This window comes from Salipiger sp. PrR002 (assembly GCF_010500775.1).
GTDB lineage: Bacteria > Pseudomonadota > Alphaproteobacteria > Rhodobacterales > Rhodobacteraceae > Salipiger.
In genome coordinates this window covers 1-57192 of the sequence record NZ_JAAGOU010000024.1, presented here as the reverse complement: position 1 = coordinate 57192, position 57192 = coordinate 1, and the positions used below count along the sequence as shown (strand labels likewise).

General features: G+C 64.6%; 53 protein-coding genes and 3 pseudogenes (1 of these 56 only partly in view). 32 read left to right on the top strand and 24 right to left on the bottom strand.

The features are described from left to right. The 11 genes from G0A00_RS19480 to G0A00_RS19430 form a co-directional block, all read left to right on the top strand. Positions 1-316 carry the end of a TRAP transporter substrate-binding protein gene (locus G0A00_RS19480; RefSeq protein WP_164183783.1) on the top strand. It extends 662 nt beyond the left edge of the window, so 316 of the gene's 978 nt are visible here — the last part of the coding sequence; its start codon lies off the left edge, out of view; it ends in the stop codon at positions 314-316. A 105-nt stretch (positions 317-421) separates the two neighbouring features. Next, positions 422-943: a TRAP transporter small permease gene (locus G0A00_RS19475; protein ID WP_164183785.1), complete on the top strand. Its 522-nt coding sequence runs from the start codon at positions 422-424 to the stop codon at positions 941-943. Further along, the gene (locus G0A00_RS19470) at positions 940-2235 is read left to right on the top strand and encodes a TRAP transporter large permease (protein ID WP_164183787.1); all 1296 of its coding nucleotides are present in this window, start codon (positions 940-942) and stop codon (positions 2233-2235) included. The genes G0A00_RS19475 and G0A00_RS19470 overlap by 4 nt, the downstream gene beginning before the upstream one ends. 25 nt (positions 2236-2260) lie before the next feature. Further along, positions 2261-3211: an NAD(P)-dependent oxidoreductase gene (locus G0A00_RS19465; RefSeq protein ID WP_164183789.1), complete on the top strand. Its 951-nt coding sequence runs from the start codon at positions 2261-2263 to the stop codon at positions 3209-3211. 140 nt (positions 3212-3351) lie between these two features. Then, entirely contained in the window at positions 3352-4596 is a 1245-nt protein-coding gene (locus G0A00_RS19460) for a ribulose-bisphosphate carboxylase large subunit family protein (RefSeq protein WP_164183791.1), read from the top strand. After that, complete coding sequence (locus G0A00_RS19455; protein ID WP_368667718.1) at positions 4593-5930, top strand: four-carbon acid sugar kinase family protein; 1338 nt, start codon at positions 4593-4595, stop codon at positions 5928-5930. Before G0A00_RS19460 ends, G0A00_RS19455 begins: the two co-directional genes overlap by 4 nt. 501 nt (positions 5931-6431) lie before the next feature. Further along, the gene (locus G0A00_RS19450; RefSeq protein ID WP_164183793.1) at positions 6432-7940 is read left to right on the top strand and encodes a fumarate hydratase; all 1509 of its coding nucleotides are present in this window, start codon (positions 6432-6434) and stop codon (positions 7938-7940) included. A 149-nt stretch (positions 7941-8089) separates the two neighbouring features. Continuing rightward, positions 8090-9253: an acyl-CoA dehydrogenase family protein gene (locus tag G0A00_RS19445; RefSeq protein WP_164183795.1), complete on the top strand. Its 1164-nt coding sequence runs from the start codon at positions 8090-8092 to the stop codon at positions 9251-9253. After that, entirely contained in the window at positions 9253-10362 is a 1110-nt protein-coding gene (locus tag G0A00_RS19440; protein WP_164183797.1) for a CaiB/BaiF CoA-transferase family protein, read from the top strand. Before G0A00_RS19445 ends, G0A00_RS19440 begins: the two co-directional genes overlap by 1 nt. 2 nt (positions 10363-10364) lie before the next feature. After that, the gene (locus G0A00_RS19435; protein ID WP_235953205.1) at positions 10365-11219 is read left to right on the top strand and encodes a MaoC family dehydratase N-terminal domain-containing protein; all 855 of its coding nucleotides are present in this window, start codon (positions 10365-10367) and stop codon (positions 11217-11219) included. Next, on the top strand, positions 11213-12001 hold the full coding sequence (locus G0A00_RS19430; RefSeq protein WP_164183799.1) for a CoA ester lyase: 789 nt from the start codon (positions 11213-11215) through the stop codon (positions 11999-12001). The genes G0A00_RS19435 and G0A00_RS19430 overlap by 7 nt, the downstream gene beginning before the upstream one ends. 2 nt (positions 12002-12003) lie before the next feature. Here the strand turns inward: G0A00_RS19430 and G0A00_RS19425 are convergent, their stop codons facing one another. The 9 genes from G0A00_RS19425 to G0A00_RS19385 all read right to left on the bottom strand — a co-directional run bounded on the left by G0A00_RS19425 (position 12004) and on the right by G0A00_RS19385 (position 20967). Continuing rightward, positions 12004-12753: a bifunctional 2-polyprenyl-6-hydroxyphenol methylase/3-demethylubiquinol 3-O-methyltransferase UbiG gene (locus tag G0A00_RS19425; RefSeq protein ID WP_164183801.1), complete on the bottom strand. Its 750-nt coding sequence runs from the start codon at positions 12751-12753 to the stop codon at positions 12004-12006. A 44-nt stretch (positions 12754-12797) separates the two neighbouring features. Continuing rightward, the gene (locus G0A00_RS19420; protein ID WP_368667721.1) at positions 12798-13547 is read right to left on the bottom strand and encodes an SDR family oxidoreductase; all 750 of its coding nucleotides are present in this window, start codon (positions 13545-13547) and stop codon (positions 12798-12800) included. A gap of 80 nt (positions 13548-13627) precedes the next feature. Beyond that, positions 13628-15097: an aldehyde dehydrogenase family protein gene (locus G0A00_RS19415; protein WP_164183804.1), complete on the bottom strand. Its 1470-nt coding sequence runs from the start codon at positions 15095-15097 to the stop codon at positions 13628-13630. Next, positions 15094-15774 (bottom strand): ABC transporter ATP-binding protein, encoded by a 681-nt coding sequence (locus G0A00_RS19410; protein ID WP_164183806.1) that lies wholly within the window; start codon positions 15772-15774, stop codon positions 15094-15096. The genes G0A00_RS19415 and G0A00_RS19410 overlap by 4 nt, the downstream gene beginning before the upstream one ends. Continuing rightward, a complete protein-coding gene (locus tag G0A00_RS19405) occupies positions 15774-16553 on the bottom strand; it encodes an ABC transporter ATP-binding protein (RefSeq protein WP_235953206.1) in 780 nt (259 codons plus the stop codon). Before G0A00_RS19405 ends, G0A00_RS19410 begins: the two co-directional genes overlap by 1 nt. Then, the gene (locus G0A00_RS19400) at positions 16550-17575 is read right to left on the bottom strand and encodes a branched-chain amino acid ABC transporter permease (RefSeq protein WP_164183808.1); all 1026 of its coding nucleotides are present in this window, start codon (positions 17573-17575) and stop codon (positions 16550-16552) included. Before G0A00_RS19400 ends, G0A00_RS19405 begins: the two co-directional genes overlap by 4 nt. Positions 17576-17584: 9 nt before the next feature. Then, positions 17585-18490, bottom strand: a complete 906-nt coding sequence (locus G0A00_RS19395; protein ID WP_164183810.1) for a branched-chain amino acid ABC transporter permease — start codon at positions 18488-18490, stop codon at positions 17585-17587. A gap of 166 nt (positions 18491-18656) precedes the next feature. Then, positions 18657-19946: an ABC transporter substrate-binding protein gene (locus G0A00_RS19390; RefSeq protein ID WP_164183812.1), complete on the bottom strand. Its 1290-nt coding sequence runs from the start codon at positions 19944-19946 to the stop codon at positions 18657-18659. Between the two features lie 28 nt (positions 19947-19974). After that, positions 19975-20967, bottom strand: coding sequence for a cyclase family protein (locus tag G0A00_RS19385; RefSeq protein WP_203595440.1), 993 nt, complete (start codon positions 20965-20967; stop codon positions 19975-19977). A 184-nt stretch (positions 20968-21151) separates the two neighbouring features. Between G0A00_RS19385 and G0A00_RS19380 the strand changes: the two genes are divergently transcribed. Continuing rightward, positions 21152-22279 carry a zinc-dependent alcohol dehydrogenase family protein gene (locus tag G0A00_RS19380; protein ID WP_164183816.1) on the top strand — a complete coding sequence of 376 codons (1128 nt, stop codon included), beginning with the start codon at positions 21152-21154 and terminating at the stop codon, positions 22277-22279. Then, entirely contained in the window at positions 22276-23205 is a 930-nt protein-coding gene (locus G0A00_RS19375) for a LysR family transcriptional regulator (protein WP_164183818.1), read from the top strand. The genes G0A00_RS19380 and G0A00_RS19375 overlap by 4 nt, the downstream gene beginning before the upstream one ends. Before the next feature lie 10 nt (positions 23206-23215). Here G0A00_RS19375 and G0A00_RS19370 read toward each other — a convergent pair whose 3' ends face one another. The 3 genes from G0A00_RS19370 to G0A00_RS19360 form a co-directional block, all read right to left on the bottom strand. Then, entirely contained in the window at positions 23216-24565 is a 1350-nt protein-coding gene (locus G0A00_RS19370) for an MmgE/PrpD family protein (RefSeq protein WP_164183820.1), read from the bottom strand. Positions 24566-24853: 288 nt separating this feature from the next. After that, complete coding sequence (locus G0A00_RS19365) at positions 24854-25501, bottom strand: flavin reductase family protein (protein ID WP_368667717.1); 648 nt, start codon at positions 25499-25501, stop codon at positions 24854-24856. Next, positions 25498-26184 carry a GntR family transcriptional regulator gene (locus tag G0A00_RS19360; RefSeq protein WP_164183822.1) on the bottom strand — a complete coding sequence of 229 codons (687 nt, stop codon included), beginning with the start codon at positions 26182-26184 and terminating at the stop codon, positions 25498-25500. Before G0A00_RS19360 ends, G0A00_RS19365 begins: the two co-directional genes overlap by 4 nt. Before the next feature lie 163 nt (positions 26185-26347). Between G0A00_RS19360 and G0A00_RS19355 the strand changes: the two genes are divergently transcribed. The 8 genes from G0A00_RS19355 (at position 26348) to G0A00_RS19320 (ending at position 35020) form a co-directional block, all read left to right on the top strand. Continuing rightward, complete coding sequence (locus tag G0A00_RS19355; RefSeq protein ID WP_164183824.1) at positions 26348-27925, top strand: ABC transporter substrate-binding protein; 1578 nt, start codon at positions 26348-26350, stop codon at positions 27923-27925. Positions 27926-28020: 95 nt separating this feature from the next. Next, a complete protein-coding gene (locus G0A00_RS19350; protein WP_164183826.1) occupies positions 28021-29013 on the top strand; it encodes an ABC transporter permease in 993 nt (330 codons plus the stop codon). Next, positions 29006-29980, top strand: coding sequence for an ABC transporter permease (locus G0A00_RS19345; protein WP_164183828.1), 975 nt, complete (start codon positions 29006-29008; stop codon positions 29978-29980). The genes G0A00_RS19350 and G0A00_RS19345 overlap by 8 nt, the downstream gene beginning before the upstream one ends. Positions 29981-29982: 2 nt before the next feature. Further along, positions 29983-31164 (top strand): amidohydrolase family protein, encoded by a 1182-nt coding sequence (locus G0A00_RS19340; RefSeq protein ID WP_164183830.1) that lies wholly within the window; start codon positions 29983-29985, stop codon positions 31162-31164. Further along, on the top strand, positions 31161-32591 hold the full coding sequence (locus G0A00_RS19335; protein ID WP_164183832.1) for a chlorohydrolase family protein: 1431 nt from the start codon (positions 31161-31163) through the stop codon (positions 32589-32591). Before G0A00_RS19340 ends, G0A00_RS19335 begins: the two co-directional genes overlap by 4 nt. Next, the gene (locus tag G0A00_RS19330) at positions 32588-33556 is read left to right on the top strand and encodes an ABC transporter ATP-binding protein (RefSeq protein ID WP_164183834.1); all 969 of its coding nucleotides are present in this window, start codon (positions 32588-32590) and stop codon (positions 33554-33556) included. The genes G0A00_RS19335 and G0A00_RS19330 overlap by 4 nt, the downstream gene beginning before the upstream one ends. Continuing rightward, a complete protein-coding gene (locus G0A00_RS19325) occupies positions 33553-34512 on the top strand; it encodes an ABC transporter ATP-binding protein (protein WP_164183836.1) in 960 nt (319 codons plus the stop codon). The genes G0A00_RS19330 and G0A00_RS19325 overlap by 4 nt, the downstream gene beginning before the upstream one ends. Then, positions 34505-35020, top strand: coding sequence for a nucleoside deaminase (locus tag G0A00_RS19320; protein WP_164183838.1), 516 nt, complete (start codon positions 34505-34507; stop codon positions 35018-35020). The genes G0A00_RS19325 and G0A00_RS19320 overlap by 8 nt, the downstream gene beginning before the upstream one ends. A 142-nt stretch (positions 35021-35162) precedes the next feature. Here the strand turns inward: G0A00_RS19320 and G0A00_RS19315 are convergent, their stop codons facing one another. Beyond that, positions 35163-35924: a FadR/GntR family transcriptional regulator gene (locus G0A00_RS19315; protein ID WP_164183840.1), complete on the bottom strand. Its 762-nt coding sequence runs from the start codon at positions 35922-35924 to the stop codon at positions 35163-35165. Between the two features lie 211 nt (positions 35925-36135). Here G0A00_RS19315 and G0A00_RS19310 point away from each other — a divergent pair, with 211 nt between their 5' ends. Both G0A00_RS19310 and G0A00_RS19305 read left to right on the top strand, forming a co-directional pair. Continuing rightward, positions 36136-37284: a mandelate racemase family protein gene (locus tag G0A00_RS19310; RefSeq protein WP_164183842.1), complete on the top strand. Its 1149-nt coding sequence runs from the start codon at positions 36136-36138 to the stop codon at positions 37282-37284. Positions 37285-37321: 37 nt separating this feature from the next. After that, positions 37322-38911: an ABC transporter substrate-binding protein gene (locus tag G0A00_RS19305; protein WP_164183844.1), complete on the top strand. Its 1590-nt coding sequence runs from the start codon at positions 37322-37324 to the stop codon at positions 38909-38911. 242 nt (positions 38912-39153) lie between these two features. Here G0A00_RS19305 and G0A00_RS19300 read toward each other — a convergent pair whose 3' ends face one another. From G0A00_RS19300 to G0A00_RS19285, 4 genes are read right to left on the bottom strand one after another with little or no spacing between them, the layout of a single operon-like run. Continuing rightward, a complete protein-coding gene (locus G0A00_RS19300; protein ID WP_164183846.1) occupies positions 39154-39900 on the bottom strand; it encodes an ABC transporter ATP-binding protein in 747 nt (248 codons plus the stop codon). Beyond that, a complete protein-coding gene (locus G0A00_RS19295) occupies positions 39897-40739 on the bottom strand; it encodes an ABC transporter ATP-binding protein (protein ID WP_164183848.1) in 843 nt (280 codons plus the stop codon). Before G0A00_RS19295 ends, G0A00_RS19300 begins: the two co-directional genes overlap by 4 nt. A 5-nt stretch (positions 40740-40744) precedes the next feature. Further along, on the bottom strand, positions 40745-41647 hold the full coding sequence (locus tag G0A00_RS19290) for an ABC transporter permease (protein WP_164183850.1): 903 nt from the start codon (positions 41645-41647) through the stop codon (positions 40745-40747). Further along, positions 41644-42669, bottom strand: coding sequence for an ABC transporter permease (locus tag G0A00_RS19285; protein WP_164183852.1), 1026 nt, complete (start codon positions 42667-42669; stop codon positions 41644-41646). Before G0A00_RS19285 ends, G0A00_RS19290 begins: the two co-directional genes overlap by 4 nt. A 216-nt stretch (positions 42670-42885) precedes the next feature. Between G0A00_RS19285 and G0A00_RS19280 the strand changes: the two genes are divergently transcribed. The 3 genes from G0A00_RS19280 (at position 42886) to G0A00_RS19270 (ending at position 47680) form a co-directional block, all read left to right on the top strand. Further along, a complete protein-coding gene (locus G0A00_RS19280; RefSeq protein ID WP_164183854.1) occupies positions 42886-44616 on the top strand; it encodes a sigma-54-dependent Fis family transcriptional regulator in 1731 nt (576 codons plus the stop codon). Between the two features lie 139 nt (positions 44617-44755). Next, positions 44756-46555: an NAD(P)/FAD-dependent oxidoreductase gene (locus tag G0A00_RS19275; protein ID WP_164183856.1), complete on the top strand. Its 1800-nt coding sequence runs from the start codon at positions 44756-44758 to the stop codon at positions 46553-46555. Between the two features lie 66 nt (positions 46556-46621). Beyond that, positions 46622-47680: a 2,3-butanediol dehydrogenase gene (locus G0A00_RS19270; protein WP_164183858.1), complete on the top strand. Its 1059-nt coding sequence runs from the start codon at positions 46622-46624 to the stop codon at positions 47678-47680. Positions 47681-48210: 530 nt separating this feature from the next. Here the strand turns inward: G0A00_RS19270 and G0A00_RS19265 are convergent. After that, positions 48211-49203 carry an IS30 family transposase gene (locus G0A00_RS19265; protein WP_164214226.1) on the bottom strand — a complete coding sequence of 331 codons (993 nt, stop codon included), beginning with the start codon at positions 49201-49203 and terminating at the stop codon, positions 48211-48213. Positions 49204-49500: 297 nt separating this feature from the next. Here G0A00_RS19265 and G0A00_RS19260 point away from each other — a divergent pair, with 297 nt between their 5' ends. The 3 genes and pseudogenes from G0A00_RS19260 to G0A00_RS19250 form a co-directional block, all read left to right on the top strand. Then, a complete protein-coding gene (locus G0A00_RS19260) occupies positions 49501-49884 on the top strand; it encodes a transposase (RefSeq protein WP_164185373.1) in 384 nt (127 codons plus the stop codon). Between the two features lie 47 nt (positions 49885-49931). Then, on the top strand, positions 49932-50252 hold the full coding sequence (locus G0A00_RS19255) for a hypothetical protein (RefSeq protein WP_368667716.1): 321 nt from the start codon (positions 49932-49934) through the stop codon (positions 50250-50252). 341 nt (positions 50253-50593) lie between these two features. Beyond that, positions 50594-50937: pseudogene (locus tag G0A00_RS19250) on the top strand (transposase); the annotation flags it as partial. A gap of 61 nt (positions 50938-50998) precedes the next feature. Here G0A00_RS19250 and G0A00_RS19245 read toward each other — a convergent pair. Further along, positions 50999-52140: pseudogene (locus G0A00_RS19245) on the bottom strand (IS3 family transposase). Positions 52141-52226: 86 nt separating this feature from the next. Between G0A00_RS19245 and G0A00_RS19240 the strand changes: the two are divergent. Continuing rightward, a pseudogene (locus tag G0A00_RS19240) lies at positions 52227-52580 on the top strand (IS5/IS1182 family transposase); the annotation flags it as partial. Between the two features lie 9 nt (positions 52581-52589). After that, positions 52590-52847, top strand: a complete 258-nt coding sequence (locus tag G0A00_RS19235; RefSeq protein ID WP_368667720.1) for a transposase — start codon at positions 52590-52592, stop codon at positions 52845-52847. Positions 52848-52957: 110 nt separating this feature from the next. Here G0A00_RS19235 and G0A00_RS19230 read toward each other — a convergent pair whose 3' ends face one another. From G0A00_RS19230 to G0A00_RS19215, 4 genes are all read right to left on the bottom strand, one after another. After that, positions 52958-53320 (bottom strand): hypothetical protein, encoded by a 363-nt coding sequence (locus G0A00_RS19230; protein ID WP_164185377.1) that lies wholly within the window; start codon positions 53318-53320, stop codon positions 52958-52960. Positions 53321-53350: 30 nt separating this feature from the next. After that, a complete protein-coding gene (rpoZ, locus tag G0A00_RS19225; protein WP_164185380.1) occupies positions 53351-53590 on the bottom strand; it encodes a DNA-directed RNA polymerase subunit omega in 240 nt (79 codons plus the stop codon). Next, positions 53587-54318, bottom strand: coding sequence for an NADH dehydrogenase ubiquinone Fe-S protein 4 (locus G0A00_RS19220; RefSeq protein ID WP_164185381.1), 732 nt, complete (start codon positions 54316-54318; stop codon positions 53587-53589). The genes rpoZ and G0A00_RS19220 overlap by 4 nt, the downstream gene beginning before the upstream one ends. Before the next feature lie 80 nt (positions 54319-54398). After that, positions 54399-54896 (bottom strand): Hsp20 family protein, encoded by a 498-nt coding sequence (locus tag G0A00_RS19215; RefSeq protein ID WP_164185382.1) that lies wholly within the window; start codon positions 54894-54896, stop codon positions 54399-54401. A gap of 211 nt (positions 54897-55107) precedes the next feature. Between G0A00_RS19215 and G0A00_RS19210 the strand changes: the two genes are divergently transcribed. Further along, positions 55108-55332 (top strand): hypothetical protein, encoded by a 225-nt coding sequence (locus tag G0A00_RS19210; RefSeq protein ID WP_164185383.1) that lies wholly within the window; start codon positions 55108-55110, stop codon positions 55330-55332. Between the two features lie 42 nt (positions 55333-55374). Here the strand turns inward: G0A00_RS19210 and G0A00_RS19205 are convergent. Beyond that, on the bottom strand, positions 55375-57192 hold a 1818-nt coding region (locus G0A00_RS19205), incomplete at its 5' end, for an amylo-alpha-1,6-glucosidase (RefSeq protein ID WP_164214225.1).

The following is a 57192-nucleotide window of genomic DNA, read 5'->3' as shown; positions in this document are numbered from 1 at the left end:
GGACTACGTGATGAAGACGGAGCACGTGTATTCCTTCTTCCACTGGCTGATGAGCGACCAGTTCTACCAGTCGTTGTCCGACGAGGATCGCGAGATGGTGCAGGGGGTTATCGACGAGGCGATCGCGTGGGGTGACGAGCGCACCGACGAGATGCAGGCCGAGCTCTACGACGATCTCGTCGCCAACGGCATGACCGTCGTCGAAGTGGACAAGGATGCCTTCCGCGCCGCGGCGACCCCGGCCATTAAGGAGGTGGCCGCGAAACTTGCGCCTGAGGTGCAGGATTACGTGCTGTCCTTCGTCGATGCTCAGTGAAGAAGGCCGGCAGGCGCGTTAGTGCCTGCCGCTGCCCATGCGCCCGGTCCATGCGTTACCGGCCGCGCAAGAACGTGAGGGCCTTTGTGGGCCAGGGAGGAACATATGCCGCTGAGCACTCAGTCGCGGAATTCAGCCGCGTCGTTTTTCTGGACATTCGTTGAAGCGCTGATGGTGCTGAGCTTTCTCGGCATGCTCGCGGTGATGTTTATCCAAGTTGTCTCACGCTACGCAATCGGCGCGGGGGTGCCATGGACCGATGAAACCTCGCGATATCTCTTCATCGTCGAGATCTTTTTGGGTGCCGCGATCGCACAGCGCTACGGCGAGCAAATCCGCATCATCGTGCTGCTCGAAATGCTGCCCAGCCAGACACGCCGCATCTTCGAGATCCTCAGCCATATTTGCGTCCTTCTGATCTCCGCTGGCCTGATCTGGGGCGCATGGGGGATGATGCAGCGTACCGCCAGCGTCATGGCCTCCACCCTGCCCGTCCCCTTTGCCGCGCTTTATGGCGTTCAGGGTCTCGGGATCATCCTACTCGTTCTCTTGGTGTGTCGTGATCTGTGGAAAGACGTCACCGATTGGGAGCACGTCGACCACACGGATCTGAGCGCCAAGATATGATTATTTTCGCTACCCTCTTCGGCAGCCTACTGCTGTTCATCTTTATCGGCGTGCCGGTCGGCTTCTCGATGATCGGAGCCTCGACACTGGTATTGGCGATCTCGCGTGGGGGGCTCGAGTCGGTGCCCTTCGACATGATCGCGCAGCGCACGCTTTATGGCGTCAACAACTTCACATTACTGGCGATTCCCGCCTTCCTGCTGATCGGACGGCTGATGAATGCCTCAGGCATCTCCGACCGCGTTTTCGACGTGGCGCGCTCGATGGTGGGCCACATGCGCGGCGGGTTGGGTCACGTGAACGTGCTTTCGTCCATGCTGTTCGCCGGCATGTCCGGATCGGCCGTGGCCGACGCCGGTGGTCTGGGTCCGGTGCAGATGCGTGCCATGGAAAAGGACGGATACGACCGGGGCTTCTCGGCAGCGGTGACCGCCTCGTCAGCGACCATTGGCCCCATCATTCCCCCGTCAATCCCTGCGGTGATCTACGGCGCGCTCGCCGGGGTCTCGATCGCGGATGTCTTTCTCGGCTCAATCGTGCCGGGGCTTCTGATGGGCCTCGGGATGATGGCGCTGGTCGCCTACATCTCGGCCAAGCGCCAGTATCCCATCGCGCGCCGCGCCAGCGCCGCCGAGATCGGTCGCGCCTTGACCCGGGGCATTCTGCCGATGCTGAGCCCGGTGATCATCATCGTCGGCATCTTGTCGGGTCTGTTTACCCCGACCGAAGCCTCTGCGGTCGCTCTGGTCTACACGCTGGTGATCGCACTGGCGGTCTACCGGACAGTGAGCGGCAGCGAGCTCTGGCGCATTTTCCGCGAGACTGCTGTCGACACCGCGGCGCTTCTTCTGATCATCGCCGGCTCGGCAATCTATTCGTGGGTACTGGCTCGCTATCAGGTCACATCCGACATCACCGCGTTCCTGTCGGCCAATATCGACAATCCGCTGATCCTGCTGCTGTTGCTGAACCTCTTCATACTGGTGATCGGCTGTTTCATCGACTCTGTGCCTGCGCTGTTCCTGCTGACACCGCTGCTGACACCGTTGATCCAGCAATATGGCATCGATCCGGTGCATTTCGGGGTGATGATGATCTTCAATTTGATGATCGGGCTGGTCACGCCACCGGTGGGCACAGTGCTGTTCACTGTGGCGAGGGTCGCAGATATCCCCTTCGGCTCTCTCGTGCGCGAGGTTTTGCCCTTCTACATCCCGCTGTTCGGCATGCTTCTGGCAATCACCTTCCTGCCTTGGCTGGTGACCCTTGTGCCGCAACTGCTGCTGCACTGACGACGACAAGACAAAGGAGATACAAATGGCTGTTCTGATCTACGGCGGGCTCGGACATGTCGGGTCATGGGTTGCGCGCAAACTGATCGACCAGGGCGAGGAGGTGATTATCTTCGACATGGGCGCCCCGCGCTTCGACAGCCTTGGCCTCGACTATCTCGAGCAGGTGCGTGACAAGATCACCCTTGAAGCCGTCGATGTGCTCGATGCGCACACAATGCTCGAAATGGCGTTGAAATACAAAAACCGTATCGATGCCATTATCTTTGGTGTCGCGGTGATTGCCGGACCGACCTTTAAGGATCGCCCGTTCAAGAATGTTTCGATCAATACAGTCGGGCTTCTGAACGCGCTCGAGGTGGCCCGGATCCTAGGAGTGCCGAATTTCGTAAACCTTTCCTCCGGTGCGGTCTACGGCGACCAGCCCGGCGGACAGACCGAAGACACGCCCTTCACCGTGACTGACCTTTATGGCGCCACGAAGGTCGCCAATGAGGTGCTCGCCACGCAGTACGGCGCCACCTACGGGTTCGACGTGCGCAATGCGCGGCTCTACTTTGTCTATGGCCCCGGCAAGCGCCCAGAGGTGATGCACCCGCTTTATCAGGCGATGTTCGGCCCCTTGGCCGGCATGGAGGGCATCCACTCCCCGAATGGCGGCGATCAGCAACTGGATTGGACCCATGTCGAGGACACCGCCGCGGGGATCATCGCGCTTCTTCAGGCCGAGGGCATGGCTGGCGAGGCGGTGAATATCTCCTGCGGCGTCGCTTATCAGCACCGGGACATCGTGGAACGAGTCGCCAAGCTGCTCGGGAAGGACAGCGGCATGGAACTCGGGCCCGGACCGTTTACGCCGCGCGGCGCGCCGCTCGACATCGGCAAGGCACGTGAACGCCTCGGCTTTGCGCCACGCTATGCGGATATCAATGATGGGCTCGCCGACTACAAAGCGTGGCTCGACAAGACCGGCTGATCCCAACCCAGGCCCCGCGGCCCAATCGGGCCGCGGGGGCGAGGAAAGTCGCGTTGCTGCGTTAAAGTTGTGGCTAGCTCCGCGCACCGTTTGCGGAGCCCGGGTGGCCAAAAGTAGCTCCAACTCAAGAAAGACCCGCGATGACAGACCGATTTTCCGCAGATTACCTGCTTCGGACACGCGAAGACGCCGCGCGCACCGCACAGATCATCGCCGGGGAGCAATCGTCCGGTACATTCGTTCAGGTGCCCGGTGAAGACGAAGCGCTGAAAGCCCGCTCGGCAGCGCGCGTCGAACTTCTGGAACAGGTCGAAGATCCGGACACGCCGGTTTTGGCCGGCAGCTCCGGCACCGGCCCGGCCGCCAGCTGGCGCCTGCGCCTGTCGTGGCCACTCGAGAACATCGGTCCATCGTTGCCCAACCTCGTGGCGACGATCGCAGGCAATCTTGGCGAACTGAAGCAGGTAGCGGGCCTCAAGCTAACCGCTCTGGACTTGCCCGAAGCCTTCTTCACCACTTATCCCGGCCCCGGTTTCGGTATCGAGGGAACCCGCCGCCTCACTGGCGTGGAGAGGGGCCCACTCATTGGCACGATTATTAAGCCCTCGGTGGGCCTGACCCCAGAAGGTACGGCGGCGCTTGTGGATCAGCTCTGCGCCGGCGGCATCGATTTCATTAAGGATGATGAACTGCAGGCCGATGGCCCGATGTGCCCCTTCGATGAACGCCTCGGCGCCGTGATGGAGGTGATCGACCGCCATGCGGACCGCACCGGCCGGAAGGTAATGTACGCTGCAAATATTACCGGCGAGGTCGAGGAGATGCGGCGCCGCCACGATCTGGTCGCCGAACGCGGCGGCACCTGCGTCATGGTCAGCCTCAACTCGGTGGGTCTTGCGGGGTTCACAGCCCTGCGCCGCCACGCACGACTGCCGATCCATGCGCACCGCAACGGGTGGGGCATGCTCGGCCGCCCGGCCGATAGCGGCTGGAGCTATCCCGCTTGGGCCACGCTCTGGCGGCTGGCTGGGGCCGACCACATGCACGTCAACGCCATCGCGAACAAGTTCTGGGAGCCCGACGACAGCGTCGTGGCCTCGGCCCGGCATTGCCTTGCCCCACTGCACGAGGATCACCCTTGCCGCGTGATGCCCGTGTTTTCCTCCGGCCAGACGGTAATGCAGGCCGCTCCCACATTCGCCCGGCTGCAGAGCACCGACCTGATTTTCTGTGCCGGGGGCGGCGTTGTCGCACACCCGAGTGGGATCGCGGCAGGCGTGCAATCATTGCGCGAAGCCTGGGAAGCCGCGGTGTCAGGCATCTCTATGGAGCAGGCTGCAGCGAGCTCGCCCCTGCTGGCACAGGCGGTGGAGAAATTCTCGTGACCACGGTGCAAGGCAATGTGCGACTGGCTTTCTATGGCGACGATTTCACCGGCTCGACCGATGCGATGGAAGTCACCGCCTTCGCTGGTTTACGCACGGTGCTATTCACCCGGGTCCCTGATTCCGCGCTGCTCGGCCGCTTCATGGATTACGATGTCATCGGAGTCGCCGGAACCTCCCGAGCCCAAGACCCCGAATGGATGGATGCACATCTACCTGGGGCGTTCGCCGCGCTAGCACAGCTGGGACCTCGGATCGTTCAATATAAGGTCTGCTCCACCTTCGATTCCGCCCCGAATATCGGATCGATCGGGCGCGCCATCGACATCGGCATGCGTGAGATCGGAGGCCGTTGGTCGCCTTCGGTAGTTGGCGCACCGCAGCTTGGCCGATGGCAGGCCTTCGGTACGCTCTTTGCACGCGCGGGGAGCCAGACCTACCGGATCGATCGGCACCCCACCATGTCGCGCCACCCGGTCACACCCATGCACGAGGCCGACCTGAAACTTCACCTTGCCGCCCAGACCGACCGACCGGTGCGGGGCGTGGACGGAGGCCTGCTGCATAACTTCACCGTTCCGGTGCCAGATGGTCTGGCACCCGTGGTGTTCCTGGACGTGTTCGACGCGGCGACGCAGGAGCAGGCGGGCCGACTGGTTTGGGAGGAGGCAATGACGGAGCCGCTCTTCAGCGCATCCTCCTCGGGCCTGCAATATGCGCTCGCTGCCCACTGGCGCAGCTGCGGGCAGCTTCCCGAGCAGGCCGCAGCGCTGCCGCCTGCGCCACCTGCAGAGCGACTGCTGGTCCTGTCCGGAAGCTGCTCCCCGGTGACCGCCGAGCAAATCGAGATTGCCGAGGCCTCGGGTTTCGCAACCCTCCGCCTCGATGTAGTTGCAGCCTCCGGAGAGCACGCTGAGTCAGAAATTGACCGGTTGTCCAGTGGCGTTGCCAAAGCCTTCGCCGCAAAGCAGGGGCTTATCATCTTTGCCGCGCGCACAGTGGACGATCCCGCCTTCGCGACATTGCGCAAGGCAGCGACCGAGCGCGGCGTGGAGTTCACAGCCGCACAGGACGCGCTCGGTCGCTTCATGGGACGGCTTGCACGCCGGTTGGTGCCAGAATTTGGGTTGCGCAGGCTCGTTGTCGCCGGCGGCGACACCTCGGGTAGGGTCGTCGAGGCATTGCCCATCGACGCGCTCGAGGTGCTGCATCCGCTTGCCAGCGGCGCGCCGATTTGCCGTTGTCATTCGACCAATTCAGACTTTAGCAGGCTCGAATTGGTACTGAAGGGCGGACAGATCGGCCAACCGGACATTTTCACCGCGGCGCTCTGATACCAATGCAAGTTCGTCGATGGGCTCTTCGCAGCCATATGCCCTGCATGTGCCACAACGGCTATCAGCTTCGCCCGATAAGGCCAGACTATGTAACAACAGGCCGTGGTCGCCGCACGTTATTGCGAACTGCATAACGTTCTCCGGCTGTCGGGCGACGCTAGTCCGAGACCCGCTCGCGGAGCGCCGTCCAACCAAGATCAACCCTGAAGATGCGGCGGGATCGTCGCGATGAAATGCTAGAGGTGATCGCCCAGCAGCCGGACGTGTGCGCTGGCTGCCGACATCGCCTCGTCGGGCCGCCGTCCTTAGAAATAAGCCACACGTAGCCTTCAGCCAAGCTCCTCAAGCTGGGTCGTTCGAGGTGATAGCCAAGAAACGTATCGCTCACGACCGCCCATTGGATGTTCTTCACGCGGCAATAGGATTCCGCTCTGGCCAGCGCACTCGCAAATATCTGTGACGTGCTGCATCCTTATGCGCGTGAGGGAGGGAAACACAATGACCACGATCCGAGGCGAGGACATCACCGAAACGATTCGCGCAGCGCTTCAGTACATCGCGGTTTACCACGCGCCGGACTACATGCGGCGCCTCACCGAGGCTTATCGGAGCGAGGAGAGTCCCGCAGCACGGGACGCGATCGGCCAGATCCTGCAAAGCGCGCGGATGGCGGCGCTCGGCCACCGCCCGGTCTGCCAGGACACCGGAATGGTGACGGTCTTCGCGCGCCTCGGTCAGTCGGCGACGATCTCCGGCGACCGGACATTGGAGCAGTGCATCAACGAAGGTGTCCGCCTTGCCTATCTCGACGAGGGCAATCCGCTGCGCGCCTCGATGGTGTCCGACCCGATCTTCGCCCGGCGCAACACCCGCGACAACACCCCGGCCGTGACACACGTGGAGAGCTGTCTTGGTGACAGGCTCGAGCTGATGGTGGCCGCGAAAGGCGGCGGCTCGGAGAACAAGGCGCGCTATGCCATGCTCAACCCCGCTGCCTCGGTCGCCGACTGGGTTGTCGAGACCGTCGAGGGCTTGGGTGCAGGCTGGTGCCCACCCGGGGTGATCTCGGTCGGTGTTGGCGGCAGCGCCGAGAAGGCCATGCTGCTTTCCAAGCGCGCGCTAATGGACGAGATCGACATGCACGACCTGCTGGAGCGCGGCCCCGCAACACCCGAAGAGGAGTTGAGGGTCGAACTCTATCGGCGGATCAACGCCCTGGGGATCGGCGCGCAGGGGCTCGGCGGGCTGACCACGGTGGTCGACGTGAAGGTCACGTCCTACCCGACCCATGCCGCATCGAAGCCGGTGGCGCTGATGCCGCAATGCGCAGCAAACCGGCACGCCAAGGTGACGCTCACCGGCGAGGGGCCGGTCTACCTTGATCCACCCGACCTCTCGCTTTGGCCCGAGATCGACGGCAGCGCGTCTGACAGGACCCTGCGCCGGGTGAATGTCGACACGCTAACCAAGGAGGAAATGGCCCAGTGGCAGCCCGGAGAGACGCTGCTGCTGAGCGGGCACATCCTCACGGGACGCGATGCCGCGCACCGGCGTATCAGCGAGATCCTCACGCGGGGTGAGACGTTACCCTTCTCATTGCAGGGCCGGGTTATTTACTACGTCGGGCCGGTCGATCCGGTCGGCTCCGAGGTGGTGGGCCCCGCCGGGCCGACCACCTCGACCCGGATGGACAGCTACACGCAGATGATGCTCGACCAGGGGCTGCTGTCGATGATCGGCAAGGCAGAGCGCGGGCCCGATGCAGTCGAGCGCATCGCTGCAGCCGGCGCGACCTACCTCATCGCCGTGGGCGGAGCGGCGGTTTTGGTATCGCGGGCGATCCGGGGCGCGCGCATGGTCGCCTTCGAGGACCTCGGCATGGAGGCGGTCCGCGAGTTCGAGATCCGTGATATGCCGGTGACCGTGGCGGTGGACAGCACCGGGCAGTCGGTACACCGGCTCGGCCCGGCGCGCTGGCGCCGAGACCCCGCGCCTGCCGAAAGCTGAACCGACCCTCCTCGCGTCAACCGGAGGGGCCATAGACTGAGCATATGGCCCCCATGACAAACCCGTATTTCCGCTGATCCGCCGCGATGCGGCAGTCTGCAGACCAAGGCGCCTCTGGGCGCAGGTAAAGCCGACGTAAGGAGAGCGCGTTGCTTCAGCACGTTGAAGAAGACTTTCAGGACATTCGCGACGCAGTGCGCGCGCTCTGTGCCCAGTTTCCCGACGAGTACCACCGCAAGATCGACGAGGCCCGCGGCTACCCGGAAGAGTTCGTCGACGCGCTGACCAAAGCGGGCTGGATGGCCGCGCTGATCCCCGAGGACTACGGCGGCTCGGGACTGGGGCTGACCGAGGCCTCGGTGATCATGGAGGAGATCAACCGCGCCGGCGGCAACTCCGGCGCCTGCCACGGCCAGATGTACAACATGAACACGCTCGTGCGGCATGGTTCCGAGGAGCAGCGCCGTCGCATCCTGCCCAAGCTGGCCTCGGGCGAGCTGCGCCTGCAATCCATGGGGGTGACCGAGCCGACCACCGGCACCGATACCACCAAGATCAAGACCACCGCCGTCAAGAAGGGCGACCGCTACGTGATCAACGGGCAGAAGGTTTGGATCAGCCGGGTGCAGCACTCCGACCTGATGATCCTGCTCGCCCGCACCACGCCTCTCTCGGAGGTGAAGAAGAAATCCGAGGGGCTGTCGATCTTCCTCGTCGACATCAAGGAGGCGATGGGCTCGGGCATGGAGGTCCGCCCGATCCCCAACATGGTCAACCACGAGACCAATGAGCTCTTCTTCGACAACCTCGAGATCCCCGAGGAAAACCTGATCGGCGAGGAGGGCAAGGGCTTCAAGTACATCCTCACCGGGCTCAACGCCGAGCGCACGCTGATCGCGGCAGAATGCATCGGTGACGGCTACTGGTTCATCGACCGGGTTTCGAAATACGTCGGCGAGCGTACCGTTTTCGGCCGTCCCATTGGTCAAAACCAGGGCGTGCAGTTCCCCATCGCGGAAAGCTATATCGAGGTCGAGGCCGCAAACCTCATGCGCTACAAGGCCTGCGCGCGCTTCGACGAGGGCAAGCCCTGCGGCGCCGAGGCCAATATGGCCAAGTATCTCGCAGCGAAGGCCAGTTGGGAGGCGGCCAACGCCTGCATCCAGTTCCACGGCGGCTTCGGCTTCGCCTGCGAGTACGACGTCGAGCGCAAGTTCCGCGAAACGCGCCTCTATCAGGTCGCGCCGATCTCGACCAACCTCATCCTGTCCTATGTCGCCGAGCACGTGCTCGGCCTGCCGCGGAGCTTCTGATGACCCTCCCCCTTGCCGGCCTGAAGGTCGTTGCCGTCGAGCAGGCGGTGGCGGCACCTTTCGCCACCTCGCGTCTTGCCGATGCCGGCGCCGAGGTGATCAAGATCGAACGTCCCGAGGGTGACTTCGCGCGCGGCTACGATGCCGTCGCAGCGGGGCAATCGAGCTATTTCGTCTGGCTCAACCGCGGCAAGACCTCGGTCGCGCTCGACCTGCGGTCCGATGGTGGACGCGCGGAACTGGCGCGGCTACTCAAGGATGCCGACGTGCTGGTCCAGAACCTCAAGCGCGGCGCACTTGGCCGACTGGGCTTCACATCCGAGCGCCTCGCCCGCGACTACCCGAAGCTGATAACCTGCTCGATCACCGGCTATGGCGAGGGTGGTCCCATGGCAGACCGCAAGGCCTACGATCTGCTGATCCAGGCGGAGTCGGGGCTCTGCTCGATCACCGGCGGCCCGTCGGAACCAGCGCGCGTTGGCATGTCCATCGTCGATGTCGCCACCGGCGCCACCGCCCATGCCGCCATTCTCGAGGCGCTGATCGCGCGAGGGATCACCGGAAAGGGCACGGCGATCACCGTCTCCATGTTCGACGTCATGGCGGAATGGATGACCGTGCCGCTGCTCAACCACGAGGGCGGTAAGACCCCGCGCCGCGTCGGCATGGCGCATCCTTCGATCTCGCCCTACAGCGCCTTCGAGACCCGTGACGGCCAGCTCATTCTTATCTCAATCCAGAGCGACAGGGAATGGCGGATGCTGTGCGAGCACTTCCTGCAGCGCCCCGAGCTTGGACGCGATCCGCGCTTTGCCACCAACGTCGCGCGGGTGGCCAACCGTCCCGAGACCGATGGCCTCGTCGCCGAGGCCTTCGCCCGGATGAGCCACGACGAGGCTATGGCCGCGCTGGACAGGGCGGATGTGGCCATGGCGTCGGTGAACGATATGGCAGGGCTTTCAACCCATCCCCATCTGAGGCGCATCGAGGTCGACACGCCCAACGGGCCGGTGTCCTACCCTGCACCTGCACCGCGCGTTGCCGGAGAAACCCGCAGCTACGGTCCGGTGCCGGGCCTGCCAGCGCCGCATCTCGAGACGGAGAATTGAGCATGAGCGAAACCATGACCGATCCGGAAATCGACATCGACGCCCTTCGTCGCTGGATCGGCCGGACCGAGACCCGCTCGGAACTGCTCACGCCTGCGCTTGCCGAACGTTTCAACGCCACCTTCGGGCGCAACGGACCACTCGACGCCGGCGCCGAGGCGCCCCTGCTCATCCACCTTTGCCTCACCCAACCAGCTGTGCCCGCAGGCGAACTTGGCCCGGATGGACATCCCACGCGCGGAGGCTTTCTGCCGCCGGTTCCGCTGCCCCGTCGCATGTGGGCCGGCGGTGCCTTCACCTTCCACCGTCCGCTGCGCCTCGGCGCGACGGTCACGCGGCTTTCGACCATCCGCGACGCAGTGCTCAAGCGTGGCCGCACCGGACCGCTCTGTTTCGTCACCGTCGAGCACGAGATTTCAGACGGCGATGGCCCCGCGGTCACCGAGCGCCAGGACATCGTCTATCGCGGTGTCGATACCGGAGCGCCAAAGGCCGAGCCCGACGCCGCCGCGCCCGGCGCGCACCGCAAGGAGATTGCAGCAGATACCGTACTCCTGTTCCGCTACTCCGCGCTCACCTTCAACGGCCATCGCATCCACTATGACCAGCCCTATGTCACCGGTGAGGAAGGCTACCCCGGGCTGATCGTGCACGGCCCGCTGCAGGCGACGCTGCTGGCCCAATATGCCGCCGACCTGCGTGGCGCGATGCCTTCCGAATTCCGCTTCCGAAGTCTGTCCCCGCTTTTCGACACGGCGGACTTCGCGCTGAACGCGCAGGACACCGCGGAAGGCATGAGCCTCTGGACCTCGCGGCCGGGTGGGCCCGTCGCGATGGAGGCAATCGCCCGATGGTAAGCCTCGAGACGCTCCGCGCCCCGCTCTTCGTGCCCGCCGACCGCCCCGACCGCTTCGCCAAGGCGGCGGCCTCGGGCGCCTGCGCGGTGGTCCTCGACCTCGAGGACGCCGTGGCGGTGGAGGCCAAGGACGCGGCCCGCGCCGCGCTCGCCTGCGATTTCACCGATCTTCCCGTCCTGGTCCGGGTCAACCCCGCCGCCACGCCATGGCACACTGCGGACGTCGAGGCCGCCGCCGCCCTGCCCTTTGCAGCAGTCATGCTGCCCAAGGCGGAATGCCCGGATGCCGTCGCCGAGGTCGCGCAGCGGGCGGGCCGTCCGATCCTGCCGCTGATCGAAAGCGCGCGCGGGCTTGCCGCCGCGCGAGAGATCGCCGCCTGTGCGAACGTGCCACGCCTCGCCTTTGGGTCGATCGACTTTTGCGCCGACATCGGTTGCGAGCACCTTCGCGACACTCTGCGCTCGGTGCGGCTCGAACTGGTCATCGCCTCGCGCCTCGCCGGGATCGCCGCGCCGATCGACGGTGTAACCACCGACCTCTCGGACCCCGAAATCACCGAAGACGACAGCCGCCATGCCCGCAGCCTCGGCATGAGCGGGAAGCTCTGCATCCACCCGCGGCAGATCGCACCGATCCGGATCGGCTTTGCCCCGACCGCCGCCGAAAGGGACTGGGCCGCGCGCGTCCTGGCCTCGGGGGACGGGGCGGTTGCAGTGGATGGCGCCATGGTCGACGAGCCGGTGCGCCTGCGCGCCCGCGCCATTCTGGCGAACGCGGGCTGAGTTCAGCCTGGCAGCTTACGCAGGACCCGGACCATGTGCGGCTGGGTGAGCTGGTAGGGCGCCTCGTCGCCGGGGGTCTCGGCCCAGTGCAGGAAGTCCCGGGTCACGGCCTCGGGATCAGCGTCGATGAGGGCCTGGCGCGCAGGGTCCGCCGCGCAGAGATAGGTGACAAAGGCGTCTACGGACGCGAAGCGGCTGATCCGGTCAAGCTGCACATCCTCCACGGTCTCGCAGCGCTGACCGGCACCGAAGCGATCCAGCGCCGCGCGCGCCTGCGCGCGCACCTCCGTTTCGTCGTCAACCCGGCGCATCACCTCGAAGAAGCTGCCCAGGGCCAGCGGCTCGACGACCACAAGAACGCCGTCCGGCCGCAGCAGGCGCCATGCCTCCGCGAGCCCGGCGTCCATCATCCCCTCCGGAACATGGTGCAGGGAATTCAGAAAAACCGCCGCGCCGAAGCTGCCCGCCCGCGCGGGGATGGCCTCGGCCCCCGCCTGCAGAAACTCGGCCCCCGGTGCCCGGCCCCGGGCGATCTCCAGCGTTTCTGCTTGCGGGTCCACACCGGTGACGGCGTAGCCGCGACGCACCAGCGCCGCTGCGAGATCACCCCTGCCGCAGCCAATGTCGATGACGCGGCGCACCTCCTCGGCGGCAAGCACACCGAGGATCTTGGCCGTTACGACGCTGGTCTCGGGCGTCGCCCCCTGCCCCGTCGCCTGGCGGGTCGCGTCGAGCATCTTGCGGCTTGGCATGGGTCTTCTCCTCTGGCCTGGGGGTACCGGGACGGGATGCAGGATCAGACAGTTCTGCCGCCGTCGACCTCAAGGATCACGCCGGTGATGAAATCCGCCTCGTCCGAACCGAGATAGAGCGCGGCATTGGCGACGTCGCGCGGTTCGGAGAAGCGACCCATGGGGATCGTCGCGAGGAACTTCTGCCGGTTTTCTGGGGTGTCAGGCATGCCCATGAATTGTTCGAGCAGCCCGGTGACCCCCATGACCGGCGCAATGCCGCAGACCCTGATCTTGTCCGGCGCCAGCTCGACCGCCAGGGACTTCGTCATGATGTTCACTGCGCCCTTGGACGAGTTGTACCATGTCAGGCCGGGCCGCGGACGGATGCCCGCCACCGATCCGACATTGAGCATCACGCCGCCACCCTGCTTGCGCCAGAGCGGCACGCAGGTCTTGGTCATGTGGAAGACCGACAGCACGTTGATGTCGTAGATCCGCCGGAAAGTTTCTTCGTCGGTTTCCATCAGCGGCCGGTTCGGGTTGGTCCAGCCGGCGTTGTTGACCACGATGTCCAGACTGCCGAAGGCCTCGGTGGTCTGCGCCACCGCCGCCTCGACCTGGTCGGACTTGGACACGTCGCAGGTGACCGCGATGGCGTTCGGCCCGAGTTCCTCGGCCACGGCGCGGGCGCCATCGGCGTTGAGGTCGGCCACGGCGACTTTGGCCCCCTCGCGGATATAGACCTCGGCGATGCCCTTGCCGAAGCCCGAGGCCGCGCCGGTGATCATAGTTGTCTTGCCCTGAAGTCTCACTTTCATTCTCCTAGCCATGTCTTTCGGGCCGGCCCCCGCGGGCCGGCGAAACCTGTCGCAATGTCTTGCAGCCCCGGCGCTCAGCCGTGGTTGTTCACGACCGTCTTGATGTGGGAAAACTCCAGCAATGCCGCGAAGCCCTTCTCGCGGCCGTGGCCGGATTTCCGGATGCCGCCGAAGGGCAGCTCGACACCGCCACCCGCGCCGTAGCCGTTAATGAATACCTGCCCGCAGCGCAGCGCCTTGGCGATACGTTGCTGCCGGGCGCCGTCCTTGGTCCAGACCGCCGCGACCAGCCCGTAGTCGGTGCCATTGGCGATGCGGATGGCCTCGGCCTCGTCGTCGAAGGGGATCATCGCCAGCACCGGGCCAAAGACCTCCTCTTGCGCGATCCGCGCTTCCGGCGCGCAGGGGCCGAAGATGGCGGGGGCAACGTAGTAGCCGCCCTCGGGCGCGTCAGCCGCGATCCCGCCCCGCGCGATCAGCGGCGCATCGGCCTCCGCGATGTAGCCCTCGACCCGGCGCTTCTGCTTGGCCGAAATCAGCGGGCCGAGCACCGCCGCCTCATCCGAAGCGCTGGCCTCGATGCCCTCGAAGGCGGTCTTCAGCTCGGACACGACGCGGTCCCAGAGGCTGCGATGCACCAGCGCCCGCGTGCCCGCCGAACAGGTCTGCCCGCCGTTCTGGATCAGCGCTTTGACGACCACAGGGATCGCCGCGTCGAGATCTGCGTCTTCGAAGAGGATCTGCGGCGACTTGCCGCCCAGTTCCAGCGTGCAGCCGATGAAGTTCCGCGCCGCCGCGGTCTGGATCATCACGCCCACCTCGGGCGAGCCGGTGAACGAGATGAAGTCGATGCCGCGGTGCTCAGACAGCGCCTTGCCGGCGACATCGCCACGCCCGGTGACGATGTTGAGCGCGCCGGGCGGGAAGCCCGCCTCGACCGCCAGCTCGCCGATGCGCAGTGCCGTGAGGCAGGCGTCCTCGGCGGGCTTGAGCACCGTGGCATTGCCCATGGCTAGTGCCGGGGCCACCGAGCGGCCGAACATCTGCGCCGGGTAGTTCCAGGGGATGATGTGGCCGGTGACGCCATGCGGCTCGCGCTGCACCTCGACGTTGTAGCCGGGCTGGAAGGGGATGATCTCGCCATGCACCTTGTCCGCCGCGCCGCCATAGAATTCGAAATATCGCGCGGTCACTTGCATGTCGGCGCGCGCCTGCACGATGGGTTTGCCATTGTCGGCGGACTCGAGCTGCGCCAGTTCCTCGGCATGCTCGAGGATCAGTGCCGAGAGCTTCAGCATGAGCCGGCCACGTTCCGCCGCCGAGAGCTTGCTCCATGCGCCGCCATCGAAGGCAGCACGAGCGGCGGCAACTGCCGCGTCAACGTCCTCGAGGCCACTGTCGGCAATCGTGGTGAAGGGCAGGCCATCGAGCGGCGAAAGCACCTCCATCTCGGCGCCCGAAGCGGCCGGGAGAAAGTCGTTGCCGACGAGGTTCAGGGGTTTCGGCAGCACGAGGCTGCGCGAGCTAACAGGGAAGTCTTTCATGCACTTTTCCTTTCCGGATCGAGCGACCCTTCGCCGACCTCGCCGCGTTCGATGACCAGCGTCCGGCTGGCGAAACCTCGCAACAACGAGGGATTGGATTCAGTAATGATGAGGGTGATGCTGCGGTCGCTGTCGCGCAGGGCGCGCAGCGCGTCGGCGTAGCGCAGGGCCAGCGCCGGTGCGAGGCCTTGGAACGGCTCGTCCAGCATCACTAGCTTCGTGCCGAGCATGAGCGCCCGGGCAAGAGCGACCATTTTGCCCTGCCCGCCCGAGACGTTGCCTGCAGGGCGGCCCGCCATTTCTTTCAGCTCGGGCAGGATGTCGTAGACCTTGTCCAGCCGGCGCTTCGTCTCCGCGGCGCCGAGCCGAGCCGCATCGGCGGGCAGCAGGATGTTCTCCTCGACGGTGAAGGCCGAAAACAGCCGCCTGTCTTCGGGAGAGTAGCCGATCCCCAGTCCCGGGCGCTTGGGTGGCGCCACCGAGGTCAGCGGCTTTCCATCAAAGAGAAGCTCGCCGCGCACCTTTGTGAAGCCCATTATCGTGCGCAGCAGCGTCGTCTTACCCGCGCCGTTGCGTCCGATCAGAGCAAGCGTTTCGCCCGGCTCGATGCGGAAGTTCAGGTCCCGCAGGATCTCGATGATACCGATCGAGGCGGTCACATTGCGAAATTCGAGCATCAGGCCACCTCCTCGCCGATGACGTCCCGGATCACGTCGGGGTGTTCGAGTATCTCTTCCGGCGTGCCGCGCAGTTGCACGTTACCGGCGTTCCAGACCGCCACTTCGTCGGCGTGGCGGGCGACGATGCCCATGTCGTGTTCGACGAAGACCGAGGTGACCCCGGCTTCGGCGAGCGCGCCGACGAGGATCTCCATCACTTCGTGCTTTTGCGACGAGGCCACGCCCGAGGTCGGCTCGTCCATCAGCAACAGGCGCGGTTTCAGCGCCAGTGCCACGGCGATGTCGATCAGCTTGCGCTGCCCTTCCGAGAGCTCGACCACGACCCGCTCCGCCACATCGGAGCAATGCACCAGATCCAGCAGATGCATCATCTCATCACGCTGACGAATGTTGTGCAGGTTCTGCAGCGGGTTGCGCAGCCCCTCGCGGGCCGAGGCCGAGATCAGCAGATTCTCGAGCGCGGTGTGCTCGGTGAACAGCTGCGGGATCTGGAAGGCGCGTGCCACGCCGCGCCGCACGATCTTGCGGGGCGGCAGCGGGGTGATGTCCTCGCCCTCCAGGAAAACCTTGCCCGAGCGCGGCTTCAGCCAGCCGGTGCAGATGTTGAGGAAGGTTGTCTTGCCCGCGCCGTTGGGCCCGATGATGGCGAGGTTGCGCCCGGCCTCGATCTGCATCGAGACATTGTTGGCCGCGGTCACGCCGCCGAACTTGATCATGAGCTCGCGCGTTTCCAAAAGCGGCGGCTTGGCGGCATTCGGCATGTTCATCGCGTTCATTCTGCGTTCTCCCTCGTGCTGGTTCGGCTCTTGCCGCCGCGGAGCATGAGCCCGTCCGCGATGCCCATGATGCCGCCCGGCGCAAAGAGGATTATGACCAGCAGGAAGGCTCCGAGCAGCATTTGCCAAATGTCTCCGGCGTAGGCCGAGGCATATACCCGCACGATCTCGTAGATCAGTGCACCGATGAAGGCCCCGCGCACCGAGCCCGCGCCGCCAAGCACTGCGATGAAGACCATCTCGGCCGAGCGAACCCACCAGACGTATTCCGGTGTCACCACGCCCTGGGTCATCGCCATCAGCGAGCCGCCGACACCACAAAGGATCGCCGAGAGCAGGTATCCCGACAAAAGTACGCGCTTGGGCGAGAGCCCGAGGTATTCGAGCCGCGTCTCGTTGGTCTTGATTGTCTGGAAGACCTGACCCACCGGCGAGGCGAACCAACGTAGCGTGAACCATCCCAGCACAACCATAAGCGCGATCGATAGGTAGAAGATCACCGCCTCGAATCCCGCCCGTTCGAGCGCCATGCCCAGCACCGTGGGACGCGGGAGGCGGATGCCGTCGGCGCCGCCGGTGACGTGGTAGAACTTCTCGAGGATGGACCAGAAGATCATCGAGAACGCGAGGTTCAGCATTCCGAAGAAGATACCGCGGTAGCGCACCACGAAGAGCCCGACCAGCAGCCCGCTCAGCGCCGCGCCGATGACGCCCGCTATCAGCACGAGAATAAGGTCCGCCGCCGGAAGCGAGGCCATCAGGAAGGCCCCGGCATAGGCCGAGATACCAAAGAACAGCGCGTGTCCGAAAGACACCTGGCCAGCCCGCAGCAGCACGGTCACGCCGAGCACGGCAATGCCCTTGGCCAGAGCGAGGTTGATCAGAAGCTGCATCGAGGGCGCGATGAAGGGCACCGCTGCCAGCAACAGCACGGCCAGAAGCGTCAGCAGCGCGCGCAGCGAGGGCATGCCGCCGGATTTGACGGCGCCCCGTGACGTGGAGTGTTGGGAAATATCGCTCATGTCGCGTCCTCAGATCTTGCGGGCGACAGGGCTGCCGAAGAGCCCCTCGGGGCGGACCAGCAGGACCAGCACCATGATGAGATAGGGCACGAGTACGGCAATCTCGGGCCAGACGTAGACGGCGAAGGACCGCCCCAGGCCGATCATCAGCGCAGCGATCGCCGCGCCGCCAATCTGTCCCAAGCCCGCCGTGGCGACCACGGCGAAGGACAGCACGATCATGTCTGCGCCCATGCCCGGCAGGATCGAGGTGGTGGGCGAGGCGAGCGCACCTCCGAGCCCGGCGAGCACCGCGCCGACGACGAAGGTGAAAAGGAACACGCGGTCGGCATCGATGCCGATGGACTGCGCGGCCTCGCGATCCTCTGTGGTGGCGAGGATGAGCTTGCCAATCACCGTATGGCGCAGGAAAAAGCGCAGCCCGAAGAGAAGGCCGATCGCGACCAGCGGCAGCAGGATCAATTGGTAGACCGTGTAGGTCACGCCAAAGAGCGTCACATTGCCGAGCGCCTGCAGCGCGCTGGCCTGGAAATAGGGCTGCGTGCCCCAGACGAGACGCTGAACGTCCTCGAGGATCATGAACACCGCGAACGTGACCAGAAGCTGCAGCACCTCGGGCTTGTCGTAGATGCGCCGCAGCAGCAGCCACTCGATTGGTCCGCCCAGCAGCACGCCCACCAGGACCGCCGACACGAGCATCAGCGGGAAGGCGAACACCGGGGCGAAGCCGAGCGCGAGGAAGAATCCGGTCAGCGAGACCGTGGCATAGGCCCCGATTGCGTAGAGCGAGCCATGGGCAACATTCAGGATGCGCATCACGCCGAAGATCAGGGTCAGTCCGAGCGCGACGATGAAGACCAGCGCTGCGTAGGAGATTCCGTCGAAAAGCGCGAGCAGGAAGATGGTCAGGTTCATGAGACTGCCTCTTTTTGGTGGGCCGTTCGAATGTGTCGCGGGAGAGCGCCCGGGCGCTCTGAATGGCCCAAATCGGCCGGCAACCGGCTTGGGTCGTCAGATCAGCCCAGCACGAACGCCGGCCATGTCGAGAGCCCGTCCGGCGCGTGCGCCGGACGGGAGCGCATCAGTTCTCGTAGGTTTCGACCGACAGCCCGTCGGCGAAGCTCGCATCGAGGCCCTTGATCCAGTCGATCGAGGTCTCGCCCACCGGAGGCAGCAGCCCTTCGCCGTCGAAGATCATGATGTTCTCGAGGGTCGCGAACGGGTACTCGCCGGTCTGCGCGCTGGTGCCCATGAGCTGTGACTCGACGCCCTGGTGATCCTCGCGCAGGTGCAGCGCGCGGCCGAGGCCTTGAAATTTGAGTCCGTCGAGCGCCGCCAGCAACTGCTCCTCGTCCGGCCAGTCAACGCCGTTGTCGGCAATGGCCTTCTCGTAAGCGGTCTTCAGCGCCGAAAAGGCTTGGCTGGCATGGAAGACCGAATAGACGGGGATGTCGCCGGTGGCTTCCTTGTACTGTTCCATGAACCCTTTGAAGTCGGGGTCATCACGGCGCTCGGGGTGCAGGAAGTAGTGATCGCCGCGCGCGCCGACGATGTGGCCTGCGGGCAGGCTGCTGCCGAGACGCTCGAGCGAGCTTTCGGCCAGCGGCAGCACGAAGGTCGAGGTATTCATCAGCCCGCGCTGGAAGGCCTGCTGCACGAAGGTGTCGAGATCGCCGCCCCAGGATGTCGAGAGCACCACGTCCGGACGCAGCGCCTGCAGACGCGAGATCTCGGTCGAGAAGTCCGGCGCGCCGAACTTGGGAAAGAACTCGCCCACCACTTCCACGTCGGGCTTCATCACTTCGAGCGCGGTGTGGAAAATGTCCCAGCTGTCGCGGCCCCAGGCGTAGTCCTGGTTCACCACCGCGATCGTCTTGAAATCCGGGTGGGTCTTCAGGAGGTAGGCCACAGCCGCGAGCATCTCGGACGTCGCGTTGCCCTGCGGGCGGAAGACGTAGTCATAGCTGTCTTCCTCGAAGATGCGCTGCGTGCCGCAGTCCCACATCAGGTTCGGCACCTTCAGGTCCTCTGCCAGCGGCGCGAGGGTCTGGCAGTTGCCAGAGGAGATCGAGGCGAGCATCACTTCGGCGCCCTCTGTCTGCGCCACGCGGCGGTATTCCGAGGTGAGCGCCTCGGCGCCGGCGCCCTCGTCGATGTAGGTCACTTCGATGGGCACCCCATTGATGCCGCCCTCGGCGTTGAGGTTCTCGACGAAGATGTTCATCGCATCGCGCGCCGGAACGCCGAACACCGAGGCCGGGCCGGTCAGGAACGTTGTCATGCCGATCTTCAACGCCTCGGGCTTGTCCGCGGCCACCGCGGCCAGCGGCATCGCCACGCAGAGCGCAGATGTGGTCAGTAGCTTCTTCATGTTGGTCTCCTCCCTGTTTCAGTCCCGATCAGCGAATTGCGATCGGGTTGATGATCATCTGCACGGCGCCCTGCAGTCGGGCCTGTCCAAGCACGAACAGGAACTCGTGCACGCCGTCCTCGGCGAGCGCGCGGGTGTCCATGTTCTCGAGGATGTAGATGCCGTGTTCGGGCTGCAGAATCTGGTGTGCGCGGAATGCCTGTCCTTCGGTTTCCGCCGGGACCACCTCCATGCCCCAGGTGTCGGCACCCACGGCCATGACACCGATCTCGGCCAGGTATTCCGCCCCGCTCACTCCGACGCCGGGCTCGACCGCGCCGAAGCGTTCCGGATCCGGCGAGTCGCCATCGAGCAGGTCCATCCAGTTCGAGTTGAACAGAACCACATCCCCCTCGCGCAGTTCGACGCCCTGCGCGTCCGCCGCGGCCTGGATGTCCTCCTGTGTGTAGGCCGTACCCTCCTCGACCATGTCGGTGCCGTAGTAGGCCGCCATATCCAGCAGCACGCCGCGGCCGACGAGGCCAGGCAGCTTTTCGAGCCCCAGTTCAGTGAGGCCCGATGCCGGAGCGAAGTCGCCATAGGTCCGGCCGCCGTAATAGACATGATCGACCCCGGCATGACCGAGCCCGTCGATCTGCGGCCCAATGCCGAGCCAGCCCATGAAAATGTCGTCGTTATAGGTGAAGTTGTTCTCACCAAGGCCCGAATTACCGTTCTGACCCGGCTGCAGCACCGTCAGCGACAGGCTGCGCGGCGGAAAGGCCGGCGTGTCCGGTCCGACGATCATGCCAAGGCTGTAGACCTTGCCCTCGGTGACCAACTCGGCGGCCATCTTCACCCGCTCGGGGGTCATCAGGTTCGCCGCGCCGAGCTGGTCATCGGCGCCCCACTGACTTTGCGTCCAGTCCTGCGCCGACGCGGTCTGCATCGAGAACGTCAGCGCGAGCCCGGCAACGACCAGACCAAGGCCTTTCATCAATGCGCCGTCGATTGCGCTCTCTGCTTTTGATTGAGTCCTCATAGCTTCCTCCCAGAGCCCGAGATGTGATGGAGCGTAGGGTCAGAGCGTGAACCGCCGCCAATACGTTGGCGCAATTCCGGTCATAGGTTTAAGCTATGCCCCTAGGGAAAGGTGTTTCGACCCTCGCCCGAAGCCTTAGCCTGAGCATTAGAGGAGCCGCTCAGGCTTATGGGAGGAGAGAAGGATGAAGATCGAAGCTGCCGTGCTCTTGCACGGGGGAGTGGAGCGCGATTTCGAGGCCGCGAATGCGCTGGAGGTGCGCGAGCTCGACCTCGCCGCGCCCGGGCCGGGCGAGGTGCGAATCCGCGTCGCCGCGGCGGGCGTGTGCCATTCCGACCTGTCGGTGATCAACGGCACGCGGCCGCGCCCGGTGCCGATGGTTCTGGGGCACGAGGCGTCGGGCTTCGTCGAGGAGGTCGGCGCGGGGGTCGACGATCTTGCCCCCGGGGATCATGTTGTCTGCATCTTCGCGCCGGGGTGCGGCAGCTGCCTGCCCTGCGCCGAAGGACGGCCCGCGCTTTGCACCCGCGCGGCGAAGCACCATGGCGTCGGCGAGCTGATGACCGGACACCGCCGCCTGTCGATGGACGGCGCGCCGGTAAATCACCACGTCGGGGTTTCCGCTTTTGCCACCCATGCCGTTCTTGCGCGCCAATCGCTGGTGAAGGTCGAAGCTGACCTGCCCCCACACATCTCGGCGCTGTTTTCTTGCGCCATGCTCACCGGCGCGGGCGCCGTGTTCAACACCGCGCGGGTGATGCCCGGCTCGAAGGTCGCGGTCTTCGGGCTCGGCGGCGTCGGCCTGTCGGCCATCCTCGGCGCGGTGGCGGCCGGCGCGGGCGAGATCATCGCCATTGATCCGTTCGAAACGAAGATGCAGACCGCGGTTGAGATGGGCGCGACCCGCACCGTGAAGGCCGACGAACACACAATTGAAGCCGTGCGCGACGCCACGGGCGGCGGCGTCGATGTGGCGATCGAGCTTGCCGGTTCGACCAAAGCGCTGGAGACCGCCTGGGGCTGCACCTGCCGCGGTGGCACGACCGTCACCGCCGGCCTGCCCCACCCCGACGCCCGCATGTCCCTCAACGCGCTTCAACTGGTGGCCGAAGAACGCACACTCAAGGGCAGTTACATCGGTTCCTGCGTACCGCAAAGAGACTTGCCTCGCATGTTCTCTTTGCACGCGCAGGGCAAGCTACCGGTCGAGAAAATGCTGACGCATCGAATGAGACTGCGCGACATCAACCGCGCGATGGACCAGCTCGACCAGGGCACCGCCATCCGCCAGGTGATCGAGTTCGGCGGATGATCGACATTAGACAGCTACGCTATTTTCTCGCCATCGCCGATTCGCCGTCGATTTCGGCGGCGGCGCACAGCATCGGGGTTGCTCAGCCCTCGCTGTCACAGCACATCCAGCGCATGGAGGAGGAACTGGGTGTCAAGCTGATGGACCGCTCGCCGCGCGGCACGCTGCTGACGCAGGAGGGTCATGTCTTCGTCGAGCACGCGCGGAAGATTTGCGATAGCCTCGACCGCTGCATCGACGACATGCGAGAGCTCGGCGGCGTGGTCCGCGGACGGGTGGGTTTCGGCATGCCCCCGTCATGCTCGATGGTCATGTCGGTGCCGCTAGCTGAAACGGTCCGGCTGGAGCTGCCCGATGTGCGCCTGCGCGCGGTCGAGGCGATGAGCGGCTATCTGAAGACTTGGATCGAGGATGGCACGGTGGACATCGGGTTTCTTTATGACCTGACCGATGCCGGGCATTTGCGGGCGACACATGTGATGGACGAGGAACTGTTCTTCTATTCGGCCCCCGACGCCTGGCCCCTCGATACCCCGCCCGGCGCGCCGGTGCCACTGGCCGAACTGCAACCGCTCGATATGATCCTCACGTCGAACGGGCTGCGCAATATGATCGAGGGTTATTGCAGCAAGCACGGGATCAAGCTGAACGTGGTGGTCGAGATGGACGCGATGACTCAGATCAAGGAGTTGGTCGCGCGCGGCTCGGGTTACACGATTTTTGCCCCCGTCGCCGCGCAGGACTTCGTCAAACGAGGCGAGCTGCTGCGCGCCCCGATCATTGCCCCCACGATGATGCGCCCGGTCTACCTCGTGTCGAACCCGGCCCGGGTCATGACGCGGGCCTGCCGCGCGGTAGAACAGGTCACGCTCGACGTCGCGCGCGAATTGGTCCAACGCGGCATCTGGGAAGCCAGTCTGGTTTAATGCCCCAGCTTTACGCGCGGATCAGCGCGCCAATGTCGCGGGCGGGAACGCTACGCGGGTCGGCATCGATCCGCTCAGCCATGGCCAGCAGCGGCGCGGCGCGCACACCGAGCACCGTCCGGGCTTTGCCAGCAACGCGCTGCATCAGCTCGGCCGGAGGCACGGGAGCGGCGAGGTCGTGCCTGTAGGTGAGCTGAGTTCCGTCTCGCAGAACCAGCGTGCCCTCGCCCTGCTGATCACTGAGCGTAGGGTCGCCCGTGATCTCTACCTTGCGTGCGAAGGCTGCCAATATGGGATCGGCCGCGAGGGCATCTGTGTAGAGCCCGCCCTCACCGGTCTCGAGCCCACTCAGCACCATCCCCGCCAGCCAGACATAGCTGAACTTCACCTCGAGCCCGGTGCGCGGTGCTTTCAGGTCGCAGACCTTGAGCCAGCGCGGGTTGGTCCTGACATGCAGCCTCTCGACCTGCTCGATATCGACCTGCGCGGCAATCGCACGCAGCCCCTCGATCATCGCGTGCAGGCCGTGGCAGCAAGCGTGGAACTTGTAGCGGTTGTCCATGAACCGCATGTCGGACAATCCGTAGATGAACGGCTCCGGCGCGTCGGCATGAGTCTCGACGAACCCCTGCTGCCCGAAAACGCCATCGTCCGGCGAACTCAGCCCCAGCGCCGCGAGCTGTACCGCCTCGACGCCATTGGATGCCGCAATGCCCGCGTTCAGCGGCTTTCCCATGGTGCCAAACTGGCTCTTGAGCCCCGACGCCCGTGTCGCACAGAGCCCGAGCGCCGCGCGCATCTGCGCATCGTCGAGCTTCGCAATGCGTCCGGCTGCGAGCGTCGCGCCAAAAGCCCCAGCCGTCGCCGTCTGATGAAAGCCGCGATTGTAATGCGCCAAGCCAAGCACACGGCCAAGGCGTATTGCGCCTTCGGCCCCGACGAAAAACGCTGTGACAAGCTCCTCCGCCGAGGCATCCTGCGCCTCTGCCATGGCCAGCGCCGCGGGGTAGATGCCGACCGAAAGGTGACCGACGTGGTCAAAATGTGTATCGTCGTAATCCAGCGCATGAGAGATGGTGCCATTGACCATCGCCGCTGTTCGCGCCGGCGCATGGCTGCCGCCGAAGACCGAAACCTCGGCGGACGCTTGCCCCTCCGACGCGGCAAAGCTGCGTATCTTCGTGGCCACGGGCTCGGACGCCCCGGCGATGCCGCAGATCAGCCAGTCGACCAGCGAAACGCGGGCCAGCGCGAGGGCCTCTGCCGGGCAGTGGGCCAGCGGCAGCGCCGCCAGCTCGATTAGTGCATCAAGCGGTTCTGCGACGGCGTTTTCCCGCGTGGCGACATGTGCTTGGAGCATGGGGCGACCTCTTGTGTTTATCACCCGTAGCATCACGTTCAGGTCCTTCGCGAACCAATAGTTCTTGGCTCTGTCGGCCATAGAAGGAAGTTCTGACCAGCGATGCGAAGGGTGGATGTGGCTTAAACAATAGCAGGAAAGTTCGCGATGCGCCGGTGTATGGCAAGGAACTTGGTCGACTTTCGCGGGTCGGCAGCGACCGATAACGCTGAATTATGTAGCCATATCAAGCCTCGAATCTGACCCGAGGTCTCTTCCTTTGGCCGCGATCACGCACTCTTACGGCCGTCAGGCCCGCGCCTTGCGCGCAGACAGAACCTCTTCGGCCGAAGGCGTCGCCAAGTCGAAGTAGTCCAGTGTGCCGGCGTATCCGTTCCCGCCCATGCGCCCGATCGCGTCGAGCTTTTCGTGGTCCGAATAGTATGTCCCAAGGTCAATCACGTCCTCGCGTACGTGCGCCATGACGATCTGCCCGAGGATGATCTCCCGGGCCGAGCTGACCTCGATCCCGAGGTAGCGGCGGCATTCAAAAGCGACCGGCGCCTCGGCGATCCGCGGGCAGGCAACCTTCTCACCGGGAACTGCGGTGAGCCCCGCCATCTCGAGTTCGTCCACCTCGGGGCCGAAAGCGGCCGCCGTCACCGACATCGTCCCAACGTTGGCGCGATCGACGATGTTCACGGTGAAGCACTCGGTCATCCGGATGTTGTAGGCCGTGTCCTTGAAGCTGCGGTCGGGCTTGTTCTCGACACCAAGTGCAAGGATGGGCGGATCGGCGGACAGGCAGTTGAAGAAGGAATAAGGCGCGGCGTTGACCACGCCTTCGGGTGAAACCGTCGTGACCCAGGCAATCGGGCGCGGCACGATCGTGCCGATCATAACCTTGTAGGCCTCGCGGGGTGTCAGCTCCGCGAAGTTGAGCGCGTGGTGCGTCACGTCGCAAGCTCCTTTCCGTAGCGGGACAGGATCGATGAGACGCTGTCCGGTTTCTGCTCAAGTTCGGCCCGCCCGGCAACGGCACCCAGGTGATGGTCCATGATCTGCGTCGCACGGGCGGCATCGCCGGCGCGGATCGCCTGGATGATCTGCGAATGTTCATCCACGGCGCAGTCCGACGAGTGGGACTTGGCGTACATCGCCATGATCAGCGAGCAGCGCAGCACCACCTCGCCGACGTAGCGCGACAGCACAGCGTTGCCGGTCAGCTCGGCGAGCAGCGTGTGGAACTCGCCGGCAAGCCGGATCGAGACCGGTCCGTCCTTTCCGCGCACGCTCTCCTCGCTGCGCACATGCGCCTCGAGCTGGTCGAAGCCGCTGGAGGGGATGCGCTCGACGAGGATGCGGATGACCTCAGCCTCGAGCGCGCGGCGGACCTCGAAAATCTGCTTGGCCTCTTCCAGCGAGGGCTCCGCGACGAAGGCGCCGCGGTTGCGCCGGGTGACCACCAGACCCTCGTTCTCGAGCCGCACCAAGGCGTGGCGCACGATGGTCCGGCTCACGCCAAACTGCTCGCCCACCGTGTCCTCGGGCAGCCGCATGCCCGGCTTCAGGGCCTGCTCGATGATGGCGCGCTTGAGCAGCGTGTGCACGGCGTCGGTGAGTGTCGTTTTTTCGGTCATGGCCCGGAGCCTTGTCGCATTCCTTTGCACTCACCTAGCGTATCCAAGCGATCTCGTCAATTGGATACAATTTGCTTGCAAAGCGAGATACGATGCCGCATCAATCCAGCATCGTATCCAATTTCATCGATTCCCAAATACAATCACCAACAGGGACGGGACCATGACTTTCAGACAGATTCTGCTTGCCTCGGCGGCGCTCGCCACCCTCGCAGGAGCGGCGCAGGCCGAGAACGTGCTCAAGTGGGGCGCCAACCGGGACATCGGCTCGCTCGACCCTTATTCCTACGGCGACAGCTTCACCATCAACGTGCTGAACCACGTCTACGAGGGGCTGGTGCGCTACAATGCCGACCTCAAGATCGAACCGGCGCTGGCCACCAGCTGGGAAATTCTCGACGACAAGGTCACCTGGCGCTTCAAGCTGCGCGAGGGGGTCACCTTCCACAACGGCAACCCTTTCACCGCCGAGGACGTGGTTGCCTCGCTGCAGCGCGTCAGCCATGAGACCTCGCCGCTGAAGGGCAACCTCCCGGCCTATGTTTCGTCGGAGGCGGTCGATGATCTCACCGTCGACATCACGCTCAACGGCACCTACCCGCTTCTCCTCAACGACCTGACAAACATCCATATTTTCGACAAGGAATGGATGGTCGAGCACGATTCCCTGCTGCCCACCGACATTGGATCGGGCACCGAGGGCTATGCGACCTACAACGCCAATGGCACCGGCCCGTTCAAGGTCGAAAGCCGTCAGCCCGACGCCAAGACCGTCTTCGTCGCGAACGCCGACTGGTGGGATGAGCCGCAACACAATCTGGACCGCATCGAGCTGACCCCGGTGACCTCGGCGGCGACCCGCGTCGCGGCGCTGCTCTCCGGCGAGATCAACTTCACCAATGACGCGCCGGTGCAGGATCTTCCCCGCCTCGCCGCCGCGCCCGACGTCGACGTACTCGAGGGCGTGGACCTGCGCACCGTGATGATCGGCTTTCCCTTCCGTGACACATTGGTGTCGGGTGAGCCCAACCCCTTCAAGGAAAAATCCGTGCGCGAGGCGCTCTACAAGGCGATCGATCTCGACCTGATCCAGAGCCGGGTTATGCGCGGCAAATCCCGCACCGCCGGTGCCACCGTGGCGCCGCCGATCCCTGGATATTCGGAAGAACTGGATACAGTTCCCGGATACGATCCTGATGCAGCCAAGTCGCTCCTGGCCGAGGCTGGCGTGCCCGAGGGTCTGCAGTTCGAGTTCAACTGCCTCGCCGATGGACTGGTGAACGAGGAGCAGTTCTGTCAGGCCATCGCCTCCATGTGGTCGCGCATCGGGCTCGCGCCCAAGCTCGACGTGGCGCCGCGCGCGGTGCAGACGCCGAAGCGGACCAATGGCCAGACCGACATCTACACGCTCGGCTGGGCAACGCTGCCGATGCTCGACGCCTACTCGCCGCTGCTGCAAATCTTCCACAGCAAAGAGGGCAACTCGGGCGTCTTCAACTGGGGTGGCTGGTCCTATCCCGAACTCGACGCGCTGATCGACGCGGCGGGCAGCGAACTCGACACCGACACCCGCCTGTCGCTCGAGACCGAGGCCCTGCAGTTCGTCAAGGACGAGATGATCATGATCCCGCTGCACCAGCAGCCCATGGCCTGGGCGGTGACCGACGAGGTCAGCGAGATGCCGCTCTTCCCTGACAACAAGCCGCGCCTGTGGTTCGCGCAAGTCGGCCAGGGCAGCTGAGACAGGCGCGCGGGGGCACCTGTCCCCGCGTCCTTACCCCTCGAGACAGGATGACAGCCGGTGGGCCCGTCCCGCCCGCAAGACAGGAGTGAGCCATGCTCGCCTTTCTCATCAAGCGCACGGCCAACGCGGCCTTCGTGATGCTCGCCGTGGCGCTGCTGGCCTTCGTGATATTCCGCTTCTTCGGCGATCCCGTCGAGATGATGGTCAACGAGCAGGCGACCCAGGCCGACCGCGCCGAGCTGCGCGAGCGACTGGGGCTCAACGACGGTTTCGTCACCCAGTACACGCGCTTCGTCACCAACGCCGCGCAGGGCGATTTCGGCATCTCCTACCGCAACCAGCAGGACGTCATGGTGCTGATCGGCGAGCGCTTCCCGGCTACATTCGAGCTGGTGCTTGTGGCCACGGTGATCTCGCTCGTGGTCGGCATCCCGCTCGGGGTGATCACCGCCGTGCACCGCAACTCGCGACTGGCGAACGCGCTGCAGCTGGGTTCGATCGTCGGCGTCTCGCTGCCGAGCTTCGTGGTCGGCATCCTGCTGATCCTCGGCTTCTCGGTCAGTCTCGGCTGGCTGCCCGCCTTCGGGCGCGGCGAGACGGTGGACATCGGCTGGTGGTCGACCGGGCTGCTCACCCCCTCGGGCCGCGCGGCGCTGGTGTTGCCCGCGCTGTCGCTCTCGACCTTCCAGATCACCCTGGTGATGCGGCTGGTGCGGGCCGAGATGCTCGAGACCCTGCGCAGCGACTACGTGAAATTCGCCCGCGCGCGCGGCGTGCCTAAGGCCCGGGTGCACTGGGTGCACGCGCTGCGCAACTGCCTGATGCCGGTGATCACCCTCACCGGCATGCAAATCGGCAACCTCATCGCCTTCGCGCTGGTCACCGAAACGGTGTTCCAATGGCCCGGCATGGGGCTGCTCTTCATCCAGGCGGTGACCTTCGTCGATATCCCGGTGATGGCCGCCTACCTGATGCTCGTTTCCTTCATCTTCGTGCTGCTCAATACGCTGGTCGACGTGACCTATGCCTGGGTCGATCCCCGGCTGCGCGACGATGCCGCCAAAGCCGGAGGGGCCAATGGCTGACATCACCCCCATGACCGACACTTCGAAAAGCCCCGCCCCGACCACAGCGCCCCGCCGGACGCGCCTTGCCGCGCTGCGCGAGAGCGACCTGTGGTATTCCTTCCGCAGTCATCCCAGCGCGATCTTCGCGGCCTGCCTGCTGGCGTTCGTGGCGATGAGCGCCCTACTGGCACCCCTCATCACGCCGCAGGACCCCTACGACCTCGCCGCGCTCGAGCTGTGGAACGCCGAGATTCCGCCGATCTGGAACGCGCAGGGGCAATGGCCCTACATCCTCGGCACCGACACGCAGGGCCGCGACATCCTCTCGGCGATCCTCTACGGCTCGCGGATCAGCCTTGTGATCGGCTTTGCTTCGGTCATGGTGGCGCTGGCGGTCGGGCTCTCTCTGGGGCTCATCGCAGGTTACTTCGGCGGCTGGATCGACAACGTGATCATGCGGATCGGCGACGTGCTGCTGTCTATGCCCTTCATCCTGATCGCCATCCTCATCACCGCCGTCGCCACCGCCGCGCTGCCGACGCACCTCAAGGATGTGCTCGCCGCGCCGATCCTGATCCTCGCCATCGCTGTGCCGTCCTGGGTACAATACGCCCGCACCGTGCGCGCCTCGGCGATGGTCGAGCGCAAGAAGGATTACGTCAGCGCGGCGCGGCTGATCCGGGTGAAGGCCTGGCGGATCATGCTGCACCACATCCTGCCCAACTGCATGACCCCGATCCTCGTCGCAGCGACGCTGAACTTCGGCCTCGCGATCCTCTCCGAGGCGACGCTGTCCTTCCTCGGCGTCGGCATGCCGCCGGACCAGCCCAGCCTCGGCACGCTGATCCGCGTGGGCAACCAGTACCTCTTCTCCGGCCTGTGGTGGATCGTCGTGTTTCCCGCGATCCAGCTGTGCCTGATCGTCCTGTCGGTCAACATGATCGGCGACTGGCTGCGCGATGCGCTCAACCCGAAACTGAGATGACCATGACTGCAAAGACCCTGAAGAACGTGCGCCCGATGGGCGCTGCTACCACCGACCTGTACATCGTGGACGGCCGCTTTGCCGCCGCCGCGCCCGAGGGCGCCGAGGTCATCGACTGCGGCGGTCGCATCCTGATCCCCGGGCTGGTCGAGGCACACACCCATCTCGACAAGTCGCTGCTCGGCCTGCCGTGGTACCGCAACGAGGTCGGCCCGCGGCTGATCGACAAGATCGACAACGAACGCGAGGTGAAGGTCTCGCTCGGGCTCGACCCGCAGGTGCAGAGCGAGCGGCAGGCGATCCTATCGATCAGCCATGGCACCACCCACATTCGCAGCCACGTCGATGTCGACACCCACCACGGGCTGCGCGGCATCGAGGGCGTCATGGCAACGCGCGAGAAACTGGCGGGCTACGTAGATATCGAGATCGTCGCCTTCCCGCAGTCCTCGATGATTCCGCGACCCGGCACGGTCGAATTGATGGATGAGGCGCTGGCGCTCGGCGCCGACGTTGTCGGCGGTATCGACCCCTGCGGCATCGAGCGCGACCCCAAGGGACATCTCGATGCGGTGTTCCGGCTCGCCGAAAAGCATGGCAAGCCGATCGACATCCACCTGCATGAGCGTGACCTGATGGGTGGGTTCTCGATGGAAGAGATCATCGGCCGGACCCGAGCACACGGGATGCAGGGCAAGGTCACCGTCAGCCACGCCTTCTGCCTCGGCATGAGTGACCGTGCCTATGTCGCATCGCTGCACGAGCAGCTCGCCGAAGAGCGCATCCACATCATAACCACCGCCCCGGCCTCGGCGCCGGTGCCGCTGGTCAAGGAGCTGAAGGCGGCCGGCATCCTCACCGGCGCGGGTTCGGACGGCATCCGCGACACCTGGGGACCCTATGGGAACGCCGACATGCTGGAACGGGCGATGTTCGTCGGGCTGCGCAACAACCTGAGGCGCGACGACGAGGTCGAACTGGCGCTGGACATCTGCACCCATGGCGGCGCCGCGATCATGGAGGTCGAGGGCTACGGACTAGAACCCGGCGATCAGGCCGATGCCGTGCTGGTCGAGGGCGAGACGCTGGCAGAGGCGGTCGCACTGCGCGCGCCCCGGGCGCTGGTGCTCAAACGCGGCATGGTCGTCGCGCGGGGCGGCAAAGCCGTGATCGACGCGCCATGAGCCGCACCCTGCTCTCGGCCCGCTGGGTCATCGGCCACAAGGGCGGCCGCCACGTCGTGCACGAGAACGGGGTGGTGGTGATCGAGGGCTCCCGCGTGTTGCATGTGGGGCGCGACTTCGACGGTGAGGTTGCGCAGCGCGTGGACTACGGGGAGGCGGTGATCTCGCCCGGGTTCATCGACCTCGACGCGCTGTCGGACCTCGATACGACCATCCTCGGCTATGACAATGGCCCCGCGTGGAAGGCGGGCCGGGTCTGGCCCGAGAGCTACGTCGCGCGCGGCCCCTACGAGATGTACTCGACCGAAGAGCTGGCCTTCCAGAAGCGCTTTGCCTTCGCGCAGCTTATCCGCAACGGCATCACCACCGCCCTGCCCATCGCGTCGCTGTTCTACCGCGCCTGGGGCGAGACCGTGGCCGAGTTCGACGCCGCCGCACAGGCCGCCGAGGAGCTGGGGCTGCGCGTCTATCTCGGCCCCGCCTATCGCACCGGCGGGCAGGTCACCGACGAGGCGGGCACGATCCGCGCCATCTACGATGAACCGCGCGGACTGCAGGGGCTGGAGGACGCTGCAGCCTTTGCCACGCGCATCGACGGCACCGCAGGCGGCCGCATCCGCGCGATGTTCGCCCCGGACCGGATCGAGACCTGCACCGAAGAGCTCTTGCGCCGCACTCAGGCGCTTGCCGCAGAGATGGGTGCGCCGGTACGTCAACATTGCTGCCAGTCGCCCACCGAGCTGCGGCTGGTGCAGGAGCAGCATGGCACCACGCCGATCGACTGGCTCGACCGGATCGGTACGCTGGAAAGCAACTGGCTGCTGCCGCATGGAACCCATGCCTCGGAGCGCGACTTCGCACTGATCGCCGAGCGCGGCGCAACACTGGTCCATTGCCCGCTGGTTACTGCGAGGCACGGTGGCCTGCTGCGCTCCTTCCCGGCCTGCCGGGCGCGTGGCATCAATATCGGCCTCGGCACCGACACCTGGCCGCCGGACATGATCCTCAACATGCAGATCGGCATGATGGTCGCGCGGATCGCCGGTTCCGACGCGCTGCGCAGCGAGGAAATGTTCGACGCGGCCACGCTGGGTGGCGCGCGCGCGCTTGGCCGGACCGACCTCGGCCTGCTCGCGCCCGGAGCCTGCGCCGACATCACGGTGATCGACCTCGGCCGCACGCTGCAGACCCCCGACCCGGTACAGAGCCTGATGACCTCGGCCTCGGGGCGTGACGTGCGCGATGTCTGGATCGACGGGCGCCGCGTGATGGCCGACCGCAGGATTCCCGGTTGCGACGAGACCGCCGACATGGCCCGCGCGCAGGCGCGGTTCGACGCGCTGATCGCCAAGTACCCCGACCGCACCGCCGGCCATCCGCCGGTGACCGAGATCTTCCGCCCCAGCTACGCAAGGAGCGAGCGATGACCGACCCTGTTCTGGACGTGCGCGGATTGCGCGTCGAGTTTCCCACCCGCCGCGGCGTGCTCACCGCCGTGGATGATATCTCACTGACCATCGGACGCGGCGAGATTCTTGGCGTCGTCGGCGAGTCCGGTGCCGGCAAGTCGATGACCGGCATGGCGATCCTCGGCCTGCTCGAGCCGCCGGGCCGAATCGCTGCCGGCGAGATCCGCCTTTCGGGCACCCGCATCGACATGCTGACCGAGAGCGAGATGCAGAAGGTGCGCGGCCGTCGCATCGGCGCGATCTTCCAGGACCCGCTGACCTCGCTCAACCCGCTGTTCAGGGTCGGCGATCAGCTCGTCGAGACCATTCGCCTGCACACCGCACTGAGCAAGAGCGCCGCCCGCGCCCGCGCGCTCGAGCTTATGCGCGAGGTCGGCATTCCGGCGGTCGAGGAGCGCATCGACAACTACCCGCACCAGTTTTCGGGCGGCATGCGGCAGCGCATCGTGATCGCGCTGGCGCTCTGTGCCGAGCCTGAACTTATCATCGCCGACGAGCCGACCACCGCGCTCGACGTGTCGATCCAGGCGCAGATCACCGCGCTGCTCAAGCGGCTCTGTCGCGAGCGCGGAACGGCGGTCATGCTGGTGACCCATGACATGGGGGTGATCGCCGAAACCGCCGACCGGGTGGCGGTGATGTACGCAGGGCGGCTGGCCGAGCTCGGCGCGGTCGAGGACGTGGTGCGCCGTCCCCGTCACCCCTACACCGAGGGGCTGATGGGTTCGATCCCCAGCCTGCGCAAGGACATGGACGAGCTGCAGATGATCCCGGGCGCGATGCCGCGGCTCGACAGCATCCCGCATGGATGCGCATTCAACCCGCGATGCGCCCGTGCCGGACCGCGCTGCCGCCGTGACACGCCGCGGCTTGAAACCACCGGCGCCGCCTGCTGGCTCGCCCTGACCGGAGAAACCGCATGACCCGACCGATCCTCGAAGTCGACGCGCTGGAGCGCCGGTTCGACGTCTCCGCCCCCTGGCTCAACCGCCTGCTCGAAGGCAAGCCGCGGCGCACTCTGCGCGCTGTCGACGGGGTGGATTTCGATATTCAGCCCGGCCAGACCCTGGCGCTGGTTGGCGAATCCGGCTGCGGCAAGTCGACCATCGCCAAGCTGGTCACCGGGCTGCACGCGCCCTCCGGCGGCGCGATCCGCTTCAACGGCGATCCCGACAAGATGCAGATGATCTTCCAGGACCCCTATGCCTCGCTCAACCCGCGCTGGCGGGTCGGCCGGATCATTGCCGAACCGCTGCGCACGCTGCGCCCCGAGACGCCCGAGCCGCAGGTCATGGCGCGCGTTGATGAGCTGCTGCGCACCGTTGGCCTCGCCCCCGCCGATGCGGCCAAGTTCCCCCACGAATTCTCGGGAGGCCAGCGCCAGCGTATCTCGATCGCCCGCGCGCTGGCAGGCAAGCCCGAGTTCCTCGTCTGCGATGAACCGACGTCGGCGCTCGACGTGTCGGTGCAGGCGCAGGTGCTCAACCTGATGAAGCGTCTGCAGAAAGAAATGGGGCTCACATACCTCTTCATCAGTCACGATCTGTCGGTGGTACGGCACATGGCGGATGTGATCGCTGTGATGTACCTCGGGCGGATCGTCGAGATCCAGCCGACCGCCGATCTCTTTGCCCGCCCGCTGCATCCCTATACGCGCATGCTGCTCGATACGATCCCCGACCTCGAAGCCCCGAAGCGCGACCGCGTGCCGATGGGCGGCGAGGTGCCCTCGCCGGTGTCGCCGCCCCCCGGATGCAGCTTCCATCCGCGCTGCCCGATTGCCTTCGATCGCTGCAAGCGCGAACGCCCGCAGCGCGAGGTACATGTCCATCAACGCCGCGTTGCCTGTTTCGCCGCCGAGGAGAGCGCCGATGTATGAAGACCGTTTCCTCCGCCGTGCCATCGAGATCTCGGCGCAAGCGCTGACCACACCGGGCACGGAACCCTTCGGCGCAGTGGTGATCCGCGATGGGGAAATCGTCGGCGAGGGCATAAATCGCTCGGTGCTCAACCACGATCCGACCTCGCATGGCGAGACCGAGGCGATCCGCGATGCCTGCCGCAATCTCGGCACCGTCGATCTTCGCGGTGCGGCGCTCTACTCCAGTTGCGAGCCCTGCCCGCTCTGCGTCGCCGCGATGCTGATCGCCGGGGTATCGGAACTCTACTACGCGGCGGACATGGCACAGGCGGGCGCGGCGCTCGGGGAGCTGCCGGAAAGCGCGCGGTTTCCCATCGATGTCGACAACATGCTGGCGCAGTGCGGGCTGCCCGCGCCGGAGCGGACGATGGTCAGCGCCCGGCACCAAGATGCTGAGGCCGCGCGGATCCTGCAGCTCTGGGCCGACAAGGCGTCGAGCTCTCCAGACACAGCTCTGGAAAATTGACCAAAGACGACCGCCAACCTCCGCCGATCGGTCGCGTAGGAAGTCGAATTAAGTTACTATCCGCGTCGGTTGGCCGGCCGATAGATTTGCTAAGGAGAACGCTCGCCGGTAGGTCCAACTGATCCAGCCGCGAACCAAACAATCAGCCATCAGCGCCCCGCAAGAGGCCGCGATAGCGCGCGAGGCTGCCCTCGAGGTGCGCCTTCATCGCTGCTTCCGCCGCCTCGGGCGCGCCGTCGATGATCGCATCGACGATACGCGCGTGCTCCTGCACAAGATCGGGGTTCGGCTTGTAGGCACGCGGCGTACCGCTCTTGCCGGCCTCCAGTTCGACCCGGGGCACGATGCCGGGGCGGATCAGAGCAAGAAACTCGGGAAACCGCTTGTTCTGCGTGGCCTGCGCGATGGCGTAATGGAAGGCGAAGTCTGCTTCGCGGGTGTTGCCGCCTTCCTCGAAGGCTTTTGAGACGGCGGCATTGGCCGCGAGGATCGCCTCGATCTGCTGCGCCGAGCGCCGCGCGGCAGCGAGCCCAGCGGCGCGGATCTCGAAGGCCGAACGCAGCTCGAACAGTTCGATCACCCCCGAGAGCCGCTCCATGTCGAGATCGGCGAACGGCTGCGCCCGCCGCGCCTGCACCGGATCGAGCGCGAAAACCCCAGAACCCTTGCGCGCTTCCACCAGCCCCTCGGACCGCAGCAGGCCAAGCGCCTCGCGTACGACGGTACGGCTGACAGAGTGGATGCGCGTGAGCTCGGATTCGCTGGGCAGGCGGTCGCCGGGACGAAAGCGCCCAGTCTCAATCTCGCGCCGCAGCCCGGCGGCGATCAGCTCAGCACGGGTGCGCGCGGGCGACGGCTCAGCGGCCTGCCCGGTGGGCGAGAGAAGAGCATTCGTGTCGGTCATAGGTTCGCGCCTGCGGATTTCTGTACAACAGGAAGTCTAGCCGCACCAGGGATCGGGACGCCAGAAAAATCGTCCATATTTCGGATATATCAATCACTCGACCGCGGAATGGTCCGGAAAAACCGTTGACCCGCCAAGGGTACATGTCATACCTTCCTGTTATACAGGTTGCCGCTTGGCGTCCCTGCCTGCGGAGAGGAGGAGACCACCCGTGATCATCACCGACGTGTCCGTGCGCGTGTTCCGGCACAAGACCCGCCGTCACTCCGACAGCGCGGGCCACGCCCACCCCGGCCCCGAGCACGAGGTGCAGCAGGCCATTGTCACCATCCGCAGCGAGGACGGAATCGAGGGCCATTCCTTCTGCCCGCCCGAGGTGGCGCGCCAGCATGTTATCGACAAGTACATCCAGAAGGTGCTGATCGGGCAGGACCACCGTGACCGCGAGCGGCTGTGGCAGGATCTGGCACATTGGCAGCGCGGCTCGGCGGCACAGCTTACCGACCGGACTTTGGCGGTGATCGACTGCGCGCTCTGGGATCTGGCGGGTCGCACGCTGAATCAGCCGGTATACAAGCTGATCGGCGGCTACCGCGACAAGGTACTGGCATATGGCTCGATCATGTGCGGCGATGAGATCGAGGGTGGGCTCGCCACGCCCGAGGACTACGGCCGTTTCGCCGAGACGTTAGTGGCGCGCGGCTACAAGGGCATCAAGCTGCATACATGGATGCCCCCCGTAAGCTGGGCGCCGGATGTGAAGATGGACCTCAAGGCCTGCGCCGCAGTGCGCGAGGCGGTCGGCCCCGACATCGCGCTGATGATCGACGCCTTCCACTGGTACAGGCGTACCGAGGCGCTGGAACTGGGCCGGGGGCTGGAGAAGCTGGATTTTGCGTGGATTGAGGAGCCGATGGACGAACAGTCCATGTCTTCCTACCGCTGGTTGGCCGACAACCTCGACATTCCCGTGGTCGGCCCAGAAAGCGCAGCGGGCAAGCACTGGCACCGCGCCGAATGGATTACCTCAGGCGCCTGCGACATCCTGCGCACCGGGGTAAACGATGTCGGTGGCATCACCCCGGCGTTGAAGACCATGCATCTGGCCGAGGCCTTCGGCATGGAATGCGAGGTGCATGGTAATACCGCGATGAACCTGCACGTCGTCGCCGCGACGAAGAACTGCAAATGGTACGAGCGTGGCCTTCTGCACCCATTCCTCGAATACGACGACGGGCTCGACTACCTCAACACGCTGTCCGACCCGATGGACCGCGACGGCTACGTCCATGTCCCTGACCGTCCCGGTCTGGGCGAGGACATCAACTTTGACCTCATCGAAAACAACCGCGTCTGCTGAACCGGCGCGGGTCTCTAGAGCTTTGGGAGGAGAACCTATGAGACATTTCCTGACGGGCGTGGCGCTTTCGGCGCTGCTGGCGGGGGCCAGCCCAGTGCTGGCCGAAACCCCCGACGACCAGCTGATCGTCGCTTTCACCATGACCAACGTGCTGACCATGGATCCCGCCGCGATCACCGGCGGTGAGGCGGTGCAGGTGCTCAACAACGTCTACGACGCGCTGGTCGAGCTCGACCCCGAGACCAAGGCGCTGATGCCGCGTCTCGCGGAGAGGTGGGAGATCGGCGAGGACAACCTCAGCATCACCTTCCACCTGCGCTCCGATGCCACCTTCGCTTCTGGCAACCCGGTGACGGCAGCGGATGTGAAATATAGCTTTGACCGGGTGATGGCCCTTGGCCAGTCGCAATCCTCGGGCCTCAACTCGCGCGGCTTCACCGCCGATGGGGTGGATGAGCAGTTTCAGGTGATCGACGATCACACGTTCCGCATGGTGATGCCGGAGGCGGGCGATCCCAAGATGATCCTAATGTACATCTCGCAGGCGGGCGTCGGCTCGATCCTCGACAGCAAGCTGGTCGAGGAACATGCGGGCGACGATCAGGGACAGGCCTGGCTGACCAACAATTCGGCAGGATCGGGGGCTTTCACCCTCGGCCAGTGGCGTGCCAATGAATACGTGATCCTCACGCGGAACGACGACTTCTGGGGTGACGCACCCGCAATGAAGCGCGTACTGATGCGCCACCTGCCAGAAAGCCAGAGCCAGCGGCTCGGCCTGCAGCAGGGCGACATCGATGTGGGCTTCAGCCTTGCCGCGCCCGACCTTCGCGCGCTGGAAAAGGACGAGACGATCACCGTCGAGACCGTGCCGAGCGCCGGCTTTTACTACCTTGCCGCCTCGACCGCCGACGAGAAGTTCGCCAACCCCAAGGTGCGCGAGGCGCTGCGCTACCTCATTGACTACACGGGCATCAACGGCGCGATTATGCCCTACTTCGGCGTCGAGCGACAGCGAGTGATCAACAGCAGCGCCTTCTCGGCCCTGCCCGATCCGGGCTACGCGCTCGACGTGAAAAAGGCCAAGGCATTGCTCGCCGAGGCGGGCTTCCCCGACGGGTTCGACACCACGCTGCGGGTGATTTCGACCCAGCAGTTCCTCGACAGCGCCACTGCCATTCAGGGCACGCTGGCACAGGCCGGGATCAATGCCGAGATCATCACCGGCGATGGCGGGCAGATTTATGGCGCCATGCGCGAGCGGCAGTTCGAGCTCTTGGTCGGGCGCGGCGGCGGCGGCCAGCAGCCGCACCCCGACAGCAACCTGCGCGCGCTGGTCTACAACCCCGACAACAGCGACGAGGCGGGGCTGACCAACTACCAGAGCTGGCGCACCTCTTATCAGGACACCGAGTTGAACGGGCTGATCGAGAGCGCACTGGTGGAGCGTGACGCCGACGCGCAGATCGCCCAGTACGAGCAGATCCAGCAGATGATCGACGATAAGGTGACCTCGATCCAGCCGTTCTCGGAACGGGTGGTCACCGCAGCCTTTCAGGACGACGTATCGGGGGTGATCATCGACCCTTGGGTGTCGCGCTTCGAAGACGTGGTGAAGTCGCGCTAAGCGGCAAACCATAGGGGACGCAGAGGGCGCATCCCACGGGATGCGCCCTTTTTGTGTGTAGGCTGTTGGCTGGCCAGCAGGCTTCGCCTTTGTTCCGGGCGGATCAGTGCCCTTGCCTAAGCTCCCTCGCCCATTCGGCCTGGACTGGTCATCGGAACCAACAAGGAACTGCCATTGCCCCAACGACACCCCCTCCCTGCCATGCGGCAGGGAGGGGGTGTCGTACTGTCGTTAAAGATGCCCTACGCCGCGCCCTCGTAGGCAAGGCTGGCTGCAATCAGCTCCTGCGCGTAGGGGTGCCGCGCCGATCCGTCGAGGATCGCCTCGCGCGGCAGCACCTCGACGATGTCCCCGGCCTTCATCACCGCAAAGCGGTCGCACATGTGGTCGATCACCGCGAGATCGTGGCTGACCATGACGTAGGTGAATCCCTTCTCCTCGCGCAGCCGGACCAAAAGATTGAGGATCTCTGCCTGCACCGAGACATCGAGCGCCGAGGTCGGCTCGTCGAGCAGCAAGACTTCGGGCTCGAGGATCAGCGCACGGGCGATCGCAACGCGCTGGCGTTGCCCCCCCGACAGCTGGTGCGGGTACCGATCCAAAAACTCCACCGGCAGGCCAACGTCTCGCATTACCTGCGCGAGCCGGCGCTCGGTATCGCCGAGCCGGTGGATCTTCAGCGGTTCCGACAGCGTGGTGCGCACCGAATGGCGCGGGTGGAGCGAACCGTAGGGATCTTGGAACACCATCTGCAGAGTGCGGCACCGCTCCATCAGGTCCATCTCGCGCACCGATCGGCTGCCGACCTTGGCATCGCCGTGCCAGTTGCCCAGCAACATCGAGGCGCAGCGCAGCACCGTCGACTTGCCCGAGCCGCTCTCGCCAACGAGCCCGAAGCATTCCCCAGGTGCCACCTCGAAGCTCACCTCGGGCAGGATCGTTACCGCGCCGAAGCGGATCGACATTTTCTCAATGCTCAGCGGTTTCATGCGGGGGCCTCCATGGTCCAACTCGGGTCGCGCTGCAGCACCGGCAGGGGCGCGCGCGCGCCGCCGATGCGCGGCTGCGCGGCCAGAAGCCCGCGCGTGTAAGGATGCGTCGCACGGTCGAGATCGCGCGCGTCCAGCGTCTCGACCACCCGGCCAGCATACATGATCAGCACCCGATCGCAGAAGTTGCGCACGAGGTTGAGATCGTGGCTGATCATGATCAGCCCGATGCCGCGCTCCTTTACCAGATCGTCGAGGATCTTCAGCACCTGCAGCCGCACCGTGACGTCGAGTGCCGAGGTAGGCTCGTCGGCGATCACCAGATCGGGATCGGTAAGCAGCATCATGGCGATCATGATGCGCTGACCCATTCCGCCCGAGACTTCATGCGGGTAGAGATCGTAGACCCGCTCGGGATCGCGGATCTGCACCGCCGCCAGCATTGCCACCGCCTTTTCGCGCGCCGCCGCCTTCGAGCAGCGCACATGGGTGCGGTAGGCCTCGGCCACCTGGTCACCGCAGCGACGGATCGGGTTCAGAGAGTACTTGGGATCCTGCAGGATCATCGACATCCGCGCGCCGCGCAGCTTCAGCATCTGCGCCTCCGAGGCATTCAGCAGGTCGACTTCTTCGAAGCGCACAGCGTCGGCGCGCATCTCGGCATCGGGCAGTAGCTGCATGATCGCGCGGCCGACGGTCGACTTGCCCGAGCCGCTCTCGCCGACGATGCCGAGCCGCTCGCGCCCGAGGGTAAAGCTGACACCGCGGACCGCTGGCTCCTCGGCACCGGGGTAGCGCAGCGAAAGATTGCGAATATTGAGGATGGGATCGCTGGTCATGGCTCTCACCTCTTCATCATCTGTTTTGGGTCAAGTGCGTCGCGCAGCCCGTCGCCCAGCAGGTTGAACGCCAGACTAACTGACAGGATCCCGAGGCCGGGGAAGGTCACAAGCCACCAGCTGTCGATCATGTAGCGCCGCCCTGTGGCGATCATCGCGCCCCATTCCGGCATCGGCGGCTGTGCCCCGAGCCCGAGAAAACCCAGCCCCGCCGCCGTGAGGATCACCGTTGCCATGTTCAAGGTCAGGCGGATGAGTACCGAGGGAAGGCACATGGGCACGATGCTCTTCCAGATGATCCGCGCCGGGCTCGCGCCCTGCAGCCGCGCCGCCGCGATGTAGTCGGCGCTGCGGAATGTCATAGTCTCGGCCCGCGCCAGCCGCGCGATAGGCGGCCAGGCGGTGAGCGAGATGGCGATGATCGCATTGTTGAGGCTCGGCCCCAGCGCCGCGACGAAGGCCAGCGACAGGATCAGCGAGGGGAACGACAGGAAGATGTCGGTCACCCGCATCAGCACCACGTCGGTCTTGCCGCCGAAGTAGCCCGCCACCGTGCCCACCAACAGCCCCAGCGGGCCGACCACGATGGTCACGAGAAAGATGATCGTCAGCGTGATGCGCGAGCCGTGCACGAGGCGCGAAAAGATGTCCCGTCCGAGCTCATCGGTGCCGAAGAAGTGCCCGCCGCCCGGGGGTGCCAGCGTGTTCGTAAGGTCCTGCATGTAGGGATCATGCGTCGCGATGAGTGGCGCAAACAGCGCGGTGAGGATCAGCGCCGCCAGCACCAGCAGGCCGAAGGCCGAAGTCGGGGTCTTGGCAAGGAAGCGCAGGATGTTCCCGGCGGCGATCAGCGATTGCGGCATCCGGCGGCGGGTCTCGGCCGCGGGAGTGGTCTCGGACATGGTCATCGGGTCCTCGGGTCGAAGATGCGGTACAGCAGGTCGGACAGGATGTTCAGCGCGATGAAAATCACGCCGACGATCAGCACGCAGGTCATCACCGCGTTCATGTCGCCGATCAGCAGGTTAGAGGTCAGGTATTGGCCAAAACCGGGCCAAGCGAAGACCGTCTCAATGAGCACAGCGCCCTCGAGCAACGCGCCGTAGGCGAGCGCCACGATGGTCACCAGCTGCACGCGGATGTTGCCAAAGGCATGACGCCAGACGGTCTGGCGGCGGCTGAGGCCCTTGACCCGCGCGGTGGTCACATATTCCTGTCCAAGCTGGTCGAGCATGAAGCTGCGGGTCATCCGTGTGATATACGCTGAGGACGAATAGCCGAGCAGCGAGGCCGGCAACACAATGTGGTTGAGCGCCGAGCGGAAGACCTCCCACTCCCCGGCCATGATGCTGTCGATCAGCAGGAAGTTGGTCGTCTCGGGCACCATGCCGATGTAGAATTGGCTCATCCGGCCCGAACCGCCGACCCAGCCAAGCCCCGCGTAGAAAATCAGCAGCGCGATCATCCCGGTCCAGAAGATCGGCATCGAGTGGCCCATCAAGCTGAACACGCGGATCAACTGGTCTTGCCAGCGGTCCTTCTTCACCGCCGCGAGCACACCGAGCGGAATGCCGACACCGGCCCCGAAAAGGATGGCGAAGGTCGCGAGCTCGATGGTCGCGGGCAGCACGTGGAGGATGTCCTGAAGAACCGGCTGGCCGGTGCGGATCGAGGTCCCAAAATCAAATGTTGCCACATCGCGCAGGTAGACGAAGAACTGCTCCCACATCGGCCGGTCGAAGCCGAGTTGGCGGTACACCGTCTCGTAGACTTCGCGCGTCGCGTCCTCCCCGACGATGGCGCGGACCGGGTCGGTGGGCATGATGCGCCCGATCACGAAAGTCAGGATCAGTAGGCCGAATAGCGTGACGAGAACAGATCCCCCCTGCCCGGCCAGCGCCGCCCATCTGCGGCGGGTGTCGTAGGTCATGCCAGCTCCTCCTCCTTGATCCGGCACAGGGCGGCAAGCGCCCATGATGTGCGACAAACCTGTTATACAGGATTGTCGTTGTCAAGGATGCTCTATCCCCTGACACAAAGGTGCCTGAGGTGCTTTGCGGCAGGACAACGCTCGGTGGCATCCACGAAAGTCTGTACTTCGACAGGCTGCGCTCGTGTTAGGATCTGTCGCCGAGAGGGTGGCATTATGAGCGAACGGCGACACATCGAGGAGATCGAGCAGGTCTTGGGAGGCTCTCAGACCGGCCGAGACGGGTTAGTTTCGGCCTCTTGGCGGAGATGCGTCGAGCTTTACGGCATGGACCCCATGCGCCGCGACCCCGCTTACATCGTGACCGAGAGCGAGCTTCGCGACCATCGCAAGCAGGCGGAATGGATGATCGGTGCCGCGCGGTCCAGCCTGCAGAGCCTGTTCCGGCAGGTCGCGGGGCAGAACTACGTGCTGCTGCTTACCGATGCCAAGGGCGTCTGCGTCGACTTCTTCGGCGATGATCTCTTCGTCGACGATCTGCGGGCAGCCGGGCTCTACCTTGGCTCAAACTGGTCCGAAAACCTTGCCGGCACCTGCGGCGTCGGCGCCTGCATCGTCACGCAAGAACCGGTGACGGTGCATCAGGACGACCATTTCGGCAATGCGCATACCACGCTCAGCTGCACCGCCGCGCCGATCTTCGACAGTCTCGGCGGGCTTGCAGCGGTGCTTGACATCTCCTTGCTGCGCTCGCCGACCCCCAAGCGCAGCCAGAACCTTGCCATGAGCCTCGTGACCAATGCCGCGCGGCGCGTGGAGATGGCGAACCTGATGGCCGAAAGTCGCCGCGATTGGGTGCTGCGCCTGTCGGCCAGCCCGGAATTCCTCGACGTCGATCCCGAGGCTGCCGTTCGCCTTGATGGCGGCGGTCGCGTACTCGGTTACACTCGGGCCGCCCGGCGCCTGTTCCCAGACGGCGGCGAAGTGATCGGGCGGCGCGTCGACGAGGTGCTGGGGCTGAGCGTCGACGATCTGCCCGACCTGATGCGCGACCGTCCCACAGAAGAGCGGATCATCGAGATGCGTGACGGCGGCGCGCTCTTCGGCCATGCCATCGCGCCGCAGGCGCCGCGCACCGCACCGCGCAGCAGCCGCCGCGGCGGCCCTCTCGCGGGACTTGCCGGAGAAGACCCGGCGATGGCGCAACTGCTGGCGCAGGCGGCAAAGCTGGCCCGCACCTCGGTGCCCTTGCTGATCACCGGTGCCACCGGGACCGGCAAGACCAAGCTGGCCCATGCGATCCACATGGTCGGCACCGCCAATGGCTTCCTGTCTCTCGACTGCGCCGGGCTGTCGCCCGACGTTCTGCGAGAGGCCACCGCAACACTGACCGGCCCCACTACCCTCGTGCTGCGCCGCATCGAGGACTTGCCCGCCGACACGGCACCGACGCTGACCGCCGTTCTGGATGGTGGTCCTTGCCTGCGCCCGATCGTGACAACCTGCGCCGACCCCGCCGCCCTGGCATTGCCCGGCCCGCTGTTCCACCGGCTGGCCGGCGCGACCCTCCGGCTGCCGTCGCTGCGCCAGCGCCGCGATCTCGGCTGGCTGCTCGACCGGGTCCTGCATCGGCGCGCCCCCGAGGACATGCGGCTGTCGCCCTCGGCCCGTGCGGCGCTGCTCGGCCGCTCGTGGCCCGGAAACCTGCGCGAACTGGAGCAGGTGCTCGACGTGGCCATTGCGCTCTGTGACGGACGGGTGATCGACCTGCCCGACCTGCCTGCGCCGGTCGACAGCCTGCCCGAACCGCCGGATGCCGAGGAGCAGCTTGAGCAGGTGATGGAGGCCTGCGGCTGGAACATGGCCCGCGCCGCGCGCCGCCTCGGCGTCAATCGCTCTACGGTCCTGCGGCGCCTGCGCAAAGCCGGCCTGCAGCCCCCAAGCTGAGCTGTTGCGCGCCGTTGCGCACGCAACATGCCGCAGCGCGGCGCCCATTTTTCGCACAGTCCGAGGCAACCTGCCGTAGAACGCCGCGCCAGCCTCCCGCGATACTCCTCGCAGAACAACGCGCAGAGGAGGAGACGCGATGCTCGATTCAACCACCGTGAGCCGCACGCAGGAGGTGCTCGACCGGCTCAACGCCGCCCTGGAGGAAGGCGACGTCGCCGCCGCAGCGGCCCTGTTTGCCACCGACAGCTATTGGCGCGATCTGATCTCGGTCAGCTGGAACCTCAAGACGGTCGAGGGCCCTGCGGGGGTCGCCGACATGCTTGGCGAGCAGCTCACGCAGACCCGTCCCGGCAATTTCCAAATTCAGCCGGGCGAGGTGCCTTCCGAGGACGGCGGCGTGATCACCGCGTGGATCACCTTCGAGACGGCCGCCGGACGCGGCTGGGGCCTGATGCGATTGAAGGATGACCGGATCTGGACGTTTCTCACCGCGCTGCAGGAACTCAAGGGCTTCGAGGAGAACCGCGGCACGCGCCGCCCGATGGGCGCCGAGCATGGCGCGCAGAAGAACCGCAGCAGCTGGAAGGAGCGCCGCGAGGCAGAGGAAGCCTCGCTCGGCTATGACACACAGCCCTATACGGTGATCGTCGGCGGCGGTCAGGGCGGCATCGCGCTCGGCGCGCGGTTGCGGCAGCTCGGCGTGCCGACCATCGTGCTCGACAAGCACGACCGTCCCGGCGACCAGTGGCGCAGCCGGTACAAGTCGCTCTGCCTGCACGATCCGATCTGGTACGACCACCTGCCCTACATCAAGTTCCCCGACAACTGGCCGGTGTTCACGCCCAAGGACAAGGTCGGCGACTGGCTGGAGATGTACACCAAGGTCATGGAGATCCCCTACTGGACGCGTACCACGGTCGAGAAGGCAAGCTTCGACGAGGCCTCGGGCACCTGGAGCGTGGAGGTGAACCGCGACGGCGAGAAGCTGGTGCTGAAGCCGACCCAGCTGGTGCTCGCGACCGGCATGTCGGGCAAGCCGAACCTGCCTCAGTTCCCCGGTATGGACAGCTTCAAAGGCACCGTCCAGCACTCTTCGCAGCACGACGGTCCGGATGCCTGGAGCGGCAAGAAGGTGGTCGTGGTCGGATCGAACAACTCGGCCCATGACATCTGCGCGGCGCTCTGGGAAGCGGATGCCGATGTGACGATGGTGCAGCGCTCGTCGACGCATATCGTGCGCTCGGACACGCTGATGGAGATCGGACTCGGCGCGCTCTACTCAGAGGAGGCACTGGCGAACGGCGTGACCACCGAGAAGGCCGACATGATCTTTGCCTCGCTGCCCTACAAGATCATGCACGAGTTCCAGATCCCGCTCTACGACCAGATGCGCGAACGGGACGCCGAGTTCTACGCCGGGCTGGAAAAGGCGGGGTTCGATCTCGACTGGGGCGACGACGGCTCGGGGCTGTTCATGAAGTACCTGCGCCGTGGCTCGGGTTACTACATCGACGTCGGCGCCAGCCAGTTGATCATCGACGGCGAGGTGAAGCTGGTGAAGGGCCAGGTCGATCACTTCGACGAAACGGCGGTGGTGCTGGCCGACGGCACGCGACTTGAGGCCGATCTCGTGGTCATGGCCACAGGGTACGGCTCGATGAACGGTTGGGCGGCGGACCTCATCAGCCAGGAGGTCGCCGACAAGGTGGGCAAGGTCTGGGGCCTAGGGTCGGACACCACCAAGGATCCCGGCCCCTGGGAGGGCGAGCAGCGCAACATGTGGAAGCCGACGCAGCAGCAGAACCTGTGGTTCCACGGCGGCAACCTGCATCAGTCTCGGCACTACTCACTCTATCTCGCGCTGCAGCTGAAGGCCCGGATGGAGGGCTTGGACACCCCCGTCTACGGCCTGCAGGAAGTGCATCACCTGGCGTGATGCATTTCGCGCCCGGCTCCCTCCCGGGCCGGGCGCATATTCTTTTCAGGACTTGGAGAAAGACACATGAAAGCAGCACGTTGGTACGGCGTGAAGGATATCCGCGTCGAGGATGTGGCCGAGCCCGCCCCCGGCTCCGGCGAGGTGAAGGTCAAGGTCGCCTGGACCGGCATCTGCGGCAGCGACCTGCACGAGTACCTCGCCGGTCCGATCTTCGTGCCAGTGGGCGAGGACCATCCGCTCAGCCACGATCAGGCGCCGATCACCATGGGCCACGAATATTGCGGCGTGGTGAGCGAACTGGGCGATGGTGTGACCGGGCTGGCTCCGGGTGATCGTGTCGCCATCGAGCCGATCTTTGCCTGTAGCAGCTGCCCGGCGTGCCTCGAGGGGAAGTACAACCTGTGCGAGCAGTTGGGCTTTGTCGGCCTGTCCGGCGGCCACGGCGGGTTCGCCGCCCATTCGGTTGTCCCCGCGCGCATGGTGCACAAGATGCCCGACGCGCTGTCGATGGAGCAGGGTGCGCTGGTTGAGCCCGCCGCCGTGGCACTGCACGCGGTGCGCCTGTCGAAGATCAAGGCGGGTGACATGGCAGCAGTTTTTGGCGCCGGTCCGATCGGACTGCTGGTGGTCGAGGCGCTGCGCGTTGCCGGGGCCTCGCAGATTCACGTGGTGGAACCCTCCGAGGTGCGGCGGCAGAAGGCGATGGAGCTCGGGGCGACCAGTGCGATCGACCCTATTTCGGAAGACGCTGTCGCGGCGATCCGGGGGGCGACCGGCGGCGTGCACGTCGCCTTTGAGGTCACCGGCGTGCCGCAAGTCCTGCCGCAATGCATCGACGCGACGCGGCACGAGGGTCAGACGTTGATCGTGTCGATCTGGGAGGGCGAGGCGTCGTTCCATCCCAATACCGCGGTGCTGAAGGAGCGACAGCTGCAGGGCACGATCGCGTATCGCAACGTCTATCCAGCGGTGATGGAGCTGATGACACAGGGCTATTTCAGCGCCGACAAGCTGGTGACCAAGCGAATTTGCATCGACGAGATCGTCAGTGAAGGGTTCGAGGCATTGGTCGCCGAGAAATCGCACGTCAAAATCCTGGTCGAAGCGCCGGACAGACACTGAAGTCAGGCAAGGAACCTGCGGCGCTCAACGTCGAAGGCCTTGCCAGAACGGAATTCCGCCAGCCTGCAACCCGAGCCAACAGCGACGACGGTCCGCGGTTTGGAACCGCGGGCCGCGATTGGCCCTTCCTGCATGGCCTCCGCCTGGATGGAATGCGCGAAACGCGTCCGTTCCCCGATCTATGCGACTGCCGACCTTCTGGGGCTTCAGGCCGTAGTGGCTCTGGTCGCGCGAAAAATCACCTTAACCCCATGTGGCTGCTGGTCGTAGCCCGTCCATTCCTCGGTGGACGGCTCGTCGCCTTAGCGAAACTCTCAGCCGACGGCGTGCACTGAACCCGCCCGGGCTCAGGGCGCGTGCGTAAGGTATTGCAATCGCGAAGTTATCCATTCTCTGCACGCGGTTGGCAACTACATGAAGGGCTTTTTTAATGCAGCCCTGCGCCGACCCCCAAGAGCACCTGATCTGCACAATTTGACAGACGCGACCGTGCTAGAATGAGAGCTCAAGGATCGTTGCGACAGGCTCCGCTATCTCAGTTTCGCCATTTCCTCTCTGAAGGCTTCAGCCGGGGTTCTCCAGCCAAGGCATTTCCGCGGTGTCGCATTCAATCTCTCGCTGATCTGCTTCATCTGGGGTCTCGAAAGCGAAGCGATTGGCGTGTCACGGGGTAGGACCCGGCGGGCGCGTCCGTTCAGATTTTCCACCGAGCCTTTTTGCCAAGGCGCTTGCGGATCGCAAAACCAAGCGGTTGTCCCAATGCCGGCCTCGAGCTTTCTCCAGTCGCGAAACTCGAAGCCGCGGTCGAAGGTGATCGACTTGCGCGCGGCCTGGGGCAGCGGGGTCATCACGTTCATCAAGCTGTTCATGAAGTGCTTGGAACTTCGATCGTTGTTGCGGAACAAGACCGCGAAGCGGGTCTTTCTCTCGACCAGCGTTGCGACGTTCATCGAGCCTTGTGCGCGCTCGAAGATCATCAGATCACCTTCCCATTCACCAAATGTTTCCCGTGCTTTAACGTATTCTGGTCGCTGATGGATCGAGCGTTCGGGAGGAAAGACCTGGTTGCGGGATCGCCGTGCATACCGGGGCCTGCGTTTCTGGCGCCGCCTCGGCAACTGTCGCGCCAACTCTTCGTCACGACCCTCGGGGCCGTAGACCCAGGCATAGATGGTTTCATGGCTGATGCGGGTCTCGTGACCCTCAAAGGCAAGACGCCCCGCAACTTGCTCCGGAGACCAACCTTCCTTCAACCGGTCGATCACGGCCTCACGCAAGGCAGGAAGCCTGATGAGCTTGCGTCGCCTTGCGCGACGCGCGATCGCTGATTTTTGCGCCACGACACCATAGTAGCCGTTCAGCTCCGGCAGCTCGTCAGCGACAAAACCATTGCGCTTGATCTCTCGGTAGACGCTGGACCTGTGACGGCCGAGTTCAGCGGCAATCCTACTGACTGGCAGCTTTGCGTTCAGCATGTCTTCGATACTGCGCCGTTCACGAAGGTCTAACTCTGTGTGCGCCATCATCCGTTCTCCTTACTTTCCAGCAAGATAGGGGAATTGTCGCAACGGAGTTTAGAATGTGCCGAATGTGCCGAATTGGTTCGGATAAGGCCAAAATATGTAACGCGGTCTGCCGTGCCCAGTCAGCTCACTCCGCGATCATCAGAACTAGGAATAAGCTCGCGACCTAACGCGGGTACCCCTACTCGAACTGCGGAGGGGGGAAGGTTACCGTAACCGGTGTTCTGGCCCCACCTACCGCGCGGCTTCCTGATCTGAGATCGGCTCTTTCGGAGTGGATCAGGAAGGAGTTTCTCCATGGATGCTACATTGGAGGTTCTCACGGAGGATGGAGGCCGTCGGCGCAACCGCAAATGGCCTGACGCGGTGAAGGCGCGGATCGTGGCCGAGACGTTGCGCCCGGGTACGACGGTTGCTGCGGTCGCGCGGCGTCACGGGGTCAAGGCAAACCATCTGTCGGCGTGGCGGACCTTGGCCCGGCAGGGCAAGCTGGTGCTACCAGCTCCTGAAGACGAGGTGGAGTTCGCGGCGATGGTGATCGCGGCAGCCTTGCCGGATGCCGAGCCAAGCGTGGACGAGTCCGTCGAGATCACCGTGGGGACAGTCACGATCCGGCTGGCGGCGACGACCTCGGCAACGCGCATCGCGGCGATCGCCCATGCGTTGGCACAGACGGCATGATCTTTCCGTCGAACCGCGTCCGGATCATAGCTCCGAAAGTGGGGGCCGTGAAAACTTCCGAGGGAGACATGCTGCCGGCGAACCAAAAGATCGATGGGGGGCCCTCGGTACTCTACGATGCTGTCGCAATCGTGGTCAACGATGAGGGCGCACGGGAACTGGCCGGAATGCTGCCGGGCAAGCAGTTCGTCGCAGATGCTTACGGCCACTGCAAGTTCATCGCCCTCACGCCTGAAGCGGCTCCACTTTTCGAGGCGGCAGGCGTCAACTCCGAAGCGGAGGGAGTGATGACGCTGAAGAAGCCTGCAGCAGCAGCCGACTTCCTAGAGGCCTGCCATGCTGTTCGCGTCTGGGACCGTAAACGCTGAGTGAACGGCCTCGCAGTCAGTAAGGCTGCGGGGCTTCTCTCATTCCTGGCGGGTGACCGACGAATGGATGAAACCAATTCGGTTCCTTCCTCTTTGAATCATTCCATCAGAACGAGCGCCCCATGGCCTCGCTCGCAGCCTGGAGAGGGAAATCGCAGCTTTCGCTGATTTCATTCCCTGTAAAAATTCGTTCGCCAACAAAGTCGGGACCTCGGGTAGGTTTCCAGCTAATACATGGCCCCAGCGGTAAGCCGCTTCGATACCCAAAGACTGTGGCCAGCGTCGGCCCCGTTTATAAAAAAGACATTCTTGAGAGCTATGATTATAGAGACGACGAGTATTCCCTGCTGTGGCTGATTGGCCCGAACTGGACGGTGCCCGACTTCAGCACCCTGTCCCGGCGCCAGAAGATCCTAGCCGTGAAAATCCCGTATCGCGGCTCCAAGGGGCCGCTGCACCTGCTGATCCCCTCTCGGGACATTGCTCCGCAGTGCCCTGCCGGGCAGCGGACAGCACAGGCATCACGGTCTAGGGCGAAGGCGAATGGCACGCCCGCAAGCACAGCGGTCCCAAACGGCGCGTCTGGCGCGAAATCCATCTCCGGATTGATGAGGAAACACTGGAGGTCCGCGCTGTCGAGATCACCGGGAGCCACATCGGTGCTGCCCTGGTGCTACCTGAGCTGAGAGGTGGTTCGGTTTGTCTGAACAGGTCTTGGGCGTTTTCTAAGTGGTTTTCCGCCTTGGTTACGCAGCTGCCAGATCGGGCAGCTGCGGGTTAAAGTAGGCTTGATCGGGCGTCCTGCCGTCAAGGGATGAATGGGGGCGGCGTCCGTTGTAGAAGCCGATGTAGCGGCCGATACCTGTGCGCGCGCGCCTCGGACACACTGGCGTATGCCCGGAGGTAGACCTCTTCGTACTTGATGCTCCGCCAAAGGCGCTCAACGAAGACGTTGTCACGCCACGCGCCCTTGCCGTCCATGCTGATCTTGATCTGCCGGGCCGTCAGAACCTTGATGAAGTCGGTCGATGTGAACTGACTGCCCTGATCGCTGTTGAAGATCTCGGGCTGACCGTGTCTGGCCAAGGCCTCTTCCAGCGCCTCGATGCAAAAGCCCGCGTCCAGTGTGATCGACACTCGCCATGCCAAAATGCGGCGCGTGCCCCAGTCGACCACCGCCGCGAGATAGATGAAGCCGCGGGCCATGGGGATATAAGTGATGTCTATCGCCCAAACGTGGTTGGGACGCGTGATGGGCAGGTTCCTGAGCAGGTACGGATATTTCTTGTGGCCCGGCGTCGGTTTTGAAGTGTTGGGCTTGCGATACAGCGCCTCGATACCCATGCGTTTCATGGGCGTAGCGACGTGCAGGCGCCCTACGATGAACCCCTCTTGGGCCAGCAGCCCCTTCAGCATCCGGCTGCCTGCGAACGGGAACTCCATGTGCAACTGGTCGATCCGGTGCATGAGCTTGAGGTCGGCATCCGTGACCGGCTGAGGCTGATAGTAGATGCTGCCGCGGCTGATACCGAGGACCTTGGCCTGACCTGACAGGCTGAGCTTTGCTTTTCGATCAATCATCTTCTTCCGCTCGGCAGCAGACCCGCTTTGCCGAGCGCGCCGGACAAAAATCATTCTCCAGCGTCAGCTCTCCAATCTTCGCATGCAGGGTCTTCACGTCGATCTTGGGCTCGGCATCGCCTTTCGGGACTTCGCCAAATACGCCGGTCGCACCTTCCAGGAGCTGGTCTCGCCATTGCTTGATCTGATTTGGGTGCAGATCGAAATCCTGCGCCAGCTCGACCAGGGTCCTCTCGCCCTTGATCGCAGCCACTGCCACTTTCGCCTTGAACGCCGGGCTATGATTCCGGCGCGGTCGTCTTGCCATCGGTCTTCTCCTCGCTCGCAGCATCATGCTGCTCTTGCGCGGAAAATCCACTTATCCCGGCTGTTCAGATTTCACCGGCCACCTCTCTGCTCGGCCAGATCACGGCGGACGAGCGGATCGGCAGCGTCACCGCCGACCGTGGCGCCCATGTCGTCATCCCCCCGCGCAAGAACGCGAAGTCTTGGCAGACCCTCACCGCCGAGACCGTGGCGCGAAACGAGGCCCTGCGCCCTTCGAAATACCTGGGCCGCGCGCTGTGGGGACGATGGAGCGGATACCACCGCCAAAGCAGCGTCGAGGCAAAGATGCACTGTGTGAAGTTGCTGGGGCAGCGCCTTATGGCGCGGGACTTCGACCGTCAGGTCGCCGAACTCCAGGTCCGCATCGCCGTTTTTATCCGATGCACCGCCCTCGGCATACCCGTCACGGAAGCTGTGTGATAAGTCCGTCTGGGAAAGGGGAACCTGGCCATCACACGATTTCTGCAACAGGGACACAACAAGGGGATACGGGCCTGCATCCCAGGCCGAAAGAAACACAAGAAGCCGGTCAAGTACGACAAACGCCGATACAAGCGCCTCAATCGCTTCGGGATCATGTTCGGAACACTCAAGGACTGGAGGCGTATGGCCACCCGAATTGACCGATGCCCAAATGTCTTCCTTTCGGCCATCGTCCTCGCGGTCCTCGTCATCTACTGGTTATGAATCCTACCCCCAAATGCCAGTGAATTTCACCACCTTTCAGAAAGTTTGTGAAACTTTGTCTCTGGCAGATTGGAGATATTGCCGGCCCAGTCTCGGGGCCGGCAATCTTACTAGGCGGTCAGCGCTGAACTTCCACCGTCGTCCTTCCAGCGCCGCCAAGCTGGGAATGCAAGTGCGATCAGGCCGAGCGCCAGATGGGCGAGCGAGACTGCTAAGGTGAAACCGTCAATGAGCACCCATGGACTAATGCCCGCCCAAATACCTGTTACCACTCGCGCCCAGTCGAGCCCTTCATGTTGCCGCCAAAGTGCAATTGCGGAAAGCACTACGATCAGTCCGCCCGTCAGCAGGGCGCTCCAGAAGGCAATATCGGTCAATGTGACGACGAAGGGCAACCCAGCGAGGGTGAGGCCCGCGAGAAGGCTGATGCCGTCGCCAAGCTTGTCATAGTTCGTGGTCGAAGTCTTGCTCATGGTGTGACCTCCTTTCTTTCAACCAAGTTTTCAATGCGGCCGAGCCAACCGCCTGCACGCCGGCGCAGGCAAGAAATGACGTAATTCCTCCTGCGAAATCGCGCCGGTCGCGATTTCTTCCAACGCAACCTCTTCGGCAGCTTGCCGTTGAGGTTCGACCCGCGGTTCCGCCCCGGCCTTCAGCGCCCGGCTGCGGGCGCTCGCGGCGAGGACCAGAGCGAAACGATCGGGCACCGCCTGCTGGGCATCAATTGCAACGAAGGGATTCATGCCGCCCTCCCTTCCTCAACGGACGTATACATGCCGTCGACGGCCACCGCCGTTTCAAGCGCCAACAGCGCTCGTTCAACCTCGGCAAGCTGCGTTTCACGCTGGTTTTCCGGCATGCCTTCGGTGCTGGCGACATCCTGAAGATACTCCGTGTAAGCCCAGTTCATCAGGATAGAACGGCGAGCCTCCAACGACAGGCTGGCGTCCGAAGCAACCTCAATGGGAGATCGCCCATCATCGCCGCCTTTCGGATCGCCCCGCCGTCTGGCGCCGGCCATCGCGTCGCGATAGGTTTGCCGCATCTCCGACAGTCCGAGCCGAGAGAGCGTGTCATCGGACCACAGCCCGGCCTGCCTGTCCCGTGCCCGGGCGGCACCGCGCGCGGCTTCGCCTGCCGGCAGATGCACCTCGTAAGCCACCCCCAGACGCTTTGCATGGCGAATAGCAGCTTCCAGCGTCGGAAAGCTCAGGTCTATCTGCTGGATCGTGTCGTCCCCACCCGTCCAGCCCATCAAAGGCTCGAGCCAAGGACCGGTCCGGCGCGGAAAGCTCATCTTCCAGCCCTGCGTACCCGCGCGCCCCGAGGTCATCGCCGATTTCGACGGCTTCCAGATCCGGGCGACCGCATCGTCCGGCAGAGAAGAGTCCCGGTCGGGTCGCGAACCGGCCAGGCTCGGAATGGGTGAGGCATTTGATTGTGCTGTGAAATCTCCACTGATCAAGTTCACTACTTACCCTCCAGATTTCGGGAACGGCGTCCGACCGCCAAGAAAGCGGCCGGAGCATCCCATCCTGGGCCCGAGGTGCTTCAGGCCGCGACAGGTTCCGGCTCACGAGCCGTCTCGAGCTGCCTGGTCTCGAGACCTTCTGTCGCCTCAGGAGACGCGATCTCGATCCGACGCGGCTTGAGTTCCTCGGGGACCTCGCGCTTCAGCTGGACAGTCAGCAGGCCGTTCGACAAGGTGGCCTCTTCGACCCGGACGTGATCAGCCAGTTCGAACCGACGTTCAAACGACCGACCGGCGATGCCGCGATAGAGATAGCTGGCACCGTCGTCACCATCGGGAGTCTCCTTGTGGCCCGACACGATCAGCATGTTCTTGTCCTGGGTCAGGGTCAGATCGTCTTCGGCAAAGCCCGCCACCGCCATGTCGATGCGATAGTCGTCCTCGCCGGTCTTGACGATGTCGTGGGGCGGCCAGTTGTCGAGCGTTTCCACCCGACGGGCGGCCTCAAGTGCGTCGAGCATACGGTCGAAACCGATACTCGAACGGAACAGAGGTGCAAAATCAAGTCCCGTTGCCATAGCCATATCCTCCTTTGAGCAACATGGGTACAGACGTCGGAAGCACCGCAGGAACGGCGTCCCGCCTTGTCACCGATCCCCATCTGGGCGATCAGCATAAATTGATTTGGAACAGAACCTTACGGCTTCAAGAGGGTGCTCAAAACTTTTTTCTGCGAACAGAATTCCTATATTTCACGCACTTCCTTGTAGCATTCGAAAGGAGGAGATCATGACCGAGAACGACGTGAAGAGCATCTTGGGTTCCGGCACGGATCCTACACTTCTGTCTGATATCCTGCGCACCGGCGCTGACGCCTCCGAGCTTGCCCGTGCCAAGGCCTGGGTCGAGGCGGATGAAGCGCAGGTCGATGCCCATAGCCCCTTCCCATCGGGCCGGGTCGCCCGGTTGGTAGAATTGCTCGAAGCCGATCAGGAAGCAGACGATCTGCTATAACAGAAATCGGGCTGGCGCAGAAGATGGCGCCAGCCCGTTCCTTCAGGTGGTCACGATCACCCGAACCGGTCCGTCGCGACGCAGAACATCGGCAACCACGTGGGTGCCCGACCTGCGTAGAGCCACATCGACGGATCCACCATCAAGGCGCAGATTGCGCAGGACGACCTCTCCCAGAAACTCCGGAAGGATCGGTTGCTCGAAGATCACCTGACGCGCCTCAGCATCGAAGCGTAGCCCGAGACAGGCTTGAAGCAGCAACAACGGCGCTCCCGCCGCCCAGGCCTGCGGCGTACAGGCCACCGGGTAGAAGGTCGGCCCTTGCGTCTCGCGGCGCGGAAAACCGCAGAACAGCTCCGGCAACCGTCTCAGATCGATATAGGTGGCGGCGGAGAAGATGCCCTCGAATATACGCGCGGCCTGTTCACGGAACCCGTAGCGCGCCAGCCCCGCCCCGATCAGCGCATTGTCATGGGGCCAGACCGAGCCGTTGTGATAGCTCATCGGATTGTACCGTGCCTGACCCGCGGCAATGGTCCGCACTCCCCATCCGCAGAAAGACGTCGGCCCCATCAGGGTATGAATGACCGTTTCGGCGCGCTCCTCCGGGACGATTCCCGTCCAGAGCAGATGGCCCGCGTTCGAACTGCGTACTCGGCAGGGCCGTTTGTCACCATCGAGGGCGAGCACATAGGTCCCAAGCTCATCGTCCCAGAACGCCGCGTCCAAACGGGACTTGAGTTCCGAGGCCTTACGCGCCTGCTCTTGCGCGATCCCGTCATGACCGAGTTCCCGTGCGATCTCGGCCGCGGCCAGCCGGGCGGCATAGACGTAGCCCTGCACTTCGCAAAGCGCGATCGGCCCCTTGGCCAGCGTCCCATCGGCGTGAAACACCGCATCATGACTGTCCTTCCACCCCTGGTTGGCGAGCCCCTTGTCGTTGCGCCGTCCGTATTCCACGAAACCGTCGCCGTCCCGATCGCCATGGTATTCGACCCACTCAAGCGCCGCCTGAACATGCGGCCAGAGCGTTTCCAGAACCTTCCGATTTCCAGTGCGTTCGAAATACGCTCCGGCGAGCATGACGAATAGCGGTGTCGAATCCACGCTGCCATAATAACGCCGGAACGGGACTTCGCCGGTTTCCGCCATTTCGCCGTAGCGCACCTCATGAAGGATCTTGCCCGGCTCGGCATCGGTGGCCGGATCGAATTCGGTCGCCTGATTGGCCGCAAGATGCAGCAGAACGCCCCGCGCGATTGCCGGGTCGAGCCAGAGCATTTCCCAGGCGGTGATCAGCGCGTCACGCCCGAACACGGTGCTGAACCAGGGCACGCCCGCATAGGGATAGGGCCCCTCCTCCGTATCGGTCATGAGCATGTAGAGGTCCGAGACCGAACGGCGCATGGTCTCGTTGAAGATCTCGTTGGAGCTTTGCACCGTGGCTGCGCGGGAAGAGGAACGTCTGAGTGCGCGGCGCGCGTCCCGCAACGAGCGGAAAAACAGGCGCGACGGAGGATCCTCGGCCCCATTCGCGTCGCAGCCGATCTCGATAAAGAGCGAACGCGTTTCGCCGGGGGCGAGGCTCAGACGATAGACGGCTTTCCCCGGCTCAAGCTGCGCAGGCGCAGGATAGAAACGCAGAGCGGTGCTGCGTGGATTGTGGTCGAGCCCCCGGTATGACAAGAGCACGTGCGAGCCATCCACCTCCGGCAAGAGCGACGTTCCCCGGCGGGCCCGTACCCGGCCACGGACCTCAAAAATATCCGCAAAATCGGCCTCAAAGGCGATTTCCAAGGTAATCTCATGGGTTCTGTCGCAAACTTTGTATTTCCGTTCCTGCGTGATGGCCGATATGCC

Coding starts and splice junctions, on each gene's coding strand:
- G0A00_RS19355 (WP_164183824.1), top strand. CDS start 26,348: ATGACTTTCAGACAGATTCTGCTTGCCTCGGCGGCGCTCGCCACCCTC.
- G0A00_RS19440 (WP_164183797.1), top strand. CDS start 9,253: ATGACCCTCCCCCTTGCCGGCCTGAAGGTCGTTGCCGTCGAGCAGGCG.
- G0A00_RS19435 (WP_235953205.1), top strand. CDS start 10,365: ATGAGCGAAACCATGACCGATCCGGAAATCGACATCGACGCCCTTCGT.
- G0A00_RS19215 (WP_164185382.1), bottom strand. CDS start 54,896: ATGGCAACGGGACTTGATTTTGCACCTCTGTTCCGTTCGAGTATCGGT.
- G0A00_RS19340 (WP_164183830.1), top strand. CDS start 29,983: ATGACTGCAAAGACCCTGAAGAACGTGCGCCCGATGGGCGCTGCTACC.
- G0A00_RS19300 (WP_164183846.1), bottom strand. CDS start 39,900: ATGAAACCGCTGAGCATTGAGAAAATGTCGATCCGCTTCGGCGCGGTA.
- G0A00_RS19230 (WP_164185377.1), bottom strand. CDS start 53,320: ATGAGCAAGACTTCGACCACGAACTATGACAAGCTTGGCGACGGCATC.
- G0A00_RS19330 (WP_164183834.1), top strand. CDS start 32,588: ATGACCGACCCTGTTCTGGACGTGCGCGGATTGCGCGTCGAGTTTCCC.
- G0A00_RS19405 (WP_235953206.1), bottom strand. CDS start 16,553: ATGAACGCGATGAACATGCCGAATGCCGCCAAGCCGCCGCTTTTGGAA.
- G0A00_RS19275 (WP_164183856.1), top strand. CDS start 44,756: ATGCTCGATTCAACCACCGTGAGCCGCACGCAGGAGGTGCTCGACCGG.
- G0A00_RS19290 (WP_164183850.1), bottom strand. CDS start 41,647: ATGACCATGTCCGAGACCACTCCCGCGGCCGAGACCCGCCGCCGGATG.
- G0A00_RS19390 (WP_164183812.1), bottom strand. CDS start 19,946: ATGAAGAAGCTACTGACCACATCTGCGCTCTGCGTGGCGATGCCGCTG.
- G0A00_RS19475 (WP_164183785.1), top strand. CDS start 422: ATGCCGCTGAGCACTCAGTCGCGGAATTCAGCCGCGTCGTTTTTCTGG.
- G0A00_RS19210 (WP_164185383.1), top strand. CDS start 55,108: ATGACCGAGAACGACGTGAAGAGCATCTTGGGTTCCGGCACGGATCCT.
- G0A00_RS19370 (WP_164183820.1), bottom strand. CDS start 24,565: ATGCTCCAAGCACATGTCGCCACGCGGGAAAACGCCGTCGCAGAACCG.
- G0A00_RS19325 (WP_164183836.1), top strand. CDS start 33,553: ATGACCCGACCGATCCTCGAAGTCGACGCGCTGGAGCGCCGGTTCGAC.
- G0A00_RS19460 (WP_164183791.1), top strand. CDS start 3,352: ATGACAGACCGATTTTCCGCAGATTACCTGCTTCGGACACGCGAAGAC.
- G0A00_RS19425 (WP_164183801.1), bottom strand. CDS start 12,753: ATGCCAAGCCGCAAGATGCTCGACGCGACCCGCCAGGCGACGGGGCAG.
- G0A00_RS19345 (WP_164183828.1), top strand. CDS start 29,006: ATGGCTGACATCACCCCCATGACCGACACTTCGAAAAGCCCCGCCCCG.
- G0A00_RS19305 (WP_164183844.1), top strand. CDS start 37,322: ATGAGACATTTCCTGACGGGCGTGGCGCTTTCGGCGCTGCTGGCGGGG.
- G0A00_RS19285 (WP_164183852.1), bottom strand. CDS start 42,669: ATGACCTACGACACCCGCCGCAGATGGGCGGCGCTGGCCGGGCAGGGG.
- G0A00_RS19265 (WP_164214226.1), bottom strand. CDS start 49,203: ATGGCGCACACAGAGTTAGACCTTCGTGAACGGCGCAGTATCGAAGAC.
- G0A00_RS19385 (WP_203595440.1), bottom strand. CDS start 20,967: ATGAGGACTCAATCAAAAGCAGAGAGCGCAATCGACGGCGCATTGATG.
- G0A00_RS19395 (WP_164183810.1), bottom strand. CDS start 18,490: ATGAACCTGACCATCTTCCTGCTCGCGCTTTTCGACGGAATCTCCTAC.
- G0A00_RS19400 (WP_164183808.1), bottom strand. CDS start 17,575: ATGAGCGATATTTCCCAACACTCCACGTCACGGGGCGCCGTCAAATCC.
- G0A00_RS19410 (WP_164183806.1), bottom strand. CDS start 15,774: ATGCTCGAATTTCGCAATGTGACCGCCTCGATCGGTATCATCGAGATC.
- G0A00_RS19315 (WP_164183840.1), bottom strand. CDS start 35,924: ATGACCGACACGAATGCTCTTCTCTCGCCCACCGGGCAGGCCGCTGAG.
- G0A00_RS19295 (WP_164183848.1), bottom strand. CDS start 40,739: ATGACCAGCGATCCCATCCTCAATATTCGCAATCTTTCGCTGCGCTAC.
- G0A00_RS19280 (WP_164183854.1), top strand. CDS start 42,886: ATGAGCGAACGGCGACACATCGAGGAGATCGAGCAGGTCTTGGGAGGC.
- G0A00_RS19260 (WP_164185373.1), top strand. CDS start 49,501: ATGGATGCTACATTGGAGGTTCTCACGGAGGATGGAGGCCGTCGGCGC.
- G0A00_RS19350 (WP_164183826.1), top strand. CDS start 28,021: ATGCTCGCCTTTCTCATCAAGCGCACGGCCAACGCGGCCTTCGTGATG.
- G0A00_RS19430 (WP_164183799.1), top strand. CDS start 11,213: ATGGTAAGCCTCGAGACGCTCCGCGCCCCGCTCTTCGTGCCCGCCGAC.
- G0A00_RS19450 (WP_164183793.1), top strand. CDS start 6,432: ATGACCACGATCCGAGGCGAGGACATCACCGAAACGATTCGCGCAGCG.
- rpoZ (WP_164185380.1), bottom strand. CDS start 53,590: ATGAATCCCTTCGTTGCAATTGATGCCCAGCAGGCGGTGCCCGATCGT.
- G0A00_RS19380 (WP_164183816.1), top strand. CDS start 21,152: ATGAAGATCGAAGCTGCCGTGCTCTTGCACGGGGGAGTGGAGCGCGAT.
- G0A00_RS19270 (WP_164183858.1), top strand. CDS start 46,622: ATGAAAGCAGCACGTTGGTACGGCGTGAAGGATATCCGCGTCGAGGAT.
- G0A00_RS19320 (WP_164183838.1), top strand. CDS start 34,505: ATGTATGAAGACCGTTTCCTCCGCCGTGCCATCGAGATCTCGGCGCAA.
- G0A00_RS19360 (WP_164183822.1), bottom strand. CDS start 26,184: ATGACCGAAAAAACGACACTCACCGACGCCGTGCACACGCTGCTCAAG.
- G0A00_RS19470 (WP_164183787.1), top strand. CDS start 940: ATGATTATTTTCGCTACCCTCTTCGGCAGCCTACTGCTGTTCATCTTT.
- G0A00_RS19415 (WP_164183804.1), bottom strand. CDS start 15,097: ATGAAAGACTTCCCTGTTAGCTCGCGCAGCCTCGTGCTGCCGAAACCC.
- G0A00_RS19375 (WP_164183818.1), top strand. CDS start 22,276: ATGATCGACATTAGACAGCTACGCTATTTTCTCGCCATCGCCGATTCG.
- G0A00_RS19465 (WP_164183789.1), top strand. CDS start 2,261: ATGGCTGTTCTGATCTACGGCGGGCTCGGACATGTCGGGTCATGGGTT.
- G0A00_RS19335 (WP_164183832.1), top strand. CDS start 31,161: ATGAGCCGCACCCTGCTCTCGGCCCGCTGGGTCATCGGCCACAAGGGC.